Source organism: Lysinibacillus sp. NPDC047702, from assembly GCF_050272555.1.
In the GTDB taxonomy this organism is placed as follows: Bacteria; Bacillota; Bacilli; order Bacillales_A; family Planococcaceae; genus Lysinibacillus.
The window spans coordinates 1-57,671 of sequence record NZ_JBNNMG010000019.1; the positions used below are offsets into that span (position 1 = coordinate 1).

56 protein-coding genes and 1 pseudogene are annotated in these 57,671 nt (G+C 36.4%); 44 read left to right on the plus strand and 13 right to left on the minus strand.

From position 1 onward, the window contains the following. Positions 1 to 227: 227 nt before the first annotated feature. The 3 genes from ACQKIM_RS11375 to ACQKIM_RS11385 all read right to left on the minus strand — a co-directional run bounded on the left by ACQKIM_RS11375 (position 228) and on the right by ACQKIM_RS11385 (position 4,640). Positions 228 to 1,925: a methyl-accepting chemotaxis protein gene (locus ACQKIM_RS11375; RefSeq protein WP_427543573.1), complete on the minus strand. Its 1,698-nt coding sequence runs from the start codon at positions 1,923 to 1,925 to the stop codon at positions 228 to 230. Continuing rightward, on the minus strand, positions 1,909 to 3,552 hold the full coding sequence (locus ACQKIM_RS11380) for a pyridoxal phosphate-dependent decarboxylase family protein (RefSeq protein WP_427543576.1): 1,644 nt from the start codon (positions 3,550 to 3,552) through the stop codon (positions 1,909 to 1,911). Before ACQKIM_RS11380 ends, ACQKIM_RS11375 begins: the two co-directional genes overlap by 17 nt. A gap of 449 nt (positions 3,553 to 4,001) precedes the next feature. Continuing rightward, positions 4,002 to 4,640 carry a polysaccharide deacetylase family protein gene (locus tag ACQKIM_RS11385; RefSeq protein WP_427543772.1) on the minus strand — a complete coding sequence of 213 codons (639 nt, stop codon included), beginning with the start codon at positions 4,638 to 4,640 and terminating at the stop codon, positions 4,002 to 4,004. 215 nt (positions 4,641 to 4,855) lie between these two features. On the opposite strand from ACQKIM_RS11385, the gene ACQKIM_RS11390 reads away from it, so the two are divergent. Then, positions 4,856 to 5,701 carry a DUF4179 domain-containing protein gene (locus ACQKIM_RS11390; protein WP_427543579.1) on the plus strand — a complete coding sequence of 282 codons (846 nt, stop codon included), beginning with the start codon at positions 4,856 to 4,858 and terminating at the stop codon, positions 5,699 to 5,701. Between the two features lie 112 nt (positions 5,702 to 5,813). Then, a complete protein-coding gene (gene chrA, locus ACQKIM_RS11395) occupies positions 5,814 to 6,965 on the plus strand; it encodes a chromate efflux transporter (protein WP_427543582.1) in 1,152 nt (383 codons plus the stop codon). Positions 6,966 to 7,537: 572 nt separating this feature from the next. Here chrA and ACQKIM_RS11400 read toward each other — a convergent pair. Further along, positions 7,538 to 7,690 (minus strand): hypothetical protein, encoded by a 153-nt coding sequence (locus ACQKIM_RS11400; RefSeq protein WP_427543585.1) that lies wholly within the window; start codon positions 7,688 to 7,690, stop codon positions 7,538 to 7,540. A 287-nt stretch (positions 7,691 to 7,977) separates the two neighbouring features. Between ACQKIM_RS11400 and hemW the strand changes: the two genes are divergently transcribed. The 10 genes from hemW to ACQKIM_RS11450 all read left to right on the plus strand — a co-directional run bounded on the left by hemW (position 7,978) and on the right by ACQKIM_RS11450 (position 19,800). Beyond that, positions 7,978 to 9,123, plus strand: coding sequence for a radical SAM family heme chaperone HemW (gene hemW / locus ACQKIM_RS11405; RefSeq protein ID WP_427543588.1), 1,146 nt, complete (start codon positions 7,978 to 7,980; stop codon positions 9,121 to 9,123). A gap of 89 nt (positions 9,124 to 9,212) precedes the next feature. Then, positions 9,213 to 10,241 (plus strand): heat-inducible transcriptional repressor HrcA, encoded by a 1,029-nt coding sequence (hrcA, locus tag ACQKIM_RS11410; protein ID WP_427543591.1) that lies wholly within the window; start codon positions 9,213 to 9,215, stop codon positions 10,239 to 10,241. Positions 10,242 to 10,258: 17 nt separating this feature from the next. Further along, entirely contained in the window at positions 10,259 to 10,846 is a 588-nt protein-coding gene (gene grpE, locus ACQKIM_RS11415; protein ID WP_427543594.1) for a nucleotide exchange factor GrpE, read from the plus strand. A 75-nt stretch (positions 10,847 to 10,921) separates the two neighbouring features. Then, positions 10,922 to 12,763 (plus strand): molecular chaperone DnaK, encoded by a 1,842-nt coding sequence (dnaK, locus tag ACQKIM_RS11420; RefSeq protein WP_427543597.1) that lies wholly within the window; start codon positions 10,922 to 10,924, stop codon positions 12,761 to 12,763. Positions 12,764 to 12,944: 181 nt separating this feature from the next. Continuing rightward, on the plus strand, positions 12,945 to 14,066 hold the full coding sequence (gene dnaJ, locus ACQKIM_RS11425; protein ID WP_427543600.1) for a molecular chaperone DnaJ: 1,122 nt from the start codon (positions 12,945 to 12,947) through the stop codon (positions 14,064 to 14,066). A gap of 21 nt (positions 14,067 to 14,087) precedes the next feature. Continuing rightward, complete coding sequence (prmA, locus tag ACQKIM_RS11430) at positions 14,088 to 15,029, plus strand: 50S ribosomal protein L11 methyltransferase (RefSeq protein ID WP_427543603.1); 942 nt, start codon at positions 14,088 to 14,090, stop codon at positions 15,027 to 15,029. Positions 15,030 to 15,109: 80 nt separating this feature from the next. Then, complete coding sequence (locus tag ACQKIM_RS11435) at positions 15,110 to 15,847, plus strand: 16S rRNA (uracil(1498)-N(3))-methyltransferase (protein WP_427543606.1); 738 nt, start codon at positions 15,110 to 15,112, stop codon at positions 15,845 to 15,847. A gap of 369 nt (positions 15,848 to 16,216) precedes the next feature. Continuing rightward, positions 16,217 to 17,023, plus strand: coding sequence for a CsxC family protein (locus tag ACQKIM_RS11440; RefSeq protein ID WP_427543609.1), 807 nt, complete (start codon positions 16,217 to 16,219; stop codon positions 17,021 to 17,023). Positions 17,024 to 17,482: 459 nt separating this feature from the next. Beyond that, the gene (locus ACQKIM_RS11445; protein WP_427543612.1) at positions 17,483 to 18,886 is read left to right on the plus strand and encodes a BC_2427 family protein; all 1,404 of its coding nucleotides are present in this window, start codon (positions 17,483 to 17,485) and stop codon (positions 18,884 to 18,886) included. 146 nt (positions 18,887 to 19,032) lie between these two features. Then, a complete protein-coding gene (locus ACQKIM_RS11450) occupies positions 19,033 to 19,800 on the plus strand; it encodes a CsxC family protein (protein WP_427543615.1) in 768 nt (255 codons plus the stop codon). Positions 19,801 to 20,075: 275 nt separating this feature from the next. On the opposite strand, the gene ACQKIM_RS11455 is transcribed toward ACQKIM_RS11450, so the two are convergent. Further along, positions 20,076 to 20,201 (minus strand): hypothetical protein, encoded by a 126-nt coding sequence (locus tag ACQKIM_RS11455; protein WP_427543618.1) that lies wholly within the window; start codon positions 20,199 to 20,201, stop codon positions 20,076 to 20,078. A gap of 378 nt (positions 20,202 to 20,579) precedes the next feature. Here ACQKIM_RS11455 and ACQKIM_RS11460 point away from each other — a divergent pair, with 378 nt between their 5' ends. From ACQKIM_RS11460 to deoC, 6 genes and pseudogenes are all read left to right on the plus strand, one after another. After that, entirely contained in the window at positions 20,580 to 21,302 is a 723-nt protein-coding gene (locus ACQKIM_RS11460; protein WP_427543621.1) for a hypothetical protein, read from the plus strand. Between the two features lie 156 nt (positions 21,303 to 21,458). Beyond that, positions 21,459 to 21,947 (plus strand): annotated as a pseudogene (locus ACQKIM_RS11465) (RNA polymerase sigma factor); the annotation flags it as partial. After that, complete coding sequence (locus tag ACQKIM_RS11470; RefSeq protein WP_427543624.1) at positions 21,928 to 22,650, plus strand: hypothetical protein; 723 nt, start codon at positions 21,928 to 21,930, stop codon at positions 22,648 to 22,650. The pseudogene ACQKIM_RS11465 and the gene ACQKIM_RS11470, both read left to right, overlap by 20 nt. Positions 22,651 to 22,726: 76 nt before the next feature. After that, complete coding sequence (locus ACQKIM_RS11475; protein WP_427543627.1) at positions 22,727 to 22,984, plus strand: hypothetical protein; 258 nt, start codon at positions 22,727 to 22,729, stop codon at positions 22,982 to 22,984. A 507-nt stretch (positions 22,985 to 23,491) separates the two neighbouring features. Continuing rightward, positions 23,492 to 24,841, plus strand: a complete 1,350-nt coding sequence (gene mtaB / locus ACQKIM_RS11480; RefSeq protein WP_427543630.1) for a tRNA (N(6)-L-threonylcarbamoyladenosine(37)-C(2))-methylthiotransferase MtaB — start codon at positions 23,492 to 23,494, stop codon at positions 24,839 to 24,841. Between the two features lie 457 nt (positions 24,842 to 25,298). Continuing rightward, positions 25,299 to 25,970, plus strand: a complete 672-nt coding sequence (gene deoC / locus ACQKIM_RS11485) for a deoxyribose-phosphate aldolase (protein WP_427543633.1) — start codon at positions 25,299 to 25,301, stop codon at positions 25,968 to 25,970. A 44-nt stretch (positions 25,971 to 26,014) separates the two neighbouring features. On the opposite strand, the gene ACQKIM_RS11490 is transcribed toward deoC, so the two are convergent. The 3 genes from ACQKIM_RS11490 to ACQKIM_RS11500 form a co-directional block, all read right to left on the minus strand. After that, positions 26,015 to 26,869, minus strand: a complete 855-nt coding sequence (locus tag ACQKIM_RS11490; protein WP_427543636.1) for a tyrosine-type recombinase/integrase — start codon at positions 26,867 to 26,869, stop codon at positions 26,015 to 26,017. Further along, positions 26,811 to 27,107 carry a hypothetical protein gene (locus tag ACQKIM_RS11495; protein WP_427543775.1) on the minus strand — a complete coding sequence of 99 codons (297 nt, stop codon included), beginning with the start codon at positions 27,105 to 27,107 and terminating at the stop codon, positions 26,811 to 26,813. Before ACQKIM_RS11495 ends, ACQKIM_RS11490 begins: the two co-directional genes overlap by 59 nt. Positions 27,108 to 27,810: 703 nt before the next feature. Continuing rightward, complete coding sequence (locus ACQKIM_RS11500; protein WP_427543639.1) at positions 27,811 to 31,254, minus strand: S-layer homology domain-containing protein; 3,444 nt, start codon at positions 31,252 to 31,254, stop codon at positions 27,811 to 27,813. Positions 31,255 to 31,655: 401 nt separating this feature from the next. Here ACQKIM_RS11500 and ACQKIM_RS11505 point away from each other — a divergent pair, with 401 nt between their 5' ends. Together ACQKIM_RS11505 and ACQKIM_RS11510 are read left to right on the plus strand one after the other, a co-directional pair. Beyond that, entirely contained in the window at positions 31,656 to 31,859 is a 204-nt protein-coding gene (locus ACQKIM_RS11505) for a hypothetical protein (protein WP_427543642.1), read from the plus strand. Between the two features lie 96 nt (positions 31,860 to 31,955). Next, positions 31,956 to 32,438: a hypothetical protein gene (locus tag ACQKIM_RS11510; RefSeq protein ID WP_427543645.1), complete on the plus strand. Its 483-nt coding sequence runs from the start codon at positions 31,956 to 31,958 to the stop codon at positions 32,436 to 32,438. A 103-nt stretch (positions 32,439 to 32,541) separates the two neighbouring features. Here ACQKIM_RS11510 and ACQKIM_RS11515 read toward each other — a convergent pair whose 3' ends face one another. Next, the gene (locus ACQKIM_RS11515) at positions 32,542 to 32,673 is read right to left on the minus strand and encodes a hypothetical protein (RefSeq protein WP_427543647.1); all 132 of its coding nucleotides are present in this window, start codon (positions 32,671 to 32,673) and stop codon (positions 32,542 to 32,544) included. Between the two features lie 421 nt (positions 32,674 to 33,094). Between ACQKIM_RS11515 and ACQKIM_RS11520 the strand changes: the two genes are divergently transcribed. Beyond that, positions 33,095 to 33,871: a DUF4085 family protein gene (locus ACQKIM_RS11520; protein WP_427543650.1), complete on the plus strand. Its 777-nt coding sequence runs from the start codon at positions 33,095 to 33,097 to the stop codon at positions 33,869 to 33,871. 232 nt (positions 33,872 to 34,103) lie between these two features. Then, positions 34,104 to 34,586, plus strand: a complete 483-nt coding sequence (locus ACQKIM_RS11525; protein WP_427543653.1) for a CcdC family protein — start codon at positions 34,104 to 34,106, stop codon at positions 34,584 to 34,586. A 406-nt stretch (positions 34,587 to 34,992) separates the two neighbouring features. Here the strand turns inward: ACQKIM_RS11525 and ACQKIM_RS11530 are convergent, their stop codons facing one another. Beyond that, on the minus strand, positions 34,993 to 35,199 hold the full coding sequence (locus ACQKIM_RS11530) for a helix-turn-helix domain-containing protein (protein ID WP_427543656.1): 207 nt from the start codon (positions 35,197 to 35,199) through the stop codon (positions 34,993 to 34,995). Between the two features lie 218 nt (positions 35,200 to 35,417). On the opposite strand from ACQKIM_RS11530, the gene ACQKIM_RS11535 reads away from it, so the two are divergent. The 9 genes from ACQKIM_RS11535 (at position 35,418) to ACQKIM_RS11575 (ending at position 42,694) form a co-directional block, all read left to right on the plus strand. Beyond that, complete coding sequence (locus ACQKIM_RS11535) at positions 35,418 to 35,669, plus strand: hypothetical protein (protein WP_427543659.1); 252 nt, start codon at positions 35,418 to 35,420, stop codon at positions 35,667 to 35,669. A gap of 98 nt (positions 35,670 to 35,767) precedes the next feature. Further along, positions 35,768 to 36,304 (plus strand): hypothetical protein, encoded by a 537-nt coding sequence (locus ACQKIM_RS11540; protein ID WP_427543662.1) that lies wholly within the window; start codon positions 35,768 to 35,770, stop codon positions 36,302 to 36,304. Between the two features lie 99 nt (positions 36,305 to 36,403). Continuing rightward, positions 36,404 to 36,994: a hypothetical protein gene (locus ACQKIM_RS11545; RefSeq protein ID WP_427543665.1), complete on the plus strand. Its 591-nt coding sequence runs from the start codon at positions 36,404 to 36,406 to the stop codon at positions 36,992 to 36,994. Positions 36,995 to 37,670: 676 nt separating this feature from the next. Beyond that, entirely contained in the window at positions 37,671 to 38,771 is a 1,101-nt protein-coding gene (locus tag ACQKIM_RS11550) for a hypothetical protein (RefSeq protein WP_427543667.1), read from the plus strand. Positions 38,772 to 39,583: 812 nt separating this feature from the next. Further along, positions 39,584 to 40,132 carry a MarR family winged helix-turn-helix transcriptional regulator gene (locus ACQKIM_RS11555; protein WP_427543670.1) on the plus strand — a complete coding sequence of 183 codons (549 nt, stop codon included), beginning with the start codon at positions 39,584 to 39,586 and terminating at the stop codon, positions 40,130 to 40,132. Between the two features lie 90 nt (positions 40,133 to 40,222). Then, a complete protein-coding gene (locus ACQKIM_RS11560) occupies positions 40,223 to 41,407 on the plus strand; it encodes an MFS transporter (RefSeq protein ID WP_427543673.1) in 1,185 nt (394 codons plus the stop codon). Between the two features lie 207 nt (positions 41,408 to 41,614). After that, positions 41,615 to 41,842: a spore coat associated protein CotJA gene (locus ACQKIM_RS11565; RefSeq protein WP_427543676.1), complete on the plus strand. Its 228-nt coding sequence runs from the start codon at positions 41,615 to 41,617 to the stop codon at positions 41,840 to 41,842. Beyond that, entirely contained in the window at positions 41,835 to 42,098 is a 264-nt protein-coding gene (locus ACQKIM_RS11570; RefSeq protein ID WP_283868756.1) for a spore coat protein CotJB, read from the plus strand. Before ACQKIM_RS11565 ends, ACQKIM_RS11570 begins: the two co-directional genes overlap by 8 nt. Before the next feature lie 26 nt (positions 42,099 to 42,124). Next, positions 42,125 to 42,694: a manganese catalase family protein gene (locus tag ACQKIM_RS11575; protein ID WP_427543679.1), complete on the plus strand. Its 570-nt coding sequence runs from the start codon at positions 42,125 to 42,127 to the stop codon at positions 42,692 to 42,694. Between the two features lie 57 nt (positions 42,695 to 42,751). Here the strand turns inward: ACQKIM_RS11575 and ACQKIM_RS11580 are convergent, their stop codons facing one another. Together ACQKIM_RS11580 and ACQKIM_RS11585 are read right to left on the minus strand one after the other, a co-directional pair. After that, positions 42,752 to 43,408 (minus strand): potassium channel family protein, encoded by a 657-nt coding sequence (locus ACQKIM_RS11580; protein ID WP_427543682.1) that lies wholly within the window; start codon positions 43,406 to 43,408, stop codon positions 42,752 to 42,754. Between the two features lie 25 nt (positions 43,409 to 43,433). Then, a complete protein-coding gene (locus ACQKIM_RS11585; protein ID WP_427543685.1) occupies positions 43,434 to 44,771 on the minus strand; it encodes a TrkH family potassium uptake protein in 1,338 nt (445 codons plus the stop codon). 220 nt (positions 44,772 to 44,991) lie between these two features. On the opposite strand from ACQKIM_RS11585, the gene rpsU reads away from it, so the two are divergent. The 13 genes from rpsU (at position 44,992) to recO (ending at position 56,218) form a co-directional block, all read left to right on the plus strand. Continuing rightward, complete coding sequence (gene rpsU, locus ACQKIM_RS11590) at positions 44,992 to 45,165, plus strand: 30S ribosomal protein S21 (protein WP_004227078.1); 174 nt, start codon at positions 44,992 to 44,994, stop codon at positions 45,163 to 45,165. Positions 45,166 to 45,473: 308 nt separating this feature from the next. Beyond that, positions 45,474 to 46,802 (plus strand): NfeD family protein, encoded by a 1,329-nt coding sequence (locus ACQKIM_RS11595; RefSeq protein ID WP_427543688.1) that lies wholly within the window; start codon positions 45,474 to 45,476, stop codon positions 46,800 to 46,802. Between the two features lie 3 nt (positions 46,803 to 46,805). Continuing rightward, positions 46,806 to 47,810, plus strand: coding sequence for a flotillin-like protein FloA (gene floA / locus ACQKIM_RS11600; RefSeq protein WP_427543691.1), 1,005 nt, complete (start codon positions 46,806 to 46,808; stop codon positions 47,808 to 47,810). 27 nt (positions 47,811 to 47,837) lie between these two features. Next, positions 47,838 to 48,329, plus strand: a complete 492-nt coding sequence (locus ACQKIM_RS11605) for a hypothetical protein (RefSeq protein ID WP_427543694.1) — start codon at positions 47,838 to 47,840, stop codon at positions 48,327 to 48,329. Positions 48,330 to 48,383: 54 nt separating this feature from the next. Further along, a complete protein-coding gene (locus ACQKIM_RS11610; protein ID WP_427543697.1) occupies positions 48,384 to 48,644 on the plus strand; it encodes a hypothetical protein in 261 nt (86 codons plus the stop codon). Beyond that, entirely contained in the window at positions 48,634 to 49,746 is a 1,113-nt protein-coding gene (locus ACQKIM_RS11615) for a sporulation protein YqfD (protein WP_427543700.1), read from the plus strand. The genes ACQKIM_RS11610 and ACQKIM_RS11615 overlap by 11 nt, the downstream gene beginning before the upstream one ends. Positions 49,747 to 49,748: 2 nt before the next feature. Continuing rightward, positions 49,749 to 50,705 (plus strand): PhoH family protein, encoded by a 957-nt coding sequence (locus tag ACQKIM_RS11620; protein ID WP_427543703.1) that lies wholly within the window; start codon positions 49,749 to 49,751, stop codon positions 50,703 to 50,705. A gap of 258 nt (positions 50,706 to 50,963) precedes the next feature. After that, positions 50,964 to 53,084, plus strand: a complete 2,121-nt coding sequence (locus ACQKIM_RS11625; protein WP_427543706.1) for an HD family phosphohydrolase — start codon at positions 50,964 to 50,966, stop codon at positions 53,082 to 53,084. An 8-nt stretch (positions 53,085 to 53,092) separates the two neighbouring features. Beyond that, entirely contained in the window at positions 53,093 to 53,566 is a 474-nt protein-coding gene (gene ybeY / locus ACQKIM_RS11630; RefSeq protein WP_427543709.1) for an rRNA maturation RNase YbeY, read from the plus strand. After that, on the plus strand, positions 53,567 to 53,917 hold the full coding sequence (locus ACQKIM_RS11635) for a diacylglycerol kinase family protein (RefSeq protein ID WP_427543712.1): 351 nt from the start codon (positions 53,567 to 53,569) through the stop codon (positions 53,915 to 53,917). A gap of 72 nt (positions 53,918 to 53,989) precedes the next feature. Then, on the plus strand, positions 53,990 to 54,403 hold the full coding sequence (locus tag ACQKIM_RS11640) for a cytidine deaminase (RefSeq protein WP_427543715.1): 414 nt from the start codon (positions 53,990 to 53,992) through the stop codon (positions 54,401 to 54,403). Next, positions 54,390 to 55,307 carry a GTPase Era gene (era, locus tag ACQKIM_RS11645; protein WP_427543718.1) on the plus strand — a complete coding sequence of 306 codons (918 nt, stop codon included), beginning with the start codon at positions 54,390 to 54,392 and terminating at the stop codon, positions 55,305 to 55,307. Before ACQKIM_RS11640 ends, era begins: the two co-directional genes overlap by 14 nt. 116 nt (positions 55,308 to 55,423) lie before the next feature. Beyond that, positions 55,424 to 56,218: a DNA repair protein RecO gene (gene recO / locus ACQKIM_RS11650; protein WP_427543721.1), complete on the plus strand. Its 795-nt coding sequence runs from the start codon at positions 55,424 to 55,426 to the stop codon at positions 56,216 to 56,218. A 25-nt stretch (positions 56,219 to 56,243) separates the two neighbouring features. On the opposite strand, the gene ACQKIM_RS11655 is transcribed toward recO, so the two are convergent. Further along, complete coding sequence (locus ACQKIM_RS11655; RefSeq protein WP_427543724.1) at positions 56,244 to 57,656, minus strand: S-layer homology domain-containing protein; 1,413 nt, start codon at positions 57,654 to 57,656, stop codon at positions 56,244 to 56,246. Positions 57,657 to 57,671 lie beyond the last annotated feature (15 nt).

A 57,671-nucleotide genomic window follows, 5' to 3' on the forward strand; every position in this document is an offset into this window, starting at 1 on the left:
CTCCCGTGGGATAGCGAGACAGACGAGACCCTGCACGGAGCGTCAGCGCAGGAAGCGGCTCGTCGCTCGCCCACTGGAAAGCGAGTAGCCTGGAATGGAAATCACCTTCATTTGATTTAGTAGTGTTCACAAAGAGTCCCTTGACCATTTAGTTTTTCAACACGATGAAATCCGCTATATTTCTGTGAAAGTATAGCGGATTTTATGATGAAGAACGATTTTAGTTTTTATAGCTGGAATTTTTGTATGATATGACGAAGCTGCTGAGCCATCTCCGCTAAATTATTAGAAGAGGCTGTAATTTCCTCGATGCTCGCGGATTGTTCCTCAGCCGCTGCTGCTACATTTTGAATATTTCCTGATGCTTGAACGGCTACTACGCCAACTTCTTCTACAGAGTTAGCAATGCTGTTCACACCTTGATTCATATTGATAATGATCGAATTGACATGATTCATTTCCTGCGTTAGCTCCGTAATATGTGCATAAATTTCTCCAAAGGCCTCACCAGATGCATGAAAGGTTGTTGAGCTTTCCTCGAGATTACTGCTGCTAATTGCCATAGATTTTACAGCCTGTGCAGACTCCTCCTTAATGGTTTCAATACGTGTTCGAATACTGTTAGTTGCTGCTAATGATTGGTCAGCAAGCTTACGTACTTCTTCTGCAACAACAGCAAAGCCCTTACCATGTTCCCCAGCTCTTGCTGCTTCAATGGATGCATTTAACGCGAGTAAATTGGTTTGGTCCGTAATCTCGTTAATTAAGGTTACAATGTCACCAATTTCATTTGTATATGTACTTAAACGTTTGACAACTACTGAAGTTTCTTGAATAGCAGTAGAAGTGACAGCCATTTTCTCAGTCGCACTTTGAATTGTCATATTGCCCTTTTCAGAAATTGTGGATGCACTGACTGCCTTAGTCGCTACATCATTGACGCTCGAAACGACTTCAGTCATCTTTGTAGAGATTGCTATAATATGATTTTCAACTTCTTCAATGGAGGATGTTTGCTTTTCTGAACCAGCCGCAACTTCCTGCATGGAAGATGTAATTTGCTGTATGGATGCACTTGTTTGCTCAGAGCTTGCTGTTAATTCTTCTGACATGGCAGCAACTTGCTCAGCGTTTTCAGCGATTTGCTGAATAAGTAAGCGTAAATCATCTGTCATATTTTCAATGCCCGCTGATAGCTGAGCAATTTCATTGGAACCTTTGATTTGTATAGATTCAACAGCTAAATCTCCCTTGGCCACCCTGCTGACATAACCCGTCATCTTTTTAATTGGCTTAGTAATACCGATGCTAATGAAATAAGCAACAATAATACCAAATAGGATGAAAATCACAGTCATAATGATACATATCCAAAGTGTCTCTGTTTGCAGCTTAGAGATAAAGGAAGCATCCATATCTATACCGAATAAAATATCCGTGTTTTTAAATGGTATAAAAATAGATTTATGAATACCATATTCATCTTGATAAATATCGCTTGTTTGAATAGTACCAGAGTCTAAAGCAGCATTCATTTTTTTATCGAAAACATAATCTTCCTTATAATTGTCTTTATTGCTTAAAGCAACAATATGCTCCTTTCCATTAGAGCGAGAAAGGATATACGCATTTTCAATATCGTATGTTTTGACTGTGCTATTTAATTGCTTTAGTAGTTGTTCATATTTTTGATGATTCCCGTTGTCTGCAGCAATGGCATCATTTTTTTCTATATCTTCAAAAATAGAATTAGATACAATCTCTAGAGATGATTCAAATTGTGTAATAACAAAGTTATCGATAATTCGATAAGACGTTAAGAATAATACCACACTAAACATGATGGAAATAATAGCAATGGGAATTGTAAAACTTGCAATATATTTATAGAGTAAGGAACCCTTGAATTTAGTGATTATATTCAACTTTAGCATCCTCCAATACTTTTAGCTTCTGTTGCAGGAAATGAATCATATTACGTATATGTTCTGTTTCAGTATAGGGAGAAATAGCAAAGAATTTTGCTACTGCAACTGGCATTTGCTGCTTTGTATCACTCGCGCTGACAGTGCAAACACGTGTTGTATCACCGAAAAATACTTCGTCTCGATCCTCTCCTATAATCTCAAATAAAGAGGCATTAATCGCATTTATATATTCAATTTGGTCTTGACTATAGCCACCTGCCTGCTCGGTGTGCCAATTATAGCCTTCTGGATATAGACGAAAGGCTGTAACTGGTCCAATATTTGTTTCATTTACTACTTGAAGCATTGATGTATGCTCCGCTAATTGTGCTCGAAATGCTAAGTTAACACGTACATAATTGGCTAATATTTGTTGATAGCCTTCTTTACCAAATGCCTGTAAAGCAGCATAAATAGCTATCGAGCTTCCCATTCGTGAGCACTCTAATGTGTAGCCTGTATGGTAGGAGCCATAACCGCGATTGCCGACATATGGTGTATCAAAGTCCTCAATATCAAGTAACTGTAGACTGTTACCTTCTTTTATTAGGAATAAGCTTGTTAAATATGGTGTCTGACCAAGCTTTTGGAAATCAAAACATAGACTATCTGCGATTGCTAGATGCTGCATACGTGTACGAATATGTGCTAGTCCCTGTAATACATCTGCCTCTAATTGAAGAGGATTTGCAGTAAAGTCGTAATCGTTGAAAAATGCGTAAAAGCCTCCCAGAGCGGAATCGGCATGGATATGTATTGGTTTTAAGGCATATTTCTTCTCAAGACCTGTTGTAATTTCTTTAATGGCTTGTACATCATCAATAGCAAATTGATCCGTAGCACCTGTTGTGGCTACTATATAGACTGGAATTCCACCGTTTTCGATAACCTCTGTCATTCGATTCTGTAAGTCATTGATATCCATGGAATGGTCTTTTCCCGCTTTTATTCGAACTAAATGCTTGCTTCCTATACCTACTGCTTCCACCGATTTTAAAAGGCTATAATGTGCATTTTCTGATGCAAAGCAATATAAATTATTTGGAACACCCTCTTCCTTTGCCTGTGGAAATTGCTTAGCAATGGCAAGACGAAGACCACTAAATACAGCCCCTTGACCACCCCAAGTTGTATAGCCGAAACTTTTAGTATAATCATAGCCTACTAACTTCGACATCATTGCTATAACTTTTACTTCACACTCTGCGGCAGCAGGTCCATATACATCCCATAGATTGTTACCGTTCAGGAGGGCATTTGTAAACTGACCCAATATACCGGGGATGCTGGCCATTGGTAAAACATTCGTGACAAAATTACGCGTATGATAAGGATGTCCTTGCATCAATTGTGTAAGCTCTTCTACAACCTGATCGAGTCCAACACCTGTATTTGCTATTTGATTGTTTTGCATTAATTCTTGGTAAAAATTAGAGGAGCGCTCTTTAATTGGTCCAAGAGACGTTTTATTAGGATTTTTTAATGCATCTAGAGAGGAAACAATTTTCTCTAATAGCGATAAAAATATTTCCCTTTGCTGGATATTTCCATCTTCACTTTGGAATAATTGTTGAATTTTTTTCATATTCATCATCCTTTATAGTTCATATTCCCTCTATTTTTTGTTCTTCAAAAATAGGTCGTTTTTCTAAAATTATAATAACATAAAATAACAAAAATGAATTTATATTTTCCTGAAAAAATATTATTTTACATTTCTGAATAATCCGATTTGTTTTGGAGGAAATATGAAAATTATTATTAAGGTGCATGAATTTTTAAAAATATATATTTAAAAGGTTTTTTAGAGCGTTTATAAGCAAATTATTACAAAAAATGAGGGAAAGAGATTTTTGTGAAGATGAAAGGAAGTTATTAAAATTACTATTTTAATAATAGTTTTGAAATGAAATAATAATTAGAAAATTGTAATACTTTTAGACTATTTATCATAAAGATTGATAAATAGAGCGACACACTTTAAATAGTAATCTGCTATTCATGAAAAAAGAATCTGCATTACTTGTGCAGATTCTATGATTTGTCCTGTAGTTCTTTAATGGTGACAAAGCGGTAACCATCCTCAGAAAGTGACTGCAAAATACCTTCGATCGCTTGCAGTTCATTGTCTGTATTGTCATACATGGGATGCATTAAAATAATCGAGCCAGGTTGTATATACTCTTTCACATAGTTAATTTTTTCATCAGGCGTTGTATAGAAAGAGTCAGGCTTTTTCCCATATGGCGGTCGAACAGGTGGGATTTCTGAATATCCAATATTTTTTATAAGCTCGTCTGTTTTTTCAATTTCATTTTTGTAAAAGGTAGGGCTCTTAAAGACCATTCGCTTATGAGAATAGGTATGATTGCCAATTTGATGACCAGCATTTACAATTTTTTTGCTTTCTTCTAAATTTTCTTCAATATCCTTTCCGATTAAAAAAAAGGTTGCTTTAGCATCATAGTCATCCAGTAATGTTAAAATTGAGTTGACATTTTTAGTTGGACCGTCATCAAAAGAAAGTGCTACAACCTTGTCTGTAGTGTCAATATGAGAGGTAATTTTACCAAAAAGTTGATAGTCTCTAGCATTCATTAACTTATAGGCACCAAATGCTAAAACAACAATGAAAAATAAAACAATTCCTAAATAAGCAATTTTCTTTTTCAGCGTTAGTCCTCCTTGCTATTCATTTGATTTCAAAAAAAAGTCTTAAAAATAATTTCTCCATGGTTTTCTAAAATTGCTATTGATCAATACCCATTGTATGAGAGGACACGGTGTGACAAACATTAATTCGTTCAGGTTATATAATGTTCATTTAACAACTACAATAAATAAAACGCATTTGTGTAGATAACTTTCTAAAAAATGAGGTGTACATGATGTCTAATGATATGCTTCTAGTTGAAGGTCAGTCAAAGGGTAGTCGATTGCGTAAGATATGGTTTGTTGTAGTGTTATTTTTTATATTAATGATTGGTATTATTGTACTTTACTATTTATTTAATAAGGAATTAAACTTTGAAACCTATAAAACAGTTGTCGGTAAAACCACTGAAAATAGCCTTGGAAGTTTGACCTTAAATGAAGTAATAGTGGATGACAATCAGATTTTATTAAACGCTACCTTTAAACCAGAAAAAGATACACATTTCGACTATCAAATTTTTTTCTTTCCACAAGTATTGATTAATGGAAAAGAGTTTACGGTAAGAAATGGAGGGCAATCCATTGCGCAATCGGATAAAACCTATACCATTTACAGCAGTGTCAAATTAAGTGAATTACCAAAGGATGAAACATTAAATTTAGATATTAGTTTTAATGACTGGAACGGGAAAAAGATGATTGACGAGCCATGGAACTTTCAAGTAGAAGCATCACAGAAGCAATTACAAGAAGATAGGAACATTTTTTCAGTGAAAAAAAAGGTGAAGCTTATAGATGGTCAACAAATAACGATCGACAAGGTTGTTTCTACGCCAATTTCAACAACGATTTATTTCCATTCTGACATAGCCCTATTGAATGATTCCATACAATTTAATATTCAATCCACATCAGGAGAATTATGGCGCTTTAATGCTGCGTATCCATTAAATGAAGAATATACACAATGGGGAGTTCGACTCGATGCCCTATATTTGACAGAAAAAAGTTATCATTTAATTCCAATTGCTACAGGTGGAAATGAGCTTGGTTCAAAAATTAAAATTACAAAAAAATAAGTAATTCTTAAGGCTTTGCTGGATTATTCTTTAATCTTTACAATACTTTAATCTAAAAGCACGATTACACCATGTAAGATAATGATATATTACATGGAAAGTAGTGAGGTTGTTGCGAAGGTTATGGGAGATCTTTTTAGTTTCCTTTAAATTAGGCTGTACTTCCTTTGGTGGACCAACTGCACATTTAGGTTATTTTCAAAATGAGTATGTTGAAAAACGTAAGTGGTTATCAGCAAATGATTACAGTCAGCTTGTAGCACTTAGCCAATTTCTACCTGGTCCAGCATCGAGTCAGGTAGGAATGGGTATTGGCTTAGTAAGAGGAGGAATAGTTGGGAGTATAGCGTCTTTTATTGGTTTTACATTACCGTCAGTTTTGCTGCTGATTGCATTCGCATATTTTTCGACGCAGATAGAGATGGGCTGGGTCCATGGCTTAAAATTAGTGGCTGTTGCGATTGTTGCACAGGCAATTTTAGATATGTCCAGAAAGTTGGTTGCTAGCATATGGCATTTAATAATAGCCTTGTTTGCACTTGGAGTAGTGCTTTTATGGATACATCCATTATCACAGGTAATGGTTATAAGTCTTGCTGCCCTTATAGGCTTTCGATTTATTAAAATTACAAGTGAAATGGATCATCATATAACAGTTGTACCTATTTCCAAAAAAGCAGGGTTCATTTTATTAATATTGTTTGTCCTACTTCTAATTGGTTTACCAGCTATTAGTCCATTTATGCAACATGAATGGTTTATGTTGATCGAAAAGTTTTATCTATCAGGTGCCTTAGTATTTGGGGGCGGTCATGTAGTATTGCCCTTGCTAGAAGTGCAATTTGTACAAAGTGGACTGATGAGTTCTTCCGATTTTTTAACAGGTTATGGAATGACACAGGCAGTCCCAGGTCCATTATTTACGTTTGCCTCTTACATAGGTATGATGATTGCTGGAGTACCGGGTGCCATTATAGCAACAATAGCTATTTTTCTACCTGCTTTTTTACTTATAATCGGAGCATTGCCATTTTGGCTAGCGCTAAATCGATTCCCTGGATTAAGAGGGGCTATAGCAGGCGCAAATGCAGCGGTTGTTGGAATATTAGCGGCAGCATTTTTTCATCCTATTGCTACAGAGACAATTGAAAATGGATTAGATATTGTGATAGCAGCCATGTTTTTATGGTGCTTAATGCGTTGGAAAATGCCCCCTTATTTATTGGTGCTAATTGGTCTTTGCATAGGAATGATACGTTATTAATAATACACTTTGAAATCAAAACCACGACTCTTTATGGTTTTGACTTCATAGTGTTGAAAAACTAAATGGTCAAGGGACTCTTTGTGAACACTACTAAGTCAAATGAAGACGATTTCCGTTCCAGGCTACTCGCTTTGCCGCTGACACTTCGCTTTCGCGCAGAGCAAGGCTTCCTGTGGGCGAGCGACGTGCCGCTTCCTTCGCTGGAGGAACGAAGACTAAGTGTGTCACGTCCTGTGACAATTTATCTGTGCGAAAGCGTAGCGACAGCAACAACGCCTTCGTGACCAACATCGTGTTGGCCTCAGTTTCTCGTCTGTCTCGCTATCCCACGGGAGTCGAGTAGCCTTGCACTCCAATCTGCAATAGTGTAGATCTTTAAATATTTTCTTCCCTCGAAAGTAAAGTAAAAACCTATTATGGATAGAATAGTGGCACAATTCTATAGTTGTTATGCTGCATTTTATGGATAAAACCACCTTGTCACTTTACATAAAGCCACTTATTGCTGTCGCTCTATTTTCGTATAGAAAAATGTTATCAAAGCTCCCTTTTGCATAAAACAGTGATGGCTAAGACTTCCATTTTTTACTATACATTTGTGTGAAATTCCAATAGATTATACTATGAGCAACGGTTGATTGGAGTGTAGACTGAGTGACTCCTCGGGGATTCAGCGTCACAGATGAGACCCTGGAGCGAGCTACGCGAGTGAAGCGGCTCATCGGACGCCCCCAGGAAAGCACTCAGTCGGAACGGAGATCAACCCCTCGTTTTGAAAAAGGGCTATACTTTTTGATTTGTCACCTTGATGTCATTGACATAATAGTATTTCAAAAACGTGAAATCAAAACCATGACTCTTTATGGTTTTGATTTTTTTTTGAAAAAAGAACTCTTGGAACCTTCATTCGATACACATACTTTTCTTAGATGGATTCATGGCATTCTAACCTTTGTTTGTTTATAATGTAAAAATGGAAAAAGACTTATGTTAGAAAGAAGGGATAGCTATGGCACGAGGTGTTTACATTCATATTCCTTTTTGTCATCAAATCTGTAATTATTGCGATTTCAATAAATTTTATTTTAAAAATCAACCTGTTGATGAATATATAGAAACTCTAGGCAAAGAGATGGCGCTCGCTATACAAAAATATCCTGACCATTTTAAACAAATTGAAACCATCTTCCTTGGTGGGGGAACACCGACTGCGTTATCTCCTGTGCAACTAGAAAAACTTCTTGGGCTTATTCGTGCGTATATTCCTATGGACAGTGTGACAGAATTTACATCAGAGGCAAATCCAGACGAGCTGTCAGAGGCGAAATTGCAGGCATTGTTTGCTGGAGGTGTCAATCGTTTAAGCATGGGGGTACAATCCTTTGATCAGGCGTTATTAAAGAAAATTGGACGTACACATAGTAACGAACATGTTTATGAAACAATTACCTTGGCGAAAAAGGTAGGTTTCCACAATATAAGCATTGATTTAATGTATGGTTTACCTGGGCAAACAATGGCACAATGGGAGGATTCCTTAGCAAAGGCCTTTGCCTTGGAGTTACCACATATTTCAGCATACTCATTAATAGTGGAGCCAAAAACGATATTTTATAATCAATATACAAAGGGAAAGCTGCATTTACCAACTGAAGATCTTGAGGCAGATATGTATGATGTATTGATGAAACAGATGGAGGGTCATGGGCTGCAACAATACGAAATAAGTAATTTCGCGCAATCTGGTTTCAGTTCTAGTCATAACAAAATTTATTGGGAAAACGATGAATATGCAGGCTTTGGTGCTGGTGCGCATGGATATATAGCTGGTGTACGTTATTCCAATCATGGACCATTAAAAAAATATATTGAGGCAGTAAATACAGGCGAGTTACCAATTGTCTATGAGCATATTGTAACAGAGAATGAAAAACGAGAAGAACAAATGTTTCTAGGTCTGCGAAAAACAGAGGGAGTATTACACCATATATATGAAGAGAAATTTAATGAAATGATGTTTACACGATATCGTGATGTTATAGAAAAGCTAGTATTAGAAGGTCTTTTGGAACACGATACGATTGGAATTCGTCTGACACGAAAAGGTCGTTTTGTAGGTAATGAAGTATTTCAACAATTTTTGCTAGAAGATTGAGCGATATCGTTGACAGAAAATGTGGGATTTGATAACTTAATAATAGTATTAGCACTCCTCTTAGTTGAGTGCTAACAGAGGTGATAATCATGCTAACAAATCGGCAACTACAGATATTGCAAGCCATTGTTGATGACTTTATTATGTTTGCACAGCCGGTAGGTTCTCGCCAAATCTCCAAAAAGCAAGAGATTACATTTAGTCCAGCCACAATTCGAAATGAGATGGCGGATTTGGAGGAACTAGGTTTTTTAGAAAAAACACATACTTCCTCTGGTCGAGTGCCTTCGGAAAAGGGTTATAGATTTTATGTAGATCATTTGTTGAGTCCACAGGGGATTAATTCTAGGGATATTCAGCAAATCCAATCAATTTTTAATGATCGCCTAGTAGAAGTAGAGCATATTATCCGAAAGTCAGCCAATATTTTATCAGAGCTGACATCTTATACATCGATTCTTTTAGGACCTGATGTGCAAAGACATCGTGTTAAACGATTCTCAATTGTGCCGCTCTCTAGTGATACAGCAGTAGCGATTATCGTAACGAATAACGGGCATGTGGAAAATCGCATGTTTAGTTTACCTCCTGGTTTTACCGCTTCTGAATTAGAGAAGATGGTTAATATTTTAAATGAACGCTTAATCGGTGTGTCTTTAGAAGACCTTCATACAAAGCTTGAGGCTGAAGTATTAGCTGTCTTACAGCAGCATGTGAGATCTGCGGATGACTTTATCCACTCACTTGTTACAGCCACGATGCATAATTCGGAAAGTAAAATTTTCTATGGTGGAAAAACGAATATGTTCAATCAGCCCGAATTCCACGATTTAAATAAAGTCCGGATGATTTTGGACTTAATGGAAACGAATAGCCAAGTGCAGTCGCTTTTCCATCCCAATGAATCGGGCATTCAAATTCGTATAGGCTCAGAAAATAAACAACTAGAAATGGAAAACTGTAGTGTCATTACGACCACTTATTCAATTGGTGAAGATCAACAAGGGGCTATTGCGATTATTGGTCCAACACGGATGGATTACAAACGTGTTGTTGCTTTACTAGACGTATTGCGCTTGGATTTAACACAGGCCTTTACGAAGAATCGTAGTGATTGATAATGAGGAGGATTCAAGTGACTGAAATAACTGATAACAAGGACCTTGTACAAGAAGAAGTACAGGATGAGAAAAATGTACAAGCTGAAAATTTATCGACAGAAGAAGATGTAGTAGAACAGCAAGAAGTAGAGTTGACAATTGAAGAGCAGTACGAAGCAAAGCTAGCAGATTTACAAGCAAAGCTAGACGACGAGGAAAATCGCCATCTACGCCTACGCGCTGACTTTGATAATATGCGCCGTCGCAGTCAACTAGATCGTGAGGCTGCTGAAAAATATCGTGCTCAAAGCTTATTATCAGATTTGCTACCAGTACTAGATAATTTTGAACGTGCCTTACAGGTGGAAGCAACATCTGAAGAAGCTGCTTCTATTGTAAAAGGCATTGAGATGGTCTATCGTTCTCTGATTGAAGCAACAGAGAAGGAAGGTCTGCAAGTAATTAAAGCTGAAGGTGAGCCATTTGATCCAAATATTCACCAAGCTGTCATGCAGGAACAAGATAATGAAAAAGACGCTGGTGTTGTTTTACGTGAGCTGCAAAAAGGATATATCCTAAAGGATCGTGTATTACGCCCAACAATGGTATCTGTGAACGAATAGTCATAGCACTATTTAGTCAATTAAAATCAGTTAGAAAACGCATCCCTTGCGTTGAAATAATAGGAGGAAATTTTAATGAGCAAAATTATCGGTATTGACTTAGGAACAACAAATTCTTGTGTTTCTGTACTTGAAGGTGGAGAACCAAAAGTAATTCCAAATCCAGAAGGCAATCGTACAACACCATCTGTTGTCGCATTTAAAAACGGCGAACGTCAAGTTGGTGAAGTAGCAAAACGTCAATCAGTAACAAACCCGAACACAATTATTTCTATTAAATCAAAAATGGGTACAGCTGAAAAAGTAACAGTAGAAGAAAAAGACTATACGCCACAAGAAGTATCTGCAATGATTCTTCAATACTTAAAAGGCTATGCAGAAGACTACTTAGGGGAAAAAGTAACAAAAGCAGTTATTACAGTTCCTGCTTATTTTAACGATGCACAACGCCAAGCAACAAAAGATGCTGGTAAAATCGCAGGTCTTGAAGTAGAGCGTATTATCAATGAGCCAACTGCTGCTGCACTTGCATATGGATTAGATAAGCAAGATCAAGATCAAAAAGTTTTAGTATTTGACCTTGGTGGTGGTACATTTGACGTTTCTATTCTTGAATTAGGTGACGGTGTCTTCGAAGTATTAGCAACAGCTGGTGATAACAAACTAGGTGGGGACGATTTCGATGACGTGATTATCGACTATCTAGTAGCTGAATTCAAAAAAGAAAATGGCATTGACTTATCAAAAGATAAAATGGCGATGCAACGCTTAAAAGATGCAGCAGAAAAAGCGAAAAAAGATTTATCTGGTGTAACTTCAACACAAATTTCTTTACCATTCATTACAGCTGGTGAAGCAGGTCCATTACACTTAGAAATTTCTTTAACACGTGCAAAATTCGACGAAATTACTTTACCATTAGTAAATCGTACAGTTGGTCCAGTACGTCAAGCATTATCTGATGCAGGTCTTTCAACAACTGAAATTGACCAAGTTATTTTAGTTGGTGGTTCTACTCGTATTCCAGCAGTACAAGAAGCAGTACGTAAAGAAACTGGTAAAGAGCCTCATCGCGGTGTAAACCCAGATGAAGTTGTTGCTATGGGTGCTGCTGTACAAGGTGGCGTATTAACTGGTGATGTGAAAGACGTTGTTCTACTTGACGTAACACCGCTTTCACTTGGTATTGAAACAATGGGCGGCGTGTTCACAAAATTAATTGACCGTAACACGACAATTCCAACATCTAAATCGCAAGTATTCTCTACAGCAGCTGACAACCAACCAGCAGTAGATATTCACGTATTACAAGGTGAACGTTCAATGGCAGCAGACAATAAAACATTAGGTCGCTTCCAATTAGCAGATATTCCACCAGCACCACGTGGTATTCCACAAATCGAAGTAACATTCGATATTGATAAAAACGGTATCGTATCTGTTAAAGCGAAAGATCTTGGTACAAACAAAGAACAAACAATTGTAATCCAATCTGATTCTGGTTTATCTGAAGCAGATATTGAACGCATGGTAAAAGATGCTGAGGCAAATGCTGAAGCAGATGCTAAACGTAAAGAAGAAGCAGATCTTCGTAACGAAGCAGATCAACTAGTATTCCAAGTAGACAAAACAATTGCTGATTTAGGTGAGCAAATTACAGAAGACGAGAAAAAGTCTGTTGAAGATGCTCGTGATGAACTGAAAAAAGCACTTGAAGCAGGCGAATTAGAAGGTATTAAATCTGCTAAAGAAAAACTAGAAGGCGTTTTACAGCCATTAGTAATGAAAGTATATGAACAAGCTGCAGCAGCTGCTCAAGCGGCTCAAGGTGGCGAAGCAGGTGCAGATACTGGAGCTGATAAGAAAGACGATGATATCGTAGACGCTGACTTTGAAGAAGTAAAAGACGATAAATAATAGCTAGTAGCTCAGTTAAGTGAAGAAGCCAAAGACCGCTTGCGGCTTTGGCTTTTCTCTTTATTAAAAGCGATACTACAAGTTTATCCTTTATTAATAAATATTTTACAACAAAAATAGAGGCAGTTTATTTAACTGCATGGTACAATAGATTTTATGCAAAAAGAGCGGAGTGTGAATGATGGAAAAACGCGATTACTACGAGGTGCTTGGTTTAACCAAATCGGCTTCAAAAGATGATATTAAAAAAGCATATCGTAAATTATCAAAACAATATCACCCTGATTTAAATAAAGAGCCAGGTGCTGATGAAAAATTCAAAGAAATCGCTGAAGCTTATGAAGTGCTGAGTGATGATCAGAAGAAAGCTCGCTACGATCAATTTGGTCATGAGGATCCAAATGCAGGCTTTGGTGGTGGCTTCGGAGGAGGAGGCGGCTTTGGCGGCTTCGAGGATATTTTCAGTTCGTTCTTTGGTGGCGGTGGTCGCCGCCAGGACCCGAATGCGCCACGCAAGGGTGATGATTTACAATATCGTATGAATATTAAATTTGAGGAAGCGATTTTCGGGAAAGAAACAGAAATCGAAATTCCAAAGGATGAAACCTGCGATACTTGCCATGGTTCAGGTGCAAAAGCAGGTACTACACCAGAAACATGTTCAACATGTAATGGTGCTGGTCAAGTAAATCAAGCAGTGGATACTCCATTTGGCCGTATGATGAATCGTCGTACTTGTTCAACATGTCAAGGTACAGGTAAAATCATTAAAGAAAAATGTTCAACATGTCGTGGTGAAGGAAAAGTTCAAAAACGTAAGAAAATTAAAGTAACAATTCCAGCAGGGGTTGACGATGGCCAACAAATTCGTGTATCTGGTCAGGGTGAACCAGGTATAAATGGAGGACCAGCGGGAGATTTATATATTATGTTCCGTGTGCAGGGACATAATGATTTTGAACGTGATGGCGACGATATCTATTATGAACTTAAGTTAACATTCCCTCAGGCAGCTCTTGGTGATGAAATTGAAGTACCAACTGTTCATGGGAAAGTAAAATTACGAATTCCAGCAGGGACACAATCAGGTGCTCAATTCCGCCTTAAAGACAAGGGTGTAAAAAATGTACATGGCTATGGTACAGGTAATCAATACGTCACTGTAAAAGTGATTACACCAGAAAAATTAACTGAAAGACAAAAACAACTACTGCGCGAATTTGCTGAAATTAGTGGTGATATTCCTGAGGAACAAGGAAGCTCGCTATTTGATAAAATCAAGAAAAAATTCCAAGGCGAATAATTAGAGGAGCTGAAGAGCTACGTGAAGTGGTCAGAATTATCCATTCATACCAAGAATGAAGCGGTAGAGGCAATTTCAAATATTTTGCATGAGGCTGGGGCAAGTGGAGTTGTTATTGAAGATTCTGCTGAATTTGCCAAGCCACGAGAAGATCAATTTGGTGAAATTTATGCACTAAATGAAGCAGATTTTCCCAAAGACGGTGTTATTGTCAAAGCTTATTTATCAGAGTCTAGTTTTTTAAATGAAACAGTCGAAGAAATTAAAGCGGCTATCACAAATCTAACGAACTTTAACATCGATATAGGGGAGAACGTTGTATCGATTGTAGAAGTAAACGAGGAAGATTGGGCAACAGCTTGGAAGCAATACTATCATCCTGTGAAAATTTCTGAACGCTTTACAATTGTACCAACCTGGGAAGATTATACACCAGTATCAACAGATGAATTAATTATCGAATTAGATCCTGGAATGGCATTTGGTACTGGAACACATCCAACAACAGTGATGTGCCTGCAAGGGCTTGAAAAGGTTGTAAAAGAGGGAGACACAGTTATCGATATTGGTACGGGTTCTGGCGTTCTTTCCATTGGTGCAGCATTGCTTGGAGCTAAAAGTGTTCATGCGCTTGATTTAGATGAAGTAGCAGTACGCTCTGCACAAGAAAATGTTGTGTTAAACAAAGTTGAAGATACAGTATCAGTATTTCATGGAAACCTATTGGATACAGTGAAGGAACCTGCTGATGTCGTTGTGGCCAATATCTTAGCAGAAATTATTATGTCCTTTACTGACGATGCATTTTCAATTGTCAAACCAGGTGGATTATATGTTACTTCAGGTATCATTGGCGCAAAACGTGATGATGTCAAAGTAGCACTAGAAGATTCAGGCTTTGTCATTGAAGAAGTATTACTAATGGAAGACTGGGTCGCAATCATCGCCCGTCGTCCACAATAAATTGACTGGAAAGCGCCAAATCATGAGCCGAGTGCTTGTGATTTGGCGTTTTCTCTTCTTTATGGAAAGGAATGTGTACCATGCAGCGTTATTTTATTGGAACCTCTATTGAAGAAGCACGAATCAGTGGAGAAGACGCACGCCATATTGAACGAGTAATGCGAATGAAAGAAGGTGACAAAATCGTAGTAGTTGCACAAGAAAATGCCCATATTTGTACAATTGCAGCCTTTGAAGGAGAAGAGATAGTTGTACAACCTACGGGGGAGATTATTCCTTCTCCGGAGCTGCCTGTTCAAGTTACAGTGGCATGTGGATTGCCAAAAGGTGATAAATTAGAGCTTATTACACAAAAAGCTACAGAGCTTGGCATGTTTGCCCTATTACCATTTGAAGCAGAGCGTTCCATTGTGAAATGGGATAAAAAAAAGGGTGTAAAAAAGCAAGAGCGTCTGCAAAAAATTGCAAAAGAGGCGGCTGAACAATCTCATCGTACTCATATCCCAGAAATCTATGAACCAATTTCTTTTACACAGCTAGTGAATAAAGTGGGCGATTTTGACAACGTTTTTATCGCAGATGAAGAAGATGCCAAGGTCGAAAAACGTACGAGGTTTGCGGAGAAGCTAAAAAACGCTTATGATAAAAAATCAAAATCAATTCTTATTATCTTTGGTCCAGAAGGCGGCATTGCTAGAAAAGAAGCGGAAGCTCTGTTGCAAGCTGGAGCACAAACGATGTCTTTAGGACCCCGAATTTTGCGAGCAGAAACAGCACCGCTTTATGCACTGTCTGCCATATCTTATGAATTTGAATAAAAGAGCTATACGTGAATACATTGCGTAAAAACTTAATAAAGACAATGCATGGGCAAAAACCACTTAAAAAAACTGTTTTAGGTGGTTTTTTCCACTTTTATGGTATTTCTTGGGGGGCGAAGTTGTAGTCCTACTACAAATTGAGTCATTAATATTGTACAAAACATGGTGCAAGAATTGGTACAACAAATCCGATGTAGTTATGAAATCTAAAGGAATCTTGAGAAGATTTCACTCTTAGCTCAAAATCCTTTTTATTAAAATATGGAAATAAACAAGTACAACGTCTATACATAGATGTTATGGATACATATTCTAACGATAGGAGAGCTCTCTAATACTACTATAAAATGAAAAGAGGGAATTTTTTTGAGTGATCAATTAGATAATCAAATGCTACCTTGCCCGGTAACATCAACTGAACAAATACCATTAAATAGTGAGGCTACTCCAGTAGTCGCTACACCGGTTACAGCACCAACTATTAAAGTTCCAGTTGTACTTGCCGAACCAACACTTCAAATCGTTGTGGAGTCGGATATTACGCTTAACCCTGCTGCAACTGAAATCAAAAGAGTGAAGAAAAATGTATTTCTAAATCAGGTTAAACTAGTACCGGTTAGCTTTGCACGTATTGGCAATACTGACTTTTTCAGGGTAACAAGAGCTAAATTATTTGTAGCAGGACATATTCGTAAAAATATCGAATATGCTTCATCAGCATGTAGTGGAGCACTTAGAGATAGAATTGCTGATGTTGCGTTTTCTGGCTTTACAGACCTAACTTTCCCGCAAACACCTGGAGGCCCTACTCCAATCTTGGGAATTTCCGAGTTTGCTGAAGCGAACTTCCTAAATGAAGCTACGCAAATGGACGCTCGATTAGATAAGGCTTTCTTCCAAAATCTCGTTAAATACAATGAGCAACCGTTTGGCGAGTTAGTAGCAGCGAACTTCTTTGAACTTGATTTTTCACCAAATATGGCATCACCTGAAGGTACTTTCAGCACATTACGTGAAAAAATTGTACTGGATCTTACTGTAAAAGTACTGCAAGTTCAACAAGTCCGCCTTGGCATTGGCAGTAGTGTAATAACTCCTGTTCTTTCAGGGCCTACACCTCCAGTTAGCATTACTGTCGATCCTCCTAATAATCCACCTACTGATCATTGTTAATTCTAATTTTAGAGGAGTAAAATGGTTTAAAGTGGGCACTCGAGGGCACTGAAAAAAACCCAATATTTGAGTTGGCAGCTGATCGTTCGATTTAGTCGAATGTTCAGCTGCCTTTTTGCTATCTAATCTTTAAAATTAAGGCCGATTTTACATTCTGAAACTCGTCTCCAGAAAATTGTCGAGAAAACACACAAATCTTTACTAAGCCATTGTCTTTCAACGGATTAGTATCTCAATCCTGCTGAGATTTGAATTGTACTCAGTGACAAAAGTAAAAATAATGCATATTGTAATAATAAGTGCAGTAAAAAGAATATGGGTTACGTAATGAGTTTTTCCAATAAAAACGAACTTTGAATATGTCTCTATAGAAGAGCTCATAAACCCCTAACATAAAAAAACATGGGAATTATCAACCGTTGCACTTTATTTGTCAAAACATTTTTTAGGAGTGAACTAATGAAAACTCCATGGATAAACTTTAGACGGATGGAGGAAGTGTCCTCCAAGCAAAATAAATACACAAATTGGACCTACCAAATTACACCATCTCATTGCGGTGAAAATAATCTACTAGATATAGAAAAAACAGATGAAACCAGTTATGTGGAAGAACTTGATTTAGATTCTAATCGGGAACTACTAATTCCTTCAAAGACTAATGTTGAAGAAGAAATCAGTCTTCTTGCTGATGCTGAAGATGCAGATGAAGTGAATCTAAAGGAGGAATTGGATTTAGCAGCCATTTTAGATTCAAGTCAGGAACTATTGATTCCTTCAGAAACAAATGTTGAGGAAGAAATCGATCATTTTCCCGATACCGAAGAGGTAGATGCAATGAACCCAGAAGAGGAACTGGATTTAGCATCCACTATAGATTCCACTCATGAACTAATTCCTCCAGAAACAAATGTTGGGGAAGAAGTCGGTTATCTTCCTAATACCGAAGAGGCAGATGAAATTAATTCTGTAGAAGAACTACAAGTAGACTCTACTCTTAAATTCTTCAGTCGTTCTGAATCTGATGTGGAGAATAAAATTGATACAGAGGAATTGACGGATAACCTTTCTACAAATTGTGTTAATGCTTGTCCTGAGCCAGTACATGGAGAAGTATGTTCTATAGCCCAAAATATACCTTTTTCTACATATGTAGAAATTAATGATTTTCTCCATGCTCCTATATGTGGTGAAAATGTTCAAAATACATTTGAATTTCTTGATTTAAACAATAAACTAATTCCCCAACCTGAAACCAAGCTATTTAATTCTATAACAGATTATCCTGAGCAGCCAGATTGTCGATTGGCTCGCTCAAAAATTAATCAAATTATATTTTTAATGAGAACTGATACCTTTGCTAAAAATGATCAGAAAAATAGTCCACCGAAATCAGTTGTAGTTCCCTTACATAAGTCACAATCAATTAAAAAAGGAGAAATAAATAATCATTCTTATAGTACAAAAGATTGTATGCATATTAGAGTTCCAGTTGTAGTAGGGGAATATAAAATCGAAATATGCCTTGAAGAATATATTGATTTTGAAAAAGGAATTGTGGGAATTAAAGATATCTCAAGTGAGGCAGTGCTAACCAATTGTAAATTTGTACCTAATCATTTTTCCAAAACATTAGGTAATGGAACATGTACAGCATTAAAGGGAAATTTATTTATAGAAGGCTATATTCATCAAAATCTTGAATATACAAATTCTTATACTGGGAATGAAATACCTGTACAAAATAATTCATTTATTCATTCAAATCGATTTTGCCAAAATATAGTATTAGAGTTAATCATCCATATGTTACAAGTACAGAAAATTCGAGTTAGTTATGACAAACAAATGACTGGAGGATAATTGAAATCTTTTCACGTAGCTCAAAAACCCTTTTTTATAAACACTAAATTACTAGTATATACGTCCATATATAGATTTAATTGCTACATATTCTAGCAATATAGAGAGTGCTCTCTAATACTAAAAAAATGAAAAGAGGGAATTTTTTGAGTGATCAATTAGATAATCAAATGCTACCTTGTCCAGTAACATCAACTGAACAAATCCCATTAAATAGCGAGGCTACTCCATTAGTTGCTACATCGGTTACAGCACCAACTATTAAAGTTCCAGTTGTACTTGCTGAACCAACACTTCAAATCGTTGTGGAGTCGGATATTACGCTTAGTCCTGCTGCAACTGAAATCAAAAGAGTGAAGAAAAATGTATTTCTAAATCAGGTTAAACTAGTACCGGTTAGCTTTGCACGTATTGGCAACACTGACTTTTTCAGGGTAACAAGAGCTAAATTATTTGTAGCAGGACATATTCGTAAAAATATCGAATATGCTTCATCAGCATGTAATGGAGCACTTCGAGATAGAATTGCCGATGTTGCGTTTTCTGGCTTTACAGACCTAACTTTCCCGCAAACACCTGGAGGTCCTACTCCAATCTTGGGAATTTCTGAGTTTGCAGAAGCGAATTTCCTGAATGAAAGAACTCAATTGGATGCTCGATTGGATAAGGCTTTCTTCCAAAATCTCGTTAAGTACAATGAACAACCGTTTGGCGAGTTAGTCGCTGCGAACTTCTTTGAACTTGATTTTTCACCAGTTATGGCATCACCTGAGTGTACTTTCAGCACATTGCGTGAAAAAATTGTACTGGAACTAACTGTAAAAGTATTACAAGTTCAACAAGTCCGCCTTGGCGCTGGTAGTGCTGTAATAACTCCTGTTCTTTTAGGATTAACTCCTCCTACTAGTCCTTAATAAGTTTTAGAGGAATACAACAGATAAAAATATTCTAACTTTAGTAGTGCAAATCATGGTCAAGGTTTGTACTGCTATTTTTTTATGAGACTAAAAAGAGTCCTTTAAAAACCGAGCATTCCTCACACGCTTATGTGAAGCAGTCAAGGATGTTGGGTGGGATTGTGTAATACATTTAGAGAGTTAATGATAATCCAAGTATGTGACCCACTTGTGAAAGAACTGTACATTATATGAATTTGTACTCCTTTTAAACTTTTTCAAAACTTCATGTACTAATATTTCCTCTCTCGCCCGTCTTCTTGTGATTTTTTTAAACTTTGAGCAATAACTCTTGCCGTTAGCATTAATAGTGGTAATTCTAATGAATCATCATCAGAACTCATTGTTAACGTATACATGTTATAAAAATCATTAATAATCCCACCTATACTATGAACTATCTATGACTGACGAATCTTTACTGATAAATATTAAAAATATTGGAAAATATTTAATTATATTATATGATGGTTAATATAATGAAAAATACATATGAAGAAATTTGCACTGATTTTACTTTCATCTAAATTATTAATTAGCCCAATGGCATTTAATTTACAAGTTGAGAGGAAACAACCCCGTTCATGAACTAAGTTCTTTAGGTTTGGGGAATAATGTTTTTTTTAAGAGCGCATACCAAGTCTAAAGTGTATTAAAAAAATCTAAAGAATTTTGGAATTTAACAAATATATATTAAGAGCGCAAAAGCTATTTGCAGTAAATAAAGGGGCGATATTATGAAAATGGGTTTGAATGATTCATCTGTTGTTAGGGGATTGCAAACAGGCAATATCGGTATGACTAACATAAGCAATAAAGGCTCTATTAACACCAATGCAAGCGCCAAAAATAGCGCAGCAGTTATTTTTAGCCGTTCATCTTTTAGACCGAATGTGTCAAACGATACATTAAAAGATTTTTCGAATGACTTAACTCGAATAAAGCTAAGTTTAAGAAATAATTCCGATAGCAATGCTGATAGCAAATTATTAGACGAGTTTTTGACGAAATATAATGAGTACAAAGAAAAAGGCCTATTTGACGGACAGACAGACGATAACAACACCAACCAGATTTTTCAGAACAGTGTTTTAGATTTGGTTGATGAATTTCGTGCTAAAGCCGTAAATGAAGAGGCCCAAAACTATTTTAAGGAAATGAAGGCAAGAGGTGATATGGGGATGTTTCTTGTCAGGGCTTTAGGTATAACAAGTGGGCATGTTGATTGGTCTGATAAAGGCATTTCCCGAATGATGGAGTTATACGAGGAAAAGTTAAAAGACGGTACGTTAAATTCTGATAATGCTGAAATACTCGATTTGGACGCTTTTAATAAATATCGCGAAAAAAATAGCAAGGATACTGAAGAAGCAATCAAAGAGCGTGAGGCATACAGCTTATTATTGAAAAAACTTGACGCATTTAAAAATTCCTTAGTTCAGTATTTCGAAGGAAAATAACAAACTGCAATAGATAAACCCAAACATTTGAGAAGTTTTTAATCTCAAATAGTTTGGGATTTTTTGTTTAAATAATCATAAATCTTGATGAGATGATGAAAATTATTTTCAACTCTTAAATAAGTTATTTGAAAAACGTGACGTAAATGGTTTGATGAATATGGCGAATCCATTTTAACCTACATACTATTAATAGTAAAAGACTATCAACATGCAGAGGATTTAACGCAGGAAACTTTTATAAAAGCTTATAAAAAACAACATGAATTTGAACATAAATCAACGGTGAAAACGTGGTTATTCTCAATCGCTTTTAATGTGATAAATGACTATTTTCGAAAAAAACATCCGTTACAACATTACTTAGGTATAACAATAGCGGAAAAAGACTACAAGCCAATACCTGAACAAATCGTAGTAATGAATGATCAAACTGAACAATTATATAGATCCATTCAACAATTAAAACCTTCCTACAGACATGTGATCATTTTGCGGAAGTTAAAAGAATTCTCTACGGAGGAATCATCTATCGTTCTAAACTGGTCTGAAAGTAAAGTGAAAATGACTTTAAAAAGAGCTTTAGCAGAACTTAAAAATGAATTATTAAAAGGAGGGCTTACCTATGAAACCTTTTTCAGATGAACAATTTAGTGATTTGGAACAAGAATTAAAGATGACAGACAAATCCAAAAGCCTATTAAGAAATAAAGTATTGCAGAATACAGTTATAATCAATAAACGTGAACTTAAAAATAATCGTGATTGGCAATACAATACTATTGCTGTCATATTAACAGCAGCCGTCATAATATTTCTTACTACACAGTCATTAGATACTTTAAGGCATACAGCAAATAAAATCTTATATAACAATGAGATATTTGAACCAACAGAAGTTAAGATGATGGATGAAATAGTAGTACAAGACCATATTGAATTTACGATACAAAGTAATAATTTTGGTAAAATAATTAATCCATCAAATTCAGGACCTACTTCTAATTATTTAATTAATAATAATAATGGTGAAATTTATTTAGATATTTTAGTAACTGTAAGAAACATATCGCCTACTGAGTTATCTGAGGCAGATGATTTTATGAGTATTGAAATCATCTATGATGAAAGAGAAGAATTTAATTCATTTACTAGTTTTGAAAGAGAAAGTTTTGAAAGAGTTGAAGAGAATAAATTTAGTGGTTTAAACAATTCGAGTATTGAACCATTGGAGACTAGAGTGGTTCATTTTTTAACCTCTGTTCCAGCAAGTATAGAGAAAGATGGTAAGCTATTGAAAGCAGTAATTACAGCCAATGGGGAAAATTATGAGTATGTAATTCGATAACTTAAGCTTAAAATATAAATTTGATGATTTAAGAAATTACGTTCTTAAACTCACGGGGTGCTTTACTTGAAGATCATTGAGTTGCGGTGAAGAAGTAGAGGGTGGGATATCTGGATTAGGTATTTCAACAAGTACGACTATCGCTAGTTCAAAGGGCTATACTTTAAATGTTGGACCTAACAAAAAAGTATACATGGCATATAGAGTAAAATATCAAATAGAAAAAGGAACAAGAGAATATTACGACATTGTTACTGGTAAAGTAATGAAAAGAAATTCTTATACTGTAAAAACTCCAATAAGCGGAGAGTATGTATTATTAAATGTAAAATAAAAAAGACTATTTAATAGTCTTTTTTTCATAGTGTTGAAAAACTAAATGGTCAAGGGACTCTTTGTGAATACTACTAAGTCAAATGAAGATGATTTCCGTTCCAGGCTACTCGCTTTGCCGCTGACGCTTCGCTTTCGCGCAGAGGTCCTGTGATAACGCCTTCGTGACCAACCTCCTGCTACTGCCGCTTCGCTTTCGCGCAAAAAACATCTGTTGCCCCAAGCGGCTCATCGGACGCCCCCAGGAAAGCACTCAGTCGGAACGGAGATCAACCCCTCGTTTTGAAAAAGGGCTATACTTTTTAATTTGTCACCTTGATTTCATTGACATAATAGTATTTCAACAAACATGAAATGACCACTCATCATAGAGTGGTCATTTAAATCTTTAAAGTATTGATTTCAAAAGGTTTGTGTTATTATAGTTCACGTATCTAAATTAAGTACATTAAAAATAAGTAAAGTAAGAAACACAATGTAATGTGATGTTGAAAGGATGATATATATTATGAGTAACGAGCGATCAAAAATCGTGAGTTTCCATACTCTAGGTTGTAAAGTAAATCATTATGAAACTGAGGCTATTTGGCAGCTGTTTAAAGAACAAGGCTATGAGCGTACTGAATTTGATCGTCAAGCAGACGTTTATGTCATAAATACATGTACCGTAACAAATACTGGGGACAAAAAATCTCGTCAGGTGATTCGTCGGGCTGTACGTCAAAATCCAGATGCTGTCATTTGTGTTACAGGGTGCTACGCTCAAACATCTCCAGCAGAAATTATGGCAATTCCTGGTGTAGACATTGTTGTAGGAACGCAGGATCGTACAAAATTGCTTGGCTATATTGATCAATATCGTACTGAACGCCAACCAATTAATGCTGTACGCAATATCATGAAAAATCGTGTCTATGAAGAATTGGATGTACCTGCATTTACAGACCGTACACGTGCATCTTTAAAAATTCAAGAGGGCTGTAATAACTTCTGTACTTTTTGTATTATTCCATGGGCTCGCGGGTTAATGCGCTCACGAGATCCTAAGGAAGTACTACACCAAGCACAACAATTGGTGGACGCAGGTTATCTTGAAATTGTACTAACAGGCATTCATACAGGTGGCTATGGACAGGACTTAAAAGATTATAACTTAGCGCAGTTACTACGTGATTTAGAGGCGAATGTGAAAGGCTTAAAACGCTTACGTATTTCTTCAATTGAGGCTAGTCAATTAACAGATGAAGTCATTGAAGTTTTACGTGAATCAAATATTGTTGTTAATCACTTACACATTCCAATCCAATCAGGTTCTGACACGGTTTTAAAACGCATGCGTCGCAAATATACAATGGAGTTCTTTGGTGAACGCTTAACAAAACTAAACGAGGCTTTACCAGACTTAGCTGTTACTTCTGATGTTATCGTAGGTTTCCCAGGTGAGACGGAAGAAGAGTTTATGGAAACATATAACTTTATTCGAGATCATAAATTCTCTGAGCTGCATGTATTTCCATTCTCTCCACGTACAGGGACACCAGCTGCACGTATGGAAGACCAAATTGATGAGGATATTAAAAACGAACGTGTTCACCGATTAATCGCTTTAAATGACCAGTTGGCGAAGGAATATGCCTCTCGCTTTGAAGATCAGGTTTTGGAGGTTATTCCAGAAGAGTTTGTTCATGATGGTAGTGAGGAAGAAGGACTACTAACAGGCTATACAGATAATTACTTAAAAGTAGTCTTTGAAGGCCCTGAGAATCTAATTGGACAGCTCGTGAAGGTGAAAATTACACAAGCAGGATACCCTCATTCTAAAGGACAATTTGTGCGTGTGTTAGAACCAGTTAAATAATTAAAAGGAGGATTGCCTATTTTTAATAGGTCAATCCTTTTTTGTTTTGTGTAGGGTAAAAAAGAATTGAAGCAGAGCGAAAGTCAGGGTAAGCCGATCAAAAAAGTCTAAAGCAGAGCTAAAGTCAGAGTAAGCTGATCAAAAAAGTCTAAAGCGGAGCGAAAGTCAGAGTAAGCTGATCAAAAAATACTAAAGCGGAGCGAAAGTCAGAGCAGGCTGATCAAAAAATACTTAAGCGGAGCGAAAGTCAGAGTAAGCTGATCAAAAAATACTAAAGCGGAGCGAAAATCAGAGCAGGCTGATCAAAAAAGTCTAAAGCAGAGCAAAAATCAGAGCAGGCTGATCAAAAAAGAAGCACTCCTGGTAACAATAATTAAAAGAAATTAGACGATAATGTAAAAAAGTGATATGATTCCAAGAGGTACGTACATCTTGGGATGCGAAGGAGAGTTTTATAATGGGACAAAATTTTGCACGTATGATTGATCATACTTTATTAAAGGCTGAGGCTACGCAAGAACAAATTGAAAAACTTTGTGCAGAGGCAAAACAATTTAGCTTTGCTTCAGTATGTGTAAATCCGACATGGGTTAAGTACAGCAGTGAGTTATTACAAGGATCAGACGTTGTAGTGTGTACAGTTATTGGTTTCCCACTTGGTGCCAGTACTTCAACGGTCAAAGCATTTGAGGTAAAAGATGCAATTGCGAACGGTGCAAAAGAAGTGGATATGGTTATTAATATCGGTGCATTAAAGGATAAAAAATATGATGTTGTACAAGCCGAGATTGCAGCGGTGGTTGAAGCAGCAAAAGGTAGTGCACTTGTGAAGGTTATTATTGAAGCATGCCTACTAACAGATGAAGAGAAAGTAAAAGCATGTGAATTATCGGTGGCAGCAGGTGCTGATTATGTGAAAACTTCAACAGGTTTTTCTACAGGTGGCGCAACAGCAGAGGATATTGCGTTAATGCGTAAAACAGTAGGTCCAGAGCTTGGTGTAAAAGCTTCTGGGGGTGTACGAAGCTTAGAGGATATGAAAAAGATGGTGGAGGCAGGGGCTACTCGTATTGGAGCAAGCTCGGGCGTAGCAATTATGAATGGCTTAATTTCAGACTCTAATTATTAATAGTAATGAAAATCTTTATATAGTCAGGGATACGGGGCTGTTCTTTATGAACTAGCCCCACTTTTAGCCCCAACTTCATTTAAACTCTGACTAAATGCCGCTACGGATGCCTCTTCCATTTCTTTAAGAACATGACCATATATTTCGTAAATCATTTTAGGAGTGTTTCCTAAACGTTCTGCTATGACCTTCACATTCAGACCATGATTCAATAAAATAGTGCAATGCGTGTGCCTTAAACCATGTAAAGTTATTTTGGGAAGCCTGGTTCTTTGAATAATCTTATACATGATTTTGGCTGTGTTGTTTGGTCCTATAGGTTCCCCTGACAAATGTGAGATAAAAACAAATGTATCATCATTCTCGTATTCATCTTCATCCATCAGTTTTAGTCCATACGACAACAATTTTTGCTTACACCATTTTTTATAGGTTTCTAATTGCTTCATAACAGCTTCTTCCACTAAAATGGTTCTATAGCTGTTTAGTGTTTTAGGCTTATGGGTGCCTCCATAATCCCTGGAACGTTCAATTGTTATTGTATGCTCTTTAAAATTAATATTTTTCCACTGTAATCCACATGCTTCACCGCAGCGCATTCCTGTATAAGCAATTACGAGTAAAAAAGTGTAATTTGTCATGTTTTCATTTTGTTTAGCATCATTCAAAAAAGTTACTAATTCGGTAGGTGTGAGATAATTTTCTTGTTTCTTTCCAGTTTCATCCCTTTTAGTATTAGCAGGTAGTACAATGTCAACAAGAGGATTGTGGAGCAATATTCTTTCTTTAATAGCAGCATTAATAATTGTTTTAAAGACATTGTGAGCTTGATGCACTGTACTAGGCTTGTACTGTTCTGCTAACACGTCTATAAAGTTTTCTTGATAAGATAACATCATTAAGGTTTTGAAGCTTATAGCGCCCTAGTAAAGGCTTAAAATGGAGACGTATAGCTTGCTCACGAATGAGAACTGAATTATCGCTCCATTTTTTCTTTTTACAATTCTTCTCAAACCATAGATCTACATAATCACTAATAGTTAAATTATCATTTTCTATATGTTTAGTTTCACCGCGCAGCGTTGCAGCCTTTACTACCAGTAGGCTGGAACAATTGCCTAAAGAAGATGTTGAAATGCTTCAGCAGTTCTATATGAAGCGTCAGATGGTTGACTATGAGCTATTGTAATAAAAAAGCATCTCACAACGAAAGAAGCAGTTTATGCTGCAGACACAGCAGCAGCCGAACAGCGTACAAAAGAGATCAGCGATAAGATTGAAGGACCAGCACCAAAAATAAAGTATTAGGACTGGTGTAGTGCTTTTTAAATGCAGGAGTACATGTTAAGAAATGCTAAGGTAGCAACATTCCGAAACGGAACTCATTTCACTTCCCAAACGGAACAGGTTAGTAAGAAAACATAAGTATTGGTGATAGTTAGAGTATTTCAAAACCTAACATTTAACGGAGTACTCCAATGCAGTACTCCAATCAACTATGACAATTTTTCGTAGTACTACCATGCTGCAGAACGAAAAAAAGGATGCAACCATGCAACCCAAAAAACTAAAAGGTTGCACCCATTTTGAACGTTTACGAAACACAGCAGCCTTACTATTACACCCCAAGAAACCCCAAGATTATAGCCCTTTTAGGAATGATAGGTGAATGGAACGTTCCAATGTAGTGCTCCATTACTTTTCCAAAACGAACACTGATTAAGAGGTGGTACTATGCGATGAAAGAGGAATGTTATTATATAAGGGTTAACAACCAAACCATGCCGTTAGCTCAATAAAACAGACGTAGAGGATTCTCAACGCCTGTTTTGTTTATTATTTATTTTGCTAATTGCTCATTCCCATCTTCATCCACTAGATAAGCATGAGACTTCGCCGCTTCTTCGATTTCTTTAAATGCCCAATGTGTCGTTTTCACGTCTGCAAAGCTTGGTATTGTGACACCTTGCAATGGACCACGCTCAAACATACGATTCATCATCACAACAGCTTGTGCTCGTGTTAGATGGGCATCTGGCGCAAAGCTACCATCCTGATGACCGTTGATAATACCCGCTACACGATTTGCTTCAATAATCCATTGTGCCCAATGTCCTTTTGTATCGTTGAAGGTAATCGCACCATTTTCTTCAATGTTAAATTGCTTAAAGTTTGCAATTACTGTAGCCATTTGTGCACGTGTAATATTTTCCTCTGCTCGAAAATTACCATTCGCATCACCATTCATTATGCCTTGCTCTTTCACAAAGGCAATCGCTCCTACTGCATGATGAGTGCTCGTCACATCTTTAAATGGTGCTGTGTCTCCCATTGAATCGTCTGTGTAGCCTAAAATACGAGCAATCATTGTAGCTATTTGTGCACGTGTTACATTTTTCTCAGGACCAAATGTGCCATCTTGGAAACCTTTAATATAGGCAGTATGTGTATTTTTTATTACTGTTTCCTCTAGTTTCGTATCTTCTTGGATTTGAATAATTGTAAAGGTACTGAATTTCTCTACAGTAAAACTTAAACCTACTTGTCCATTCTCCATCATGATAACATCTGGTTTCACAATTTTATTTTCACCGTCTGAATGTTCGATAAATATACGCTCATCTCCATTGCTTGATAATAGAGTATTTTGCAACGGTAATGTTACTACTATTGAACGCTGTGGCATATTCGTCACAATCACCACTGGACGTGCCATGACATGAACATTACCAGTTGGTAATGTTTCATGTACAAAAGCCTGTGCACGTGCTTTCACCGCTTGAAGCTCAAGTGGTGTTCTCAAAGGTGTTATTTGAAAATTAAAACCATTATTTAACCCATCAAATGAGCTATTTGGTACAGTAATACGACCATTAATAGATGCAATTTCTAGTGATAGACCATTCTCACGTAGTAATTGGAGTGATGGCATTGACACATCCACTGTTGCTGTTTTCACTTCATCATTGACATCTGGCAAGACCATACGAACAGTATTGATGCCATTTGCTCTTACCTCTAACAAAGCTTCTCTCGCTTGCACCTCTGTTAATGGCACAAAATCTGTAATATCGCCATTTGGTTGTTTTGTACGCTCTAGTTCTATTGGATTGTTTCTTAATAAATTTCTACCATTCCCTTCAAGGGGCACTAGAATTTTTCTTTTCAAGTCGATTGGCGTTGGACTCGGTCTCACTAAATCATTATCTGGGTAGAATACAGGTATTCTCATCAATGCATTCTGTGCCAGCGTTAATTGCGTTAATGCTTCATTCACCACTAGCTGTGATGCATTTGGATTACTATTGACATTTTTAGCCTCTATCAACTTCGCTTGATATGCCGCCCAACTTGCTGACGTATACTCACTTGCAATGAAAGTCCTTTCTTCCGCTATTTTTTGTTGCAATAGTGTTTTATTTCCTACTAATATGGTAAACGATTTTGTCTTTGTTACTGTTTGGCTGTTATTTGCAGCTTGCACGGTTAATGTATACATGCCATCTAACAACGCATTAGTAGGAATAAATGTCCATTCACCTGCTGCTGAATTTACTGTTACTTGCCCCTGAATTGAGTGACTTCCTGTATCTGTTAGTACCACTGTAATAGCATCAGGTGTCGTATTTTGAGCTACCGTCCCACCAAATATTGAGGTTGATGTTGAAATAGTAGGTGTTCCTTGTTGCGTTAGTTCCGTTGGTTTTGTTATTTGTAGTGCTGCATTGAACGGATCCTCTGCCACCACTGTAAAATTTCCCACAGCTTTACTATGCGGACCTGCTAAATTCGTAGGTATTGGAGCTGTGTATACGACTGTTAGTTCACTATCAGATGACAATGCAAGAGTAGATGCGAGTTGAATCTCTAATTGTTTTGAATTTGCGCCAACTATAATACTATCAATATCATTTAAAGCTATATTATTACCGTTATGCTTTACTATAAACCCATCTTTGCCAGTATTCGTAATAGCATAATTAAAAGGAATCGTAAGTATACGAGTAGCTAAATTGAAAGTGACCATTGTTGGCACGTTTAATGCTAAGTTTGCTCCATGTGTTTGTAGGTCTAACAGCGCTTCATCTATTTCTTGTTGTATCGCCACTGGATTTGCTAATACGATTTGTGCCTTATCTAAAGCTGTTTTATATAGTTCCCAAGTTGTTGCAGTATAGTCTGCTTCCTGTAAAGCAGGGGTACTTGGTATTTGTCCTGTCACTTTCTTCACTTCATTGCTTAAAGCAGTTTTATCCATAAATACAATCTTTTTGGATGCTCTTAATGTAAAAGTTGCATCTCCCAGCATACCTCCATATTCAATAGCATAGCCTTTTATTGTATTACTACCACTTTCATTAAAATCATTCCATTGTCCATTTGCCCCATCTATAAACCCTAAATACTCGGTGCCACTACTACTATTATTAGGTTCAACTAATCTCCAATTCGTATACATTCCCGGTACAGGTGAGCCATTTAAGTGAGCATAATTGTCATAAAACTTTAATCCTTTACCTCCATCCACTAACCCCTCTGGACCTGTTACCCAACGCCAATCACCAGGAGGGTCTATAGTAGGACTTGTCGGTGAACGTTTAATATCCTGTGCACCAATCCATGTACGAGATGGTGTGGTAGTAGGTAGTCTTTTGCTAACAGTCTCATTTTCTGTTGCATCAGTAATTGTAGCAAGATACCCTTTACGACCGAAATAACTTCTCAGCTTTGCCTTACTTTCAGCACTATACCAACCTAGTGTAGCACCATTGTCGATATAGTCATAAAAATGCCCATTATAAGGTAATGCCTTCCCTAAGTTGAACGTAATATTACGTGTTGTCCAATCTGTTGCTGTTGTCGAAAATTTCACATTGCGTAATGCCGCTTGATAGTTTGCAATAGTCGCAGCACCGCGTAGTGTTAATTCCCCTCTGGATGCATCAAACGTATGCGTAATACCATTAGCATTCAAAAATTCGAGTTTATCCCCTGGTTGGAAATTTTCAATGGTGATGATTGCTCCATTTACATCACTTTCATAGCCTGTTAAGACAGCCGTGTCTAGAGCTACATTTGCATCTACTACAACCGAGCTATTATCAATGGCATTATTGATGACAGCAGCCACTGTATCATTTGGGGATGTTGTAATCGCTGATGTTGTTGGTGCTGCTTGTGCTTGTTGCGTTGTACCCATAAAGGATACATTACTTACCACTAATATTGTAGCAAGTATGGTACTGGATAGACGTTTCCACTTTTGTTGCGTTGTATTTTGCATATTTCTCCTCCAATCATGTTAGCATTTTAGTGTATTTATCACTTCATTATAGAATGAAAAAAACCATATTAATACATAATATTGAAATAATAGGTAGGGTTAGGACGAATACAAATACCACTATGACGTATTTGCACGCTATGCAATGAACTAGAGAACAATTCAATTATTCGAATAGATACAAATTAAGAATTAGATGTTCCTTTTAATGAATTGAATAATCCTGATGTTTCTATTGGCACAGAATTACAACCGTTTGTATTACCGTTATTCCATTATTAGCAACTGTTACTATTAGATATGGAGTTCCATTTTTAGCAAGGACTGCTTCAAAACGAATAGTTTATGTATCCAAACATGCTGCTGAACAAGCATTTGATCGTGGTATTACAGGAAAAATGATGGATGATGCTTTGTCCAATGGTGCAAAATATGTAGATGGTTGGAGTGGAGAACGAATTGCTTGGTTAGAGAATGAATCCGAAAATAAAAGAACGGCAGTCTTACTTAAAAAAGATACGGATGAAATTGATACAGTATATAATCAAAAGGCAAAAAAATTGAAATGGTTGAAAAGTACTTGGCAGTATGTAGGAGATAAATAACGGAATTTCGAGAGAGAGTTTAATGAAAAAACTTCTTAGAAGTTTATCATTTATCTAGTATTACCAAATGCTTATTTAGGTAAAGGGGAATTATTAATGGCTTTATTAAAAGATTATTTTAATCAACCTAATTGTGAAGTTGAAATAAATTTAGTATTAGTGAATGAATCTAGTGTTAAATTCAATATTCAATTTCGTTCAGGGAAAAATTTTCCTGAAGTTTTTACTGAAATAGTTTGTTTGAGAAGAGACTTTTTAAAATTATTAGATGATTTAAGACAAATCGATCTTATGCATCTAAGTATGTTAGAGCCCCATGACCCTGGGTTGTGTATTTATCATATTCCTCTTTTTGGTTCTTATTATTACCCTGGACATGGTTTACATCAAGTGCCTGAACATGAAAGGGATGAATGGGATCCTTATTATAGATTATTTTTTGTGTTAGATGCAGGTGAGAGGAATGATCATAGTGCATCAGAAACTGGTCCTGGATTATGTCTAAAAGTAAAAATGGAGCAAATTAACGAATTTGTAGACTGTTTAAAGTCAGAGGTAAATAATTTTTATGGTGCTTAAGCAAGAGAATTTTTTAAATTACATAAAAAAAGACCAGCAAAACTAATTTATTTGTCGAGTTGGTCATCTTTTTATTTGTCATAATGAAAAATAGGTAACTTTGTTAGTTTTCTGTCTCATCAATAGTCTTTGAATGTTTAGCCTGTTCAATGACTTCTTCAAAGGCTGCTTTAATTTTCTCAATCGTATAACCAGCTTCCAGTAATTCTTGAGTTGTTTGTTCTAGTTTGTTCATTTTGAAATCCTCATTTATATTTTATCTATCTCCAACATTAATAATATTGAAGTTTGCTAGAAATATCAAAAGAGTCGTATTAGTGGGGGCGTATAGTAAGGTTGTAGAGCGTTTAAATAGTAAGGTGAGTAAATATGGTGAACCATCGTTAGACAATTGGCTTGAAGGGTGAATGGAAATTGTTATCCAAGTGAAAGTGCTATGAGGTAATATTAAATTACAAAGCAGATTAATGGAAGTATGGTCTGATAGGGGGCTTGTGTATGAAGCGTTTAGTTATAGGTATTGCAGTAATTTGGTTGATTTTATTGGCTATGTGGTTTTTAACTACAGACTCACCAGGTTAGGGTGTTCTTGGATTATTAAGCTAGCGAGGCAGGTTAATGAAAAATTATCTACTTAGAGAGATGAGGGTAATAAAATGAAATATTTTACTAAAGAATGGCATGAATTGTGTCAAAAAAATAATATCCATCTGCATTTAGAGGAAGAAAAGCAAGCTGAAACATTCTCAGAAGAATATTTTCAACAGCTTTACCACATTGAATTAAATAGTTGGCTTACTTTACAAGAAGAAGCAAATTTAAGATTAAAATCTAACGAAACAGCAAACGGAGATGATGATAATAACTATGAACCTTTTAATAAAGAAAAGGGAATAGAACAATTTCATGATATTTTCATACATAATCATATGTATTTAAAAAAGCAATTACCAAAAACAATAGTAAAACAGATTGCAGATATAAGGGTGTTTGCTTTAGATAAGGCAACTCGTAATGTAATAAATGCTGTAACTCAATTTTGCGAAGAAAATGAAAGAATTGTAACCACAGTAATTGAAGATTACAAAAGATATATAAAAGAAAACTCAACATTACTGGATATAGAAATTGATGGGGATTTTAGCTTCCATTATTGCAAAATTATAAAATCAATTAAGAATGATAAATCCTTAAAATTACTCCTTGATAATAAAGGGAGTTATACAAATATAGATGAGGTCATATTTGAAAATTTTAATATTATCAAACAGGATGATTTGTTAGAAGATTCATGGTGGCTGTATGAGGAAATATATAAAGTGAATGACAAATATGAATTTCACGTCTTGCTACAAAATGAAACGATGGATTTAATTGATTTTATTATATCAGCTGAACAAATTTCCTTTATAAGTAATAAAAATAATCTTTGATAGTAAACTGAGGCGTTTTTGTATTAAGTCGAAGCGAAGATATTTAAAAAGTAAAGGGCCTTATTAAGCTCCCATGAAAGAACCTAATCATCTTTCATTTTCTGTGGTGGGGAGCTTATTTTAGCGCTTCATGGCTGGCTAACTGTGCAGTTTAGTTATATTTAGAAAAATGTAGTTTTTGTTGAAATTTATGCAATAATAGAATATTAAAACATAATTCAGGGAGGTTTTTATGCAAACTGCAATACCAGCTACTTCTATGTTTCTAATTATTGGATTGTTCATTTTAGTTCGTAGAATCCGTTCTATGTACAAACCAATCAAAGGAAGAGGAGGGCGAATAATTCTTCCTCTTCTATTTTTAACACCAGGATTTTCATTTTTTCTAAACGCTTCTGGGCTCGTTACATACCTTCAATTATCTATAGCAATTTTTTTAGGAGTGGGTTTTTCTATTCCTCTTATTTTATGGTCAGATTATGAAATACGAAATGATGGTTTAATTTATGCTAAGAAAAGTCCTGCTTTTATAATTACTTTCGCCATTATGATTGCTTTACGTTATTATTTTCGACAACATATTTCTACTATCGAACCAGATACACTCAATATGCTAATTTTCTTACTTGCTATTTGTTATTTAATTCCTTGGAGAATAGCTTGCTATATAAGGTATAAAAAAGTTCTTAAACTAAAAAATAGAGTCAGTTTGTAGAACTTCGTATATCTCTAACACCCTCCATTATGGTGTTTAATTTTGTCAATACATACACGTAGGCTTAAGAGGTGATTGTTCAATTAGAGCAATCGCTTCTTGTGTTAACAGGTGCTTAGTTAAATAATCCATAACAAGACCACTCCGTGATGGGTGGCAATAATAATATGCTATTAATGTCCTACCGTTGAAATGCTGAAACACCATGTGGCAGTGAGGATGAACACATATAAATTGGATCTTAATCATTTATTCTTTTAATCTTTTAAAACATGCTCTTAATAATTAATATATAGTCAAGCAGCTGCAGAAATGTGGTTGCTTTTTATATTGGTCAAAAGAAAAATGAAATCGGATATATAAAACAAGGACCCCCGAAATCTAGGGAGTCCTTTTTGTGTTTCTGTTAGATTTTTTCGCCATCTTCCAATGTGAAAACCCCTTCATATTTAATACCTAGTACTTCAGCAATTTCCGTAAGTTCTTTTTCAGAAAAGTTATCTCGCTTAAATTTTTTGTACAAATTCTGTGGAGTTGTGCCTAATAATTCAGCTAATTGGACAACATTCATTCCCTTTTTCACCAATACAACTTTTATCTTTGTACACATCATATAAAACACCCCCCTTACAACACTATTATAAACTAAAATGGAACATTAAGATATTTTTTAGTCACAAAAAGAAACTTTTATGTATATTGAAAGAGTTGACTTTTAAACTTTTGGGGATTATTATGTAACTAATAAGGAACATTCAAAAACATCAAAGGTAAGTCGGTGAGACTAGAAATAGCCGACATGTTGTAACAAAGAAAAGGAGAGTGAAGTTAATGGCACAAGAAAGCTTACTACTGGATTTAGAAGCAGCACTAAAAATAGCACATTTTATGCAAGATGGAATGATGTTGGATTTCTTTGATAAGTACGAACCTACTAAAGAACATAATCATATGCTGTTTGTTGCGTATGATTTCGAGCGTTACAGATGTTTCGCTGAGGTAGTCAACGAAAAAATAAATGCTGCTCTGAAGTGTATTGAAGAAATGCAAAAGCAAGCGCAGGAGGGAAGTGAGGACACATGAAAGTAACAGGAAAGGAGTGGTGTGCCATGTCGGACCACAATAAGCAGCTGCTTTTACATGCAGTAGCCAATAAATAAACAGTGAAAGAGGGTATTAGAATGGAACAAGTAGTAGACAAAGTAAAATCATTAGTACATGACAATAGCCATGAAGTTTATAGTTTATCTGCTCAAATGATTCAACTTAAGGTTATACAAGGTGCAGTAGCACGTTTGCTTGAGCATATAGAGGATATTGTACAGAAGGGGCGACATGAAGATCGAGGAGGTTTAGCAGCATTAACTATATTAGAGTTTATGGACATATTGCGTTTAATTGATATGGGCTTTTATCCGCTCCATACCACAATGCAAGAAACGGTGAACAAGCTTGAAGGTATTTCAAGTGAGTTATTCGACATTATTGTAAGCCCAGATGGTGGCAAGCCAAGCATTAACAGCTTACTAGGCTGGAACTATCAGGCAATGGAAGGCAACATAAAAACATTCGTTAAAGAGTTCGGTCGAGAACCTGAGAATTTTGAGGAAGTGGCAACGTATATAACGGAAGTTGTGAAGAGGTTGAACGTTAAAGAACCTGAACAAAATAAAAAAGCCGATGCGCTAACATCGACTAGTGAAAACATTACAAATTGACTTTATCAAAAACAGTGAGCAGCTTCAACTATTATTGTGGCTGCTCCTTACCTTTAATCGCAATACGTACCAGAAATGCAATCAGCAGTAGAGGCAAACATGCATAGAATTTATATAAAAGCTTATATCCATTCATTAAAAGCTTGTCCGGTAGAGGAAGGGGCTGAGCAATCTAAGCACATACCAAAGATTATTTATTATGGGGTGAAAGCAGTTGGCACGTACCCAAAACTTACTACTGCAGATGAAGCAAAAACATGCTTTGAGTTCATATCAGGCTTAAAGGGAATCATGAGCCTCTTAACGTTGCATGAGTTTATGAATCTATTCCCAATTGAGAAGGTGTTTGACGGTGCTAAATATAAAATGAAGGACTACTACTCTACACTGGAAGCCATCAACGAATTAGGGCTAGAGCCATATGAAAGAATAGGCGAAAGCATCCTGAAGCTCATCATGGAGTATATGAACCGTGACATTATGGATTTTGCTGTACAAGGCATGGTAGCCATGAGTGCTATAAGGCATTTTGATGGTCATTTAGACTTGATGGAAGAGTTTATGGCTACACAGGGTATGGACACCGAGAACACGTTTAGAAACAGCAAAGGAGAGGTTATGTATGTAAGGCACGGCAAGCCAGTGAAGTTGAAGCTTAATAAGAAACAGCATTTGCAGATTGTTAAATAGACAAAAGGGCATCCACACTATACCTTGTGGGTGCTTCTTGTATTTCACTTGCCCTATGTATTGTGTTATTAGTAAGCTTGTTCTTCACAAAAACATGGATTCAATTTTGTTTATACCTTACTTTAATTTTCGCTGTATTAATCTCATTAGTACTTGTTTTGAACTTTTTTGAAAACAAGAGGTATATAGAAGAGCAACAAGAACAACAAGAATAAGAAGGGACGTTGAATAATATAGTTTTATTCTGGAGAGCATTTATTTGTAATAAAACCTAAGTAATGCACTGTTCCAAGCAGTGCAATTTTTATGTAATTAAGCCATTCTTATAATTGACCAACAAAAAAGATTGGGTATTTATCTCCGAATCTCTCATTCACTCTCGCCATAAGCCCCAGGCCTAAGAACTTCAATTAACATTATGTACTATCCAGAAATGATATTTTAGTATTTTGAAGTCAATAAAGCAATACAGATACAAGGTTATCACTTATCAAATGTTTCACTTTTGTAGCCTAACTCCTGAAGAGTTTAATCTATTTTTTCGAAGGAGTTTGGAATTAGACTATAAGTATAAAAATAGTATTAATGGAATAAATATTAAAATAAAAATAGATTAAAAAGTATTGATATGGTAAAATTTACAGTAAAAATGCAATTATTTAGGGGGATATTGTTGTTGAAAATAGAAAAATTAAATGAAGATATTGACCTTGAGATTGAAAATCAACCTGATGATTTGTTTTATACATATATTACTGAAAAAGAAATAAACGCAATACTTAGTGGTGAAGTAGAAATAGAATTAGAAAAAAAGCAAATCAAGAATATGAATGAAAAAGCAGCTCTTATCAGTGAAATAATAACTGCAGATACAGAGGTTATATATTCGAAATATATAAGACCTAAGTTTGAAATGTATGCAGGATATAAAGGTGCTAAAGGACGTCAGAAAAATGTTGAAATTGAGGAAAAAAACATAAGAATATATAATCTTAGTTTTAAATTTAAAAATAAACAAATTGATGCTTCGGAAGCTACAGCTATGATGATTAGAAAAAACGGAGAAGAGGTAATATTATTATTACCAGACAATACCGAAGATAGGGTAGCAGCTGAGAAACAGTTTTATATAAATTATGCCAGAGATTTAATTTTTTCACCAAAACCTAAGATGGATCCAGATTATCATAGTGTTCTCTTGGAAAATTTGAATCAATTAAACAGATTAGAAAGGTGTACTCAGTCATTACTGCATGAATATGGCCATATTTTACACTGGAGAATTTTTGATTCCGAAAAGTTGTCATTACCCTCTGAAATCTATAAATTCTTTTTGGAACAGGGATATGTAGATATTTTAGTTAAACGGTCACCAGAATTTCTTCATACTCAAAATCCTCATGAAAAAGTTTATTTATTAAAAGAAAGTTTAGTGGAGGATTATAGAATTTGGTTGAATATGGAGAATAAAGATGATATGTTTATATTACCAAACGTCAATACATTTTTAAGTGATTTTTGCAATCCAACTTTATTAATGGAAGGGGTGTACTGTATGAAAAAAATATTTAATCCATATATCAAACAAGGAAAAAAGAGTACAGGAACCACTGATATGTCTTTTGAACCAAATCGCGTTTCAAGAGGGAAAAAAATTGTTGAATTAGCGGAATCTATAAATTGGGAACCTGGAATTAGGGAAATGACTGAGGCAGATCATATGGAAATTATTAAACAATTAGAAGCTGAAGAACATAAGGAACCACAGCTTGTTTAAATTATACTAGAGATTATTTAAGCCATTGTTAATTTTAAAACAATGGCTTTTTTACATCTAAGATTGTAATTTAGCTAATATTTGTAAACATAGAACAATTCACTTTGCTTACATATTCAAATCTCCGTTAATTTTAATAGGATGTTTTGAAGCTGAAACAAAAAATACTTCTTAATCTAATATTTGAATAAGTTTAAGTATGTGTTAATTTCTTATAGAACCTTGCCCCAGATAATTTTTAGGTGAACCGTAGTCAAATCCGTTATTTAAAGAATTATAACAACCCATACAAACATCCTTATCATATGTTTTTTTTAGCGAAAAAAGCCATGGTATAAGGCTTTTCTTTTTATGTTTTATAATTAAATTGAAGTTGAAATTATTAATAACCCTAATTTGAAGTACAAACAAAAAAAGAGAAACATTTACCTCAATCCATCCACTCACACATTTCTATACACATGCCAGCAGATATTTTAATAGCCCCAATCCAGCCCCAATGCAATACAATTTTATGCTTTATTTTGCATTATTAAAAAATCATAAAGAAGGTATAAAGCTTTAAAATAAAGGGATTACACCCCATTATCTATTGAGTTTGCAAGGAAGTAAAACTACGGACTCTAATTATTAATAGTGATGAAAATCCTTATATAGTCAGGACTATGGGGCTGTTCTTTATGAACTAGCCCTTTTCTTTAAATAATCATTCAATTTATTTGGTATAGAGGTATCAAGAAAACTGCTTGCATTTATCTTTGAATATAGTTAGAATATTAAATAGTTAGATAATCTAATTAAAGGGTGATTAAATGACAAAATCTAAAAAAATGTTTACTCATGAAGATGATTTGCCAGTATTAGGTTTAGATCCATATATTGAGCTGATTCAAGCATCTTCTTCAAGTAATTTAGATCCAGAAGAAGCAAAATTAGGATTAATGTTGTTATGGTTAAGTGACTACGTTTTAGATGCAATGGATATTGAGTTGGCTCCTTTTGGAATTACGGAAAGTAAATTAGATCTACTATTATTGTTGACACTGCATGATGTAAGAAGAGCGACTCCATCTGCAATAGCTGAACGTTTAGGGATTACTAGGGCATCAGCAACTTCAATGATTGATTGGTTAGAAAAGAGAAATCTTGTTGTACGGAACCATAGCAAAGAAGATCGCAGGAAAATTTATGTGAGTTTAACAGATGAAGGGCGTGCTTTCGTGGCTAACATTTTGCCAACTTATTGGGCTTCGTGTGCTTCTAGTTTGGTCGATTTGGAGCCTGAAGAACGCAAGGTATTTGAAAAGTTGGTGAATAAACTATTAAAATCTATGCAGAGAAAACTAAAGGTGGAACGTTAAACTGTAGCTAGGTTGATGCAGTTTAATTTTTAATCGTATAATTAGATTATCTAACTATAAGCTAATCGAATTAAAAAGGAGATTTATTTTATGAATAAAGTAATTATAGAAAACCAAGCAAATTATTCTCTGATGACCATTATTTTATCTTGGACAGGAATGGTAGTTATGTCTAGTTTGTATTTGACAATACCGCTTCTCAGTCTATTCAGTGAATATTTTCATATTTCGTTGTCTAAGGCAGGTCTCAGTTCAAGTATTTTTTCACTTGGATTTGCTATAGGATGCTTTTTCTATGGAGCAATATCAGAAAAATATGGACGAAAAAATGTAATTGTTACGGGTCTTTTTTCATTAAGCTGTATAACATTGCTACTAGGTATGACTAATGATTATTCTTTCATTTTATTACTAAGGGGATTACAGGGACTTGTAGCGGCTACATTTTCACCAGTGGCACTTGCTTATACGCTTGAAGTATTTCCGAACGATAAAAAAGTGGGAGCAGTTGGTTTTATAAGCACAGGTTTTCTCTTAGCTGGTATTGTGGGTCAGGTATTTAGTGGCTATGTAAGTGAACATACTTCTTGGCATGTCACTTTTTATGTTCTTTCACTAGTTTATCTTGCTACTGCCTTGCTAGTGTTTTGGTTATTACCAAAAAGTGGAGCTGTAAATAAAGCAAAGAATATATGGGAGCCAATGAAAAGGATAGGTATTATTTTTACCAATGGAAATTTGATATTTAGTTATTTGATTGCTTTCGTTCTATTATTGTCCTTTGTGAGTATGTATATTATTTTGGGGGAGTACCTTACAAGTAATTCTTTTGGAATGAGTAGCCAAAATCTAATTTATATTCGATCTATTGGTGTATTAGGGATGATCCTGTCACCTATTGCGGGGAAATTATCAAAGCGTTTGAATGTCCTATCAATATTAAAAGGGGCCTTGGCTCTTTCTATTATCTCCTTATTAATGATGGGCTTTATCTCTAACATAGTTGGTTTATCCTTAATTAGTATTCTGTTTGTTAGTGGTATTGCACTTGCAGTACCTTCATTAGTGTCTCTTGTGGGTCAATTAGGTTGGAACATGGGAGGGATTGCAGTATCTATGTATACTGTAATTTTATTTGCTGGAACAAGTATTGCGCCTATAATATCTATTTATTTTATGAAAACTGGTAGCTTTACATTTGCATTTATTCTTCTTGCTACAACACTTAGCATAGGATTAATGTCTGCTATGATGATTAGAATCGAAAGAAAATAGAATGTACTCTAGCTCCACTTTGGCTAGACGGATTAAAAAGTCCGTTTGTCCAATGAGGAGTTTTCTTGCTCATTTGCATTGAACGAGCATTCAAACCTTTCTTCTAAAATTCATCACACTTATTTCCCTTCGACTTTTATTCAGAATAAAAATTTTTTCTACCTCATATACTCCACTGATGTAATTGAATACAGAAGGGAGGATACAATGTTTACACAATATAAGTATTGGAAGCCTTATATTAGCCCATTTGATCCATGTCCACCTATTAGAATTAAAAGCTTTGCCACACCCCCACAATTGTATATGGGATTTCAACCACCTGGATTACCACAATTTCAAACGCCAAAAGAAGCTCTTATGGCTGGAACATTATGGCCGCAATTATTCAGTCCCTATCCAAATCCTGAAAAAGGAGGGATAAAAAATGAATAAAGAGATGCCGCCGGAATTTTATACATTACTCGAAGAAATTCAAGCTATTGATTTTGTCATTGTGGAGCTAAATCTTTATTTAGATACCCACCCTCATGATTATGATGCCATTCAGCAATTTAATGAAAAAACGGAAATAAGCATGAAGCTAAAGAGAGATTTTGAAAAAAAATTTGGTCCCCTGATGAATTTTGGAAGAAGCTATTCTAATTATCCATTTAATTGGATTGATACACCGTGGCCATGGCAAGTCTAACATGAGCGATTAGGAGGTATTTATTTTTGTGGTATTATGAAAAAAAACTCCAATATCCTGTCAGAGTGAGTACTTGTAACCCTATGCTGGCAAAATTTTTAATTGAGCAGTATGGGGGTGCAGATGGAGAGTTAGCAGCTGCACTTCGCTATATGAATCAGCGTTATACCATTCCGGATAAAGTGGTGGGACTATTAACAGATATTGCAACAGAGGAATTTTCGCACCTAGAAATGATTGCTACAATGATTTATAAGCTAACAAAGGATGCTACGCCAGAAATGCTTAAAGAAGCAGGACTTGGAGAATACTATGTGAATCATGATAGGGCGTTATTTTATCAAAATGCTGGAGGAGCCCCTTTCACAGCAACGTATATTCAGGCTAAAGGGGATCCTATTGCTGATCTTTATGAAGATATTGCGGCTGAAGAAAAGGCTCGTGCCACATACCAGTGGATTATTGATCTATCGGATGACACTGATTTGAATGATAGTCTGAAATTTTTACGTGAACGGGAAATTATTCATTCTCAACGCTTTAGAGAAGCTGTAGAAATTCTAAAGGACGATAAAGATCGAAAAAAAGTCTTTTAATAAATACTAAATGGCTGTTTCGAAAGAAAGGTTTCTTTTGTCACAGCCTACTGCTCATCATTCAATATTTGAAAATAAAGTTAGATCTTTTCGATGACCGATCATCACTAGGATGTCTTTATCTTCAATTATTTGATCAGGTGAGGGTGAAATGGTTATATCACCATCTCGAACAATGGCGATGACACTGACATTATATTTCGCACGGATATCTAAATCTCGAAGATTTTGTCCAGCCATTTTCGATGGAATCATTATTTCCTCTATACTGTACTCTTTTGACAGCTCAATATAATTCAGCATATTTGGGGAGAGGAGTTGATTGGCTACTCGTTCTCCCATATCTCTTTCAGGATAAATAATCCAATCAGCTCCAACCTTATCTAAAACTTGACCGTGCCTTTTACCAAGTGCTTTTGCTATTATCTTTTTTATTCCCAGTTCCTTTAATAAAGAGACAGTTAGAATGCTAGACTGCATATCAATACCTATTGCGACAATCACACAATCGAAATTTGTGATTCCTATAGAGGTAAGTGCCTTTACTTCGGTCGTATCAGCAATTACTGCATGCGTTACATAGGACTCGGCATCTTCAACTCTCTCCTCGCTAATATCAATTCCTAAGACTTCGTGTCCAGCTTCATATAATCTGCGGGCTACGCTCACCCCAAATCTGCCCAGACCAATAACAGCATATTGTTTAATAGTCAATGTACGCGATACTCCTTTATTGTAGTTATCCAATCATAATATTTCCCTTAGGATGGTGGTAAGATTCCTGTTGGCGACGTTTAGTAATGGCAAAGACAATTGTTAATGGACCTAATCTACCTGCAAACATTGTCAAAATGATAAGTATACGCCCTCCAACTGATAGCTCAGGCGTAAGCCCCATGGAAAGTCCAGTTGTGCCAAATGCAGATGTAGCCTCAAATAAATACATCATAAATGGATGTCGGTGTTCGATGATACTCAAGATAATGGTTACAAGCACTACAATAAGCATGCCAGACATGGTGACTGTTAAAGCTTTGAGAATCGTTTCATGAACCATTCTACGCTTGAATAACACAATATCTGCTTTGCCCCTTAATTGAGACCACATCGTAGCAGCTAAAACCGCAAACGTTGTGATTTTGATACCTCCAGCAGTGGAACCAGAGCCTCCTCCGATAAACATCAGCCCAATTATTAAAAAGAGCGTTGAGTGCGTTAAATCACCAATAGGGAGAGTATTTGAGCCAGCAGTTCTGGGCGTCACAGCCTGATAGAATGAACCTAGAATTTTACCCCACTCTGACAATGGTCCAATGGTTTTACTATTTCCATATTCAAATAAGAAAATAAGAATTGTTGAACCTGCTGTTAAAATCAAAGTTGTTGATAATACAATTTTTGAATGAACAGAAAGGCGTTTAGTGCTTCGATATTCATACAGTTCATTCAGCACTATGAACCCTAAACCTCCAATTGTAATGAGGGCGCATATTGTTAATACAACGAATGGATCATCAACATAGCCTGTTAAGCTCTGAAAACCGCCCATTATATCAAAGCCAGCGTTATTGAAATTTGATATGGCATGAAAAAAACCAAAGTAAACAGCTTTACCTACAGGCATATCAAATGAAAAACGAATGGATAAAATAATGCCACCTATTATTTCGATACAAGCTGTAAATAGTAGAATTCTCCTCGCAAGCTTTACTAGCCCAGCGATTGACATATTATTAAAGGCCTCTTTTAATAAAAGCCTTTCTTTTAAAGATATTTTTTTTCCTACTAGCAAAAATAATAAAGTAGCAAAGGTCATAAATCCCAGTCCGCCAATTTGAATTAGAAATAAAATAACTAATTGACCGAACAGTGAAAAGGTGTCACCAGTATCTACAACTATCAGCCCTGTCACACAGGTAGCGGATGTGGCTGTAAATAAAGCGTCAATCAATGAAAGTCCCATGCCATCTTTTGTTGAGATAGGCAGGGTCAACATAAAAGATCCAAACAAAATAATAATGGCGAAGCCCATCACGAGAATTTTAGGAGGATTTAATTTATTTTTAAGGAATTTCATTATGTTCTCCTCAACGATATGGTAATTTGTCTCTATGTATAATGTTGTCCAAAAATAACTATAAAATTCTCAAGGAAAATGAACCAAAAATTCACCTAAATTAATTCATACACTTTCTATTGACCATTATTAGACAATACGGTATAATTCTTTAGTACACAACTGTTGGTTATTTGCCTATTTTGTGTATTGACGTGTGTTCGGAGGGAGGGAAAGAGAGATGTCAAAAACTGTCGTTCGCAAAAACGAATCGCTTGAAGATGCTCTTCGCCGCTTCAAACGTACTGTATCAAAAAGTGGTACAATTCAGGAAGTTAGAAAGCGCGAGTTCTACGAAAAACCTAGCGTAAAACGTAAAAAGAAATCAGAAGCTGCACGTAAACGTAAGTGGTAATTTAATTTCCCATTAAAAATCCCTACGTTCATAACACGCAATTGTATGATTCACTGAGCAGACAAAAATATACCTGAAGTTAATCTTTTTTGATTAATTTCAGGTATTTTACATTGAGCTCATTTGCGTACATATAAAAAGCCGAAGAATCTTTCAGATTTATTCGGCTTTTTACATATAATGATGATGGAGTGCCAAAGGTTATGCCATACAAAAGATATATCCGCTGTATAATAAAAATATGTGAAACTTTTTACTAGGTCAATCGTATATACAAGAGAGAAGCATGTAAGGAGGGAGGGAAAAAGGTGCAAAGACGGAGAATCCTCAGCTATCTATTAGTTATTTGGATGACATTTTTGTTAGCGTTTCCACTAACATCTGCTTTTGCAAGTAGTAAGGTCTACCAAATACCGATTCATAATGAAGTAGAACGAGGACTTCACGCATTTTTAGAACGAGCTTTTAAAGAGGCGGAAGAAAATCATGCTGAGGCGATTATTTTAGACATTAATACGCCTGGTGGTTTCGTGAATGCAGCCGGGGATATCGCTATGTTAATGGATGCTTCGCCTATAAGAATAATTGCGTTTATTAACAAAGATGCCCATTCAGCGGGTGCTTTTTTAGCCTTACATGCAGATGAAATCTATATGGTCCCAAATGGAACAATTGGTGCGGCTGCAGTGATTGACTCAGCAGGTAATGCAGCAGATTTAAAGGCTCATAGTGCATGGGTTGCTCAAATGGAAGCAGCTGCAGAGGCCAAAAATCGAAACCCATTATACGCGCGAGCAATGGCAGATGTATCTGTGAATTTATCAGAATTTCGAGCAGGGAAGGGAAATTTATTAACGTTATCAGCTTCAGAAGCGGAAAAAGTTGATTATTCTAAAGGGACTGTTTCGAATTTCCAGGAGTTGTTAGAAAAAACAAAGTTAAAGGGTAGTGAAGTCGTATCGATTGAACCTACTTTTTCTGAAAAACTTGCTCGGTTTATTACAAATCCAATTATCGTGCCGATTTTATTGTCAATTGCTAGCTTAGGGCTTGTGATGGAGCTATATTCGCCAGGTTTTGGTGTTCCAGGTATAATGGGATTGTCAGCACTTGGATTATTTTTCTTTGGTCATATGGTGGCAGGCTTAGCTGGCTATGAATCTTTACTGTTATTCATATTAGGCTTAGCGCTTGTCATTGCAGAGTTTTTTGTCCCCGGTGGTATTATTGGTATTTTAGGTGGCGTGCTAATATTACTAAGTCTCATACTGGCAGGTGCAAGCATAATGCAAATGATTGTAGCGATTTTCATTGCGCTTGTTGTTGCGATAATAGGAATGGTGATCCTGATGAAATTTTTCGGTAAAAAATTGCATGTCTTAAACAAATTAGTATTGATGGATGCAACGACGACGGAAGAGGGCTATGTGTCTAATATTAACCGTACAGAGTTGCTTGGAAAAGTGGGGAAAACGATTACACCCCTTCGTCCTGCAGGTACGATACTATTTGGAAATGAGCGTATTGATGTGGTATCAGAAGGTGGCTATGTTGATGCCGGGAAATATGTAGAAATTATTAAAGTAGAGGGCTCACGTATTGTTGTGAGACCATCAGAAAAAGAGATGGAGGAGTAATAAATGGGATTTGATTTAGCCTTAATAGGTCCAATAGTCGGGCTAGTCTTATTATTTATTGTAGTTGCGGTATTCTTTACCTTTGTACCAGTAGCACTATGGATTTCTGCACTTGCAGCAGGTGTCCGTGTTAGTATTTTCACTCTAATCGGAATGCGTTTACGTCGAGTAATTCCATCACGAATTGTGAATCCTTTAATTAAAGCACATAAAGCTGGTTTACCTGTGACGATTAATCAACTTGAAAGTCACTATTTAGCAGGTGGTAATGTTGACCGAGTTGTCAATGCGTTAATCGCAGCCCATCGTGCAAATATCGAGTTAACATTTGAACGCTGTGCAGCAATCGATCTAGCTGGTCGTGATGTATTAGAAGCGGTGCAAATGTCTGTTAACCCGAAAGTCATTGAAACACCATTTATTGCGGGTGTTGCGATGAACGGGATTGAAGTAAAAGCGAAGGCACGTATTACTGTGCGTGCAAACATCGAACGTTTGGTCGGTGGTGCTGGTGAAGAAACAGTTATTGCCCGTGTAGGTGAGGGGATTGTTTCAACAATTGGTAGTGCTTCTAGTCATACAACAGTACTTGAAAATCCAGATATGATTTCTCAAACTGTATTATCTAAAGGCTTAGATTCTGGTACAGCATTTGAAATCTTATCGATTGATATTGCGGATGTTGACATCGGTAAAAATATCGGTGCAGAATTACAAATTGAACAAGCTCAGGCAGATAAAAATATTGCTCAAGCAAAGGCTGAGGAACGTCGTGCTATGGCCGTCGCAAACGAGCAGGAAATGATTGCCCGTGTTCAAGAGATGAAAGCCAAAGTAGTAGAAGCAGAGGCTGAGGTACCACAAGCGATGGCAGAAGCACTTCGTTCAGGTAATCTTGGTATAATGGATTACATGAACTATCGTAATATTCAAGCAGATACAGCTATGCGAGACTCAATTTCTAAAGTAAGCTCTGATAAACCAGAAACAAATGAACCTAACGCCTAAAAAAACGGAAAGGAGCGGTACTAATATATGGAACAATTAATTATATTTGCGATAATTGCCATAGTCAGCTCTATTTTCGGTAAATCAAAAACTAAAAAAGAACACAAACAAATGCCGCCTTTTAATAAGGGTTCCCATGCTGAACCAACCACTTTGACAAACGCAGAAGAGGCTCCTTCTCAACGACCTGTTGTAAAATCACAAAGCTTTGAGGATTTTGCACGTGAATTTTTAGGTGAATGGAAGAATAATGAGCCTAAGGTAGAACAGACGAAGAAAATTGTCGAAGAAAAAGGCAGCGAGGAAGTACCTAGCTACGTAGCGCCACCAATCGTTCCAATTGAGTCAGTGAGTCGTGCCTCAAATCGACAAAGCATTGGTCGCTTAGTGAATGGGAAAAATAATGAAGCAGGAACTCAATCACATTCTGCTTTTCAATTACCAAATTCAAAAAAATCTTTGATGCAAGCTATTGTCATGGCAGAGATTTTAGGTCCTCCAAAAGCAAAAAGAAAATAACTAGCATGTCCTCCTTTTTCGAAGCATATATTGCCGAAGAAGGAGGCATTTTTTATGAAAAAATTATTTCAGTTGACGCCGCTGCTTGAATTATCACAATATGAAACATTAAAAATCATTGGCCCATATCGTTTTCTTCATGCAGATGCTTCGTCATGCTCCTTTATTTATGCTGATTATCATATAATGGTGCGAGGAAAATCATTGGACATTCATGCTCTTAAGGAAGAGATGCTTCACCTTTCTGTAGAGGGCTTACAGGAACTTCATGTAAAAATGACAAAGGATATGGGTGTGAGGGATAATGTGGAATAACCGGCCAATTATCATACGTATAAAGCGCCATGAAAATGTTCATCCTTTTATTCAAGCATTGCATGTACAGCATGTACCATTAAAGCGTGTTGTCTTTCGCGAGCAAGAGGTTACCTTTGAAACGACGATGCATTATCTACCAAAAATTCGTCGTGTACGTAGGAATTATCGACTGAAGATGGCTGTCTATTATGCGGATGAGCTTCAGGTTTTTCGAGCACAGCTTTGGACCTTACTTGGTTTGGTATTAATGATTGCCATCCCATTGCTATGTGCACAAGTTATTTGGCGTGTTGATATCGAGGCAGCGTCACCGGAATTAGAGCAGCGTATTGGCAACACCTTTCAGGAAACCTTTCAATTAGAGACGCCTATGTCTAAAAAAATTTTACCATCTAATGCTGTTATTCGTCAGAAGCTACTAGAAGCTCATCGAGAACTTTCATGGGTGCATATTGAAAAACATGGGGGACGTGTTATTTTACGACCTCAGGAATCACCTAAACAAACGAAAATAGCAAATGAAAAACCTGCTTCCCATTTAGTTGCAACAAAAAGTGGTGTTATTACGCATTTTAATATTCAAAATGGTGAGCGGAAAATTTCAGTGAATGATACTGCCTACGAAGGTGATGTTCTTGTCAGTGGTGTTATTGAAAGTGGTACTGATCAGGTGTTTGTTGGTGCAAAAGGTGAGGTCTATGCTGATTATTGGCTGGAATGTTCATTTAAAATACCAACAAAAATAACGTTAGAAACGTTGCAGCAGAAGCAATGGCGTGTATTAGTAAAGGGCATCCATCAAGAGAAAATTGACTATGTGCAAAAGAAGGATTTACCAAACTGGCTTGATCCATATGTTTCAATTGTGGAAGAGCAGAACACTAAAAAAATGCAGGTGGAGCTTGATAAATCCAAAGTTGATTCATTGCTTTTACCATTATTACATGAAAAGGTTATACGTTCATTACCTGCGAAAACGGTCATTAAAATAGAAAACCTTTTACAGGTAAAGTGGGAGAATGGTACAGTTGAAGGGAAAGTTCTATTTTTAGTCAATGAAAACATTGCAAATCCAATACAAGGCCAACAAGGAGAATGATTATGTCAGAACAATTAACTGTTTTACAAGTGGATAATCCTAACGAAGCGGTTATGCTACTCGGAATTTCCGATGCCAATATGAAATTAATCGAAGAGGCTCTTCAAGTTCATATTATTACACGTGGAGAACAAATTCAGCTAGCTGGTGAAGAGGATGCAAAGGAACAAGCTACATTTCTTTTACATGCACTTTTAAAAGTCATCCGCAAAGGAATTAATATTGATCAACGTGATGTTGCAACAGCTATTGAAATGACACAAAAAGGAACAATCGAATATTTTGCAGAACTTTATGATGAAGAAATAGCACGCACAACAAAGGGGAAACCAATTCGTGCAAAAACAATTGGTCAACGAGAATACATACAAGCAATCCGTCATAAAGACGTTGTTTTCGGTATTGGTCCTGCTGGTACTGGGAAAACGTATTTAGCGGTAGTCATGGCAACACAAGCACTAAAAAATGGACACGTCAAACGTATTATTTTAACACGTCCTGCTGTAGAAGCGGGAGAGTCCTTAGGCTTTCTTCCGGGAGATTTGAAGGAAAAGGTTGATCCATATTTACGACCACTCTATGACGCTTTAAATGATATCTATGGAGCAGAGCAAACACAACGTCTTATTGAACGAGGCACAATCGAAATTGCACCTTTAGCATATATGCGTGGGCGAACATTAGATGATGCCTTTGTTATTTTAGATGAAGCTCAAAATACAACACACCCGCAAATGAAAATGTTTTTAACGCGCTTGGGCTTTGGCTCAAAAATGGTCATTACTGGCGATAAAACGCAAATTGACCTGCCTAAAAATACAGAATCTGGATTGATTGTAGCAGAACGTACTTTAAAATATGTTAAGCCAATCCATTTCCAAATATTAGAGCAAGGTGACGTAGTACGTCATCCAGTCGTTGCAAAAATCATCCAAGCTTACGAAGATCAACAGCTTTAGAATGATAGCTTTATAAGCGACCATTCTAAAGCTGCACCGAAAGTAAATGACAGATGCCTCGATATCTATGTAGTATTAGGAATGCCAATGCTAAAAATACACACGAATTTATCGTTTTTGCGCGAATTTGGTTGTGAAATGGGAAAAAAATGTGACAGCTATACTAAATTGTATAGCTGTTTTTTGCTTTCTTATACATTTTTCGAGAAAAATGTTTTTTGAATTGGTATGATAGTAAGTAGATAGAGGAGGTGCCGAATGGAGAAACAACTTCGAAAACTTACTGAACTAATCGGTTTTCGCTATTTTTTAATTGTCATTCTCATCTTAACAGGGTCCCTGCAATTTGCCTTTATGTATGGCAATGTTAAAGGTGTTACATATGATTTTAAACCATTACAATTAGCGCCAGAAACAGTTCGATCAACAAAAACGATTGAAGACACTTATAAAACACAGCAAGAACGAGAGAAAGCAGCAAATGCAGTTGCGCCAGTCTATCAATTTTCAGAGGATGTCGCAAAGCAACGTGCTGCAATTGTCACATCATTATTTGACTATGTTCTTGAAGTGAAGAAAGATGTTGAGAAAAGCAAAGAGCCTGTTCCGAATGTAGACCAAGTGGCACAGCTTCGAAAAAAATTTGAATCCATTGATTCAGATCAGATGCCTATCATCTTTACGGATTCACAGCTTGAGGGGCTGCTCATACAAAGTGAGGCAGATCTAACAAGAACAAGCACTCAACTTTCTAAGCTCGTTCAAGAATATTTACAGAAATCCATTCGTTCGGAAAATGTATATGCGGCACAAAACGATTTTGAAACGAAAATTCGCGGACAGCGAGGCTATCCAGATAGAATTTACAATACTGTTGTTTTAATTGGGCGTACAAGTATTATCGAAAATGAAACAATTAATGAGGAACAAACGAAAATTCGTAAGGAGCAGTCGAAAGAATCGATTGAGCCTACTCGAATTCTTCAAGGTCAAATCATTGTACAGGAAGGTCAAATTATAGATAATGAGGCGTTTCGTCAGTTAGAGCTTTTAGGAATGGTGAGTAATAAGGCATCCTTAAAGCCAATTGCAGGTCTTTTTATTTTAATCTTCCTGCAAATGATGTTTATGTTTATTCTGTTTGAACGCTGGGAGGCAGACGAGCATAAAAAACGAAATGCCTTATTGGTAACAGGTATTGTGTATACCCTCTCGGTTGTGCTGATGAAATTTATTAGCCTAGTCTCAGGCGGCTTTGACGTTACTGTTGCATTTCTATTTCCAACAGCTTTGGCGACAATGCTGGTAAGATTATTAGCGAATGAACGTGCTGCAGTTTTGATTACAGTGATGACAGCTGCGTCTGCAGGAGTGATCTTTCAAGAGGGGTATTCTTCTGTTATGCAGATGGAAATTACACTGTATATTATTTTTGGAGGCTTTGCGAGCATCTTCTTCATGCGGAGTGTGGAAAAACGTTCGCATATTTTACATGCTGTAGGTGTCATTGGATTAGTCAATATAGCATTTATTGCTTTTTATTTACTGATGACACAATCATCTTATGGTTTGTCTGAGTTACTGTTTTATTTTATCGCAGCCATGTTATCAGCCTTACTTTCAGGAGCTCTGACAATGGGTCTTTTACCGTTCTTTGAATCAGCATTTGGTCTTTTATCATCGTTGCGTTTAATTGAGCTTTCTAATCCCAACCATCCATTGCTGAAAAAGTTACTAATGGAGGCACCAGGAACATATCATCATAGTGTAATGGTTGCAAATTTGGCGGAGGCAGCATGTGAGGAAATTGGGGCGGACGGATTATTAGCACGAGTTGGATGTTATTATCATGATATTGGGAAAACGAAGCGTCCGGCATTTTTCATTGAAAATCAGATGTCAGGGAATAATCCACATGATTCATTACCACCAGAGACGAGTGCAGAAATTATTATTGCTCATACCACTGATGGTGCTGAAATGTTAAAACGCTATAAAATGCCTCAGGAAATCATTGATATTGCCTTGCAGCATCATGGAACAAGCTTGTTGAAATTCTTCTTATACAAAGCAAAGGAAGAAGGAAAAGAGTTTGATGAAGCGAAGTTCCGCTATCCTGGTCCAAAACCGCAAACGAAGGAAGCTGCTGTGATTAGTGTGGCGGATAGTGTTGAAGCGGCAGTGCGCTCGATGAAGGAACCTAATGCAGAAAAAATTCATAAGCTTGTACGAGCTATTATTGATGATCGAGTACAGGATCATCAGTTTGATGAATGCGATATTTCAATAAAAGAGTTAAAATGTATAGAGCGAGTACTTTGTGAAACGTTGAATGGAATTTTCCACTCACGTATTGAATATCCAAAGGCAGATAAGTAGGAGGATCTATGATTTTAACAATTGATTTTACAGACGAAACAAATGAAGTAGCAAAAGAGCATATGGAGCTTGTTGAGCAGCTTTTACAGCAGGCTGCAAAAATAGAAAATATTGAGCCTGAAACAGAAGTGTCGGTGACCTTTGTTACAAATGAAGCGATTCAAGAAATAAATCGAGAATATCGAGATAAGGATCAACCTACAGATGTAATTTCATTTGCCCTTGAGGAATTAGGGGAAGGCGAAATAGAAATTACCTTTGAAGGAATGCCTCGCATTTTGGGAGATATCATTATTTCAACGGATCGTACTAAAGAACAAGCACAGGAATATGGTCATTCATTTGAAAGAGAATTAGGATTTTTGGCGGTCCATGGATTCTTGCATTTACTTGGCTATGATCATATGGTGCCTGAGGATGAAAAGATTATGTTCGGTAAGCAGGATGAGATTTTACAATCTTTTGGCTTAGGACGGGATTAAATGAATGTTCGCAAATATGTACGCTCTTTTGGCTATGCCTTTATAGGGATTAAGACAGCTTATGCAGAGCAAAACTTTAAGTCACATTTGCTTAGTGCAGGAGTTGTATTGATTGCTGGCTATTTTACAGGGTTATCACGTATGGAATGGTATATTGTGCTTTTGCTAATAGCACTCATGTTTGCGCTTGAAATGGTGAACACTGCAATTGAACGTGTTGTGGATTTAGCATCACCGAATATTCATCCACTTGCAAAGCAAGCGAAAGATCTTGCGGCAGGCGCTGTACTTGTATTTGCGATATTCAGTGCTATAATCGGATTACTTATCTTTATACCGAAATGGTTTTAGCTTTAATAATTTTTCGGTCATACAGGATCAGCAAGCAAAAATTATGATTTATTTTGCAAAAGGAGAACTTTGATGACAATTGATATGCATGCATTACTAGAAGAATCAAAAAAAGCGCGTGAAAAGGCCTATGTCCCTTATTCAAAATTTAAAGTAGGCGCAGCCCTATTAACGAAAAACGGCGAGGTTATCCATGGTTGTAATATTGAAAATGCTGGCTATAGTATGACCAATTGTGCTGAACGAACGGCTTTTTTCAAGGCTGTGTCAGAAGGAATTTATGACTTTCAGGCAATTGCTATAGTTGCTGATACAGACGGACCATGTGCACCATGTGGGGCTTGTCGTCAAGTGATGATGGAGTTTTGTGCGCCATCCATGCCTGTCTATTTAACAAACTTAAAAGGTAATGTAACAGTAACGTCAGTTGGCGAATTACTGCCATTTGCATTTACAACGGAGGATTTAGAGAATGCTGGAAACTAATACTGGCTATAAGTCAGGCTTTATCTCCATTATCGGTCGACCAAATGTTGGGAAATCAACATTCTTAAACCGTGTGATTGGTCAAAAAATTGCGATTATGAGTGATAAGCCACAAACAACACGAAATAAAGTACAAGGTGTACTAACAACAAATGATAGTCAAATGATTTTTATTGATACACCTGGAATCCACAAACCTAAGCATAAGCTTGGCGATTTCATGCTTAAAGTTTCTAAAAATACATTGCGAGAAGTGGATGTTATTATGTTCATGGTCAATGCAGAGCAGAAACTTGGAAAGGGTGATGAATTCATCCTAGAAATGTTGGCAGGGAACCCAACGCCTGTCTTCCTAGTCATCAATAAAATTGATCAAATTCATCCCGATGAATTAATAGGAATCATTGAGAGCTATAAAGATCGCTATAACTTTGCGGAGATTGTTCCGATTTCAGCATTACAAGGAAATAATGTAGAGAATCTGCTAGCAACATTAACAAAATACTTGCCAGAAGGTCCGCAGTACTATCCGGCAGATCAAGTAACAGACCATCCTGAAAGATTTATTATTTCTGAGTTAATTCGTGAAAAAGTATTACACTTAACACGCGAAGAAATACCACATTCTATTGCAGTAGTCATTGAAAAGATTCGCCGAGATGAGGAAAATGAAGATAAAATTCATGTGGCAGCTACGATTATCGTGGAAAGGGATTCTCAAAAAGGCATTGTGATTGGTAAACGTGGAGCACTATTAAAAGAAGTAGGCATACGCGCACGAAAAGATATTGAGATGCTTCTTGGTTCAAAAGTGTATTTAGAGCTTTGGGTAAAGGTGCAAAAGGATTGGCGAAACAAATCAACACATTTACGTGACCTTGGTTTCCGTGATGATGAATATTAAGTGGTTATGCTGTTAGAGAAATAACAATTTAGCCCATTGATCGTTTGAATGGAGCTGTCCAAAAAATTTTGGAGAGCTCTATTTTCATGGGAAATTTGTTGAAAGGAGGAAGGCTGATGCTACATAAATGGGAAGGAATTGTTTTAAGGGTACGAGCCTATGGAGAAACCAATAAAATTGTGACTTTACTAACAAGAGAAGCAGGTAAGGTGGCAACAATGGCAAGAGGTGCTAAAAAACCTTCGAGTAGACTAGCATCTGTGACACAGCCATTTACATACGGTATGTTTATGGTCCAGCATCATACAGGTATGGGGACATTGCAACAAGGCGAGCATCTCAATTCGATGCGGCATATACGTGAAGATATCATGGCAACAGCATATGCAAGTTATATCATGGAGCTTGTTGAGCGAGTAGTGGAAGAGGGAAAAGCTGAACCATTTGCATTTGATGTCCTTTTACACGCATTGCAAGCAATTGAGGAAGGCTATGATCCTGAAGCTATTACATTGTTCGTTGAATGGAAAATGTTACCCTATACAGGTGTTCAGCCTATTTTACATGCCTGCGCAACTTGCGGTGCAGTAGATGGCGAATTTGCATTTTCCTTTGCACAGGGGGGCTTTTTATGTCATCGATGCTATCAGCGTGACCCTTACATTATTCGTCTAACGCCAACGCAACTGAAGCTAATTCGAATGTTTTACACTGTACCAATTGAACACATTGGTAAGCTGGAATTAAAAAAGGAAACAAAGTATTTTATCAAAAAAATTATTACGACCATTTATGAGGAACAAACAGGTATTCGTTTTAAGACTAAAAAATTTATCGAGCAGCTTGAAAGGACGCCAGAATTACAAGTAAGAACAAATGTTGATATAGAAAAAATGCCAGAAGACCTTTAACTGGATCTTTTGGCATTTTTTTATATTAAAATTCTTCTTCATCTTGGAAGAATTCATAATAGCTAGCCCATTTATCATCGATTTTAGCAAATTCTATATAGAGGTAGACAGTTTCACCGTTTTTACCTGTAATATGTAAAATTGCGGTACCTTCTGCTAAGGGTGTAACCTTTACTTGATTATCCTCTATGATTGCTTTAACTGCTGTGGGCTCTAAATCTAACTTTTCTAAAGCAACACTTTTCGGCTCAAACTTTAGTTGGTCGCTTGAAAAAACTAATTCATCTGTAATTTGATACAAATCAATACTTCTCACAAAATCATACGTAGTAACATCAGCTGCCATCACTTGTTGTTGATTACCGTTGGAAAATGTTAATATATATTGCCCATTTTTAAAGATAGAAATGGAGGCTGATTGATTGTTTGTTTTGAATTCATACTCTGCTGGGGATAAAGCTTGTCCATCTGTAGTTTGAATACTTACTTCAGTAGGGATAAATTTCAAATCGCTTTCCATTAAGTTAAGCGGCAAGTTCTCTACATAATCTTCTTCCTTTACTTCTTGTAAAGTTGTTTGTAGTTTGCCATTTACATTGTTAACATGAACAATATAAAAGATATCTGTAAATTCCTCTGTGTCTTCCTTAAAGCCTGTTATGACTAATTTTCCTGTTCCCTCTTTTAACGGTTTTATCGTGATGGACTCCGTCATATCATCTTCTTCATCCCATGTAAAAATATCCTCTGCAGGCTTAATGCCACCGTAAGAAGCGAAGATATAATCCTGACTGTATTGACTAGCATAAACAGTTGCGTTCCCTTGTGCATGTTCCGCACGAACTACAAACGACGCTAATTGGGAGCGCTTCACATGGCTCTGTGGACTAAAGGTTGTAGGTGTTGTACCTTTTGTGATGCTATTGGCAAAAAGAGTTTTGATAAACGGTTCGTATTCACTTCCTACCTTTACATCGGAAAATGGAATGTCAATGTCATCAGTAATGTTTAATTCGAAGCCTTTTACAATCATTTTTGACATTTGCCCGCGTGTAATATTATTTGCTGGGTGAAAATAACCATTTGAGCCACTAATGATGCCTGCGTTTGCTAAAGCTGCAATTGCACCGTAATTCTCATCGCCAGGTTGGACATCCTTAAAATGAGGATTTTTTACATGTACAGTGTCAAGCTTTAACATTCCTGCTAAAATTTTTGCGGCTTGCGTACGTGTGATTGGGTTTGCTGGTTTAAAAGTGCCATCAGGGTAGCCTGAAATAATGCCGCGTTGTGCTAAATTGATAATAGCTTTGCCTTCTTCTGTTGAAGCATTGATGTCAGGGAAAATAGTCGCAGCATTTACTGAGGGTGTAATTACAATTGCACTTGTGGCTAATGCTGAGGCCATTGCAATTTGATAGAAACGATGGGTCTTCAAGTGATTTCCTCCAAA

Excerpts from the sequence above, each read along its gene's own strand:
- ACQKIM_RS11505 (WP_427543642.1), top strand. The coding sequence starts at position 31,656 with ATGGATGATGCTTTGTCCAATGGTGCAAAATATGTAGATGGTTGGAGT.
- era (WP_427543718.1), top strand. The coding sequence starts at position 54,390 with ATGCTGGAAACTAATACTGGCTATAAGTCAGGCTTTATCTCCATTATC.
- hrcA (WP_427543591.1), top strand. The coding sequence starts at position 9,213 with ATGCTAACAAATCGGCAACTACAGATATTGCAAGCCATTGTTGATGAC.
- ACQKIM_RS11540 (WP_427543662.1), top strand. The coding sequence starts at position 35,768 with ATGGAACAAGTAGTAGACAAAGTAAAATCATTAGTACATGACAATAGC.
- ACQKIM_RS11615 (WP_427543700.1), top strand. The coding sequence starts at position 48,634 with ATGTGGAATAACCGGCCAATTATCATACGTATAAAGCGCCATGAAAAT.
- dnaJ (WP_427543600.1), top strand. The coding sequence starts at position 12,945 with ATGGAAAAACGCGATTACTACGAGGTGCTTGGTTTAACCAAATCGGCT.
- ACQKIM_RS11635 (WP_427543712.1), top strand. The coding sequence starts at position 53,567 with ATGAATGTTCGCAAATATGTACGCTCTTTTGGCTATGCCTTTATAGGG.
- ACQKIM_RS11445 (WP_427543612.1), top strand. The coding sequence starts at position 17,483 with ATGAAAACTCCATGGATAAACTTTAGACGGATGGAGGAAGTGTCCTCC.
- ACQKIM_RS11510 (WP_427543645.1), top strand. The coding sequence starts at position 31,956 with ATGGCTTTATTAAAAGATTATTTTAATCAACCTAATTGTGAAGTTGAA.
- ACQKIM_RS11380 (WP_427543576.1), bottom strand. The coding sequence starts at position 3,552 with ATGAAAAAAATTCAACAATTATTCCAAAGTGAAGATGGAAATATCCAG.
- ACQKIM_RS11435 (WP_427543606.1), top strand. The coding sequence starts at position 15,110 with ATGCAGCGTTATTTTATTGGAACCTCTATTGAAGAAGCACGAATCAGT.
- ACQKIM_RS11515 (WP_427543647.1), bottom strand. The coding sequence starts at position 32,673 with ATGAACAAACTAGAACAAACAACTCAAGAATTACTGGAAGCTGGTTAT.
- ACQKIM_RS11455 (WP_427543618.1), bottom strand. The coding sequence starts at position 20,201 with ATGTATACGTTAACAATGAGTTCTGATGATGATTCATTAGAATTACCA.
- recO (WP_427543721.1), top strand. The coding sequence starts at position 55,424 with ATGCTACATAAATGGGAAGGAATTGTTTTAAGGGTACGAGCCTATGGA.
- dnaK (WP_427543597.1), top strand. The coding sequence starts at position 10,922 with ATGAGCAAAATTATCGGTATTGACTTAGGAACAACAAATTCTTGTGTT.
- floA (WP_427543691.1), top strand. The coding sequence starts at position 46,806 with ATGGGATTTGATTTAGCCTTAATAGGTCCAATAGTCGGGCTAGTCTTA.
- mtaB (WP_427543630.1), top strand. The coding sequence starts at position 23,492 with ATGAGTAACGAGCGATCAAAAATCGTGAGTTTCCATACTCTAGGTTGT.
- ACQKIM_RS11565 (WP_427543676.1), top strand. The coding sequence starts at position 41,615 with ATGTTTACACAATATAAGTATTGGAAGCCTTATATTAGCCCATTTGAT.
- ACQKIM_RS11585 (WP_427543685.1), bottom strand. The coding sequence starts at position 44,771 with ATGAAATTCCTTAAAAATAAATTAAATCCTCCTAAAATTCTCGTGATG.
- ACQKIM_RS11610 (WP_427543697.1), top strand. The coding sequence starts at position 48,384 with ATGAAAAAATTATTTCAGTTGACGCCGCTGCTTGAATTATCACAATAT.
- ACQKIM_RS11530 (WP_427543656.1), bottom strand. The coding sequence starts at position 35,199 with ATGATGTGTACAAAGATAAAAGTTGTATTGGTGAAAAAGGGAATGAAT.
- ACQKIM_RS11605 (WP_427543694.1), top strand. The coding sequence starts at position 47,838 with ATGGAACAATTAATTATATTTGCGATAATTGCCATAGTCAGCTCTATT.
- ACQKIM_RS11520 (WP_427543650.1), top strand. The coding sequence starts at position 33,095 with ATGAAATATTTTACTAAAGAATGGCATGAATTGTGTCAAAAAAATAAT.
- rpsU (WP_004227078.1), top strand. The coding sequence starts at position 44,992 with ATGTCAAAAACTGTCGTTCGCAAAAACGAATCGCTTGAAGATGCTCTT.
- ACQKIM_RS11490 (WP_427543636.1), bottom strand. The coding sequence starts at position 26,869 with ATGATGTTATCTTATCAAGAAAACTTTATAGACGTGTTAGCAGAACAG.
- ACQKIM_RS11620 (WP_427543703.1), top strand. The coding sequence starts at position 49,749 with ATGTCAGAACAATTAACTGTTTTACAAGTGGATAATCCTAACGAAGCG.
- deoC (WP_427543633.1), top strand. The coding sequence starts at position 25,299 with ATGGGACAAAATTTTGCACGTATGATTGATCATACTTTATTAAAGGCT.
- hemW (WP_427543588.1), top strand. The coding sequence starts at position 7,978 with ATGGCACGAGGTGTTTACATTCATATTCCTTTTTGTCATCAAATCTGT.
- ybeY (WP_427543709.1), top strand. The coding sequence starts at position 53,093 with ATGATTTTAACAATTGATTTTACAGACGAAACAAATGAAGTAGCAAAA.
- ACQKIM_RS11625 (WP_427543706.1), top strand. The coding sequence starts at position 50,964 with ATGGAGAAACAACTTCGAAAACTTACTGAACTAATCGGTTTTCGCTAT.
- ACQKIM_RS11400 (WP_427543585.1), bottom strand. The coding sequence starts at position 7,690 with ATGAGCCGCTTCACTCGCGTAGCTCGCTCCAGGGTCTCATCTGTGACG.
- ACQKIM_RS11545 (WP_427543665.1), top strand. The coding sequence starts at position 36,404 with ATGCATAGAATTTATATAAAAGCTTATATCCATTCATTAAAAGCTTGT.
- ACQKIM_RS11500 (WP_427543639.1), bottom strand. The coding sequence starts at position 31,254 with ATGCAAAATACAACGCAACAAAAGTGGAAACGTCTATCCAGTACCATA.
- ACQKIM_RS11560 (WP_427543673.1), top strand. The coding sequence starts at position 40,223 with ATGAATAAAGTAATTATAGAAAACCAAGCAAATTATTCTCTGATGACC.
- ACQKIM_RS11390 (WP_427543579.1), top strand. The coding sequence starts at position 4,856 with ATGTCTAATGATATGCTTCTAGTTGAAGGTCAGTCAAAGGGTAGTCGA.
- ACQKIM_RS11570 (WP_283868756.1), top strand. The coding sequence starts at position 41,835 with ATGAATAAAGAGATGCCGCCGGAATTTTATACATTACTCGAAGAAATT.
- ACQKIM_RS11640 (WP_427543715.1), top strand. The coding sequence starts at position 53,990 with ATGACAATTGATATGCATGCATTACTAGAAGAATCAAAAAAAGCGCGT.
- ACQKIM_RS11470 (WP_427543624.1), top strand. The coding sequence starts at position 21,928 with ATGAAACCTTTTTCAGATGAACAATTTAGTGATTTGGAACAAGAATTA.
- ACQKIM_RS11535 (WP_427543659.1), top strand. The coding sequence starts at position 35,418 with ATGGCACAAGAAAGCTTACTACTGGATTTAGAAGCAGCACTAAAAATA.
- ACQKIM_RS11555 (WP_427543670.1), top strand. The coding sequence starts at position 39,584 with ATGACAAAATCTAAAAAAATGTTTACTCATGAAGATGATTTGCCAGTA.
- ACQKIM_RS11460 (WP_427543621.1), top strand. The coding sequence starts at position 20,580 with ATGAAAATGGGTTTGAATGATTCATCTGTTGTTAGGGGATTGCAAACA.
- ACQKIM_RS11525 (WP_427543653.1), top strand. The coding sequence starts at position 34,104 with ATGCAAACTGCAATACCAGCTACTTCTATGTTTCTAATTATTGGATTG.